We start from the raw sequence: 49,510 nt of genomic DNA, 5'->3' as shown, positions 1-49,510 counted from the left end.
GAATTTCCCGCCCTCTTTCTGATACAGCGCGCGCACCTTCAGAAAAATCTGCGCGAGAATCTCGTGATCGAGCTTCGCATTTCCGGGAGGCGGCACCGCGGCCCACTTCCATTGCAGCCATCGCGCCGAGTTGACGAACGTCCCATCCTTCTCCGCGAAGCCCGCACCCGGCAGCCGGTAGACCTCGGTCTTGATGTTCTTCATCTCCTCCGGCTTGATCCCGGGAGATTTCCAGAACTCGCTGGTCTCGTCGGGATAAATGTCGCAGACCACCAGGAAGTCGGCTTTCTTCAGCGCGTCGATATTTTTTCCCGAATTCGGCCCGATCGCGACGCTGTTCATTCCGAACGCCAGCAGTCCCTTGACGTGCCCCTGATACATCCCGTCCCAGAGATACGTCCACGAATAATTCCGGTCGACCTTCGGCAGATAGTCGAACGCCCAGCCGTTCTCTTTCTTCGCCGCGTCGCCATACATCGCCTTCAGGAACGACACCGCGAACTTCGAAGTGTTCGAGTAGTAATTCCACGACTCCCAGTCGCCCGGTTTCGACGCCGTCGGCGTGATCCGCTTCATCCACGCCGCGAAATCCGTATCCGCCGGCGTCGGGACTTTCAGATATCCGGGTAAACTGTCGAAAACCCCCGCGATATCGGTCGCTCCCTGGATGTTCGAGTGTCCGCGCAGCGCGTTGACTCCCCCGCCCGCGCGGCCGACATTGCCCATCAGCAACTGCAGCATCGCCGCCGTGCGGATGATCTGCGACCCGAACGTATGCTGCGTCCAGCCGACGGCGTAAATCACCGTCGCCACTTTCTTCACGTCGCCGTCCTTGCGAACCGACGTGAACAGATCCGCCGCCGCCAGAAATTTCTCTTTCGGAATACCGGTGATCTTCTCCACCACCTCCGGCGTGTAGCGCGAATAATGCTTCTTCAGCAGTTGATACACGCAGCGCGGATTTTCGAGCGTCGGATCCGACGTCACTTTCTCCGGCAGCCCCGCCGGCGCGCCGCCCGTCCCCTGATAATTCCATGTCGACTTATCGTAGACCTGCGTCGCCGCATCGAAGCCCGAGAAAACGCCATCTTCTTCAGGCAGCTTGAAATCTTCCTTCACGACGAACGGAGCATTGGTGAAATTCGCGACGTATTCGCGATTGATTCGCCCGTTCGACAGCGCATAGTTGATCACTCCGCCCAGAAACGCAATGTCGCTTCCGGCGCGGATCTGCACGAACATGTCCGCCGTCGCCGCGGTCCGCGTGAAGCGCGGATCCACCACGATCATCTTCGCGTTGCGCTGCCGCTTCGCCTCAATCGGCCACTTAAATCCGCATGGGTGGTTTTCGGCCGGATTCCCTCCCATGATCAACATCATGTCTGTGTTCTTGATGTCGATCCAGCCGTTGGTCATCGCCCCGCGTCCGAAAGTTGGTCCCAAACTTGAGACCGTGGGTCCGTGTCAAACCCGGGCTTGGGTTTCCAGATAGCAGACCCCCAGGCTGCGCATGGATTTGCCGACCAGGTAATTGAATTCATTGGTATCGGTACAGCCACCGATCCAGGCAATCCCTTCGCAGCGGTTTGCGGTACGCCCTTGCGCGTCTTTTTCCACGAAGGTTTCATCGCGCGTTTTCTTGACGTGGTGGGCGATCTCATCAATGACCTGTTCCCAGCCTATGTATTCCCAGTGATCCGAGCCGGGTCGCCGGACTTGAGGCTTGAGAAGCCGACGTGGATTGCGGATGTCTTGCTCCAGGGAAGCCCCTTTGGGGCATAACGTGCCGCGATTAATGGGATGGTCTGGGTCGCCCTCAACGTGAATCACCTGAGGCGTGACATTCTTGGCCTTATCGCCAATCGTATAGATAAGGACCCCGCAGCTTACGGAGCAGTAGGGACATGTAGATCGGGTTTCGGTTGCGCGTGCAATCTTGAGTTCGCGCAGTTGCGCATAGGCGGGCGCCAGATCAAACCCGAACAATGATATTGCCGTACCTCCCACAGCTGTGACCTTCAGGAAATCTCTGCGGGTGGTAGTCATTGGCCTGACCTTCCTTTCGCGCTAAGTTAATCGGCAACGCTGATCAAATTGGATCGGGCGATCCGAAGCTCGCGTGACGGGGAAGCGACCTGTGGTAGCCTCGAGGAACTCGCGCGGGGTGGGAGTCACACCGACCTCCGATCAGACTGGCACCACAAAAATGAAGAGAGAATCTTCGTCGTTTTATTGCAAAACTGTCAAGTCTCTGAACGGAGCAGAATTTACATTCTTTCCGCCGGCGCGAAGAAGACAAGAACGGTTAGCTCCTCAGTGATCATATGGAAGCCGTGCTTTGCTCCTGCTTCAATAAAAATGACGCTCCCGGCAGCAACAGGAACATCCTGGCTCACACTATCTTGCTCTGTGCGAAACCTTCCAGACCCACTGATCACGTAATACATCTCATCTTCAGAATGTGGTTGCTGTTTGTCCTCCGCGCCGGCTGCCAGGACGTACATCCCCGCGCTCAGCGCTGGAACACGCAGAAATTCGGAATATGGTTTACTACTTCTAGAGCGTGCGGCAAGCAGGTCGTTGATTGCGAATACTCTCATACCGGAAAGTGAGACCTCGTTGTCAGACTCAAGCGGCTCGTGGATAGAATCCGCCCCATTGTCTCAAATCGCGATGATGGCAACTTAGACCGTGTCAGGACGCTAGGCAAAGCGCTCCGCAACCGTGAACTCGGGTAAACCCGTGCACTCCGATAAGTCAAGGCTAACTGGAATACTTCGGCAGCTCTGTCCGCGATGCCGGCAGGGCAAGATATTTCGGTCGTCGGTGTTTTGGGGGTTCCCGAAAATGTACGAGCGCTGCTCTTCTTGTGGTTTGAAGTTTGAACGAGAAGAAGGATATTTTCTGGGTGCTATGTACATCAGCTATGGGCTGGCCCTACCAACGATTTGTCTACTCGCTTTGTTGGTGTGGCTGGTCACTCACAGGCCAATCGAGAGGGTCATCTTTCCCGCAATATTGCTTTTTCTTCCATTTGTCCCTGCGATCACCCTGTTCTCGCGTGTCCTTTGGATTTACCTCGACCAGACCGTCGATCCAGAACGGCGCTGAAGTCCTTTGCCTGGAGATGGTCTTGGGAGTTGGGATCACCTGATTACGACAGTCATTACTCCTCCCCGCGCCGGTTGGCTTAGCATAGGATTTTCACTGTGCATTTTGGCTGGTGGGTATGAATGGCTTGCAATGCCTGCTGCTAACGCGGGACACCCAGATTTTAAGCACGATTCGGCCGGCCCTCGAGGAGGGCAAAGTAGAGGTGTACCAGTGCACCGATTCACCCAGCGCCATTGATCTCCTCGAGCGTCACCACTTTGACGGGCTTTTTATTGATTGCGACGACGTGCCCAAGGCAGCGGAGCTGATCCATCGCATTCGGAGCGGCCACTCCAACAACCGTTCCGCCATCATCGCCATGGTGAATGGGCGGACGAAAGCGGGGAACGCCATCACCCAGGGTGCAAATTTCGTGCTTACAAAGCCCATCTCGCGTCAGAGTCTGGATGCTTACCTGAACGTCGCGCTCACCTTCGTGAACCGGGAATTTCGGCGTTACTTTCGCTATCGGGTGGATTTGCCGGTGCAAATTACTGCCAACGAGCGCGACTTCAAAGCAACTGCTGTTAACGTGAGCGAGGGTGGACTTGGACTAAAACTCGATACTGACGCGGCGATCGAGGGAACAATCTCCCTTAAGTTTAAGCTGCCGGAGCTGGACAACGCCCTGCTTGAAACCAAAGCGGAAGTCATGTGGAAGAAGGGCCCCGGTCAACTGGGAGTACGATTCCTATACATGTCGAAAGCATCCGCCGATCCATTTCACAAGTGGCTGCAGAAACTGGCCACCCGAAAGTAAGCTTCGCATCATTGCATACTCTCCTGACCATAAATAAAAAACGGACGCAATCACCCGTCTGGGGTGATTACGTCCATTGTGACATCCTTATCTCTCACTTCTATGCGGACTTGGCCTGTGGCTGCATGCTTGCCCAAAAAGCCTTGGCGCCTTCCTCGATCTCCGCTGGGCTCAAGTCTTGGACGTGCGTGGCAACGCCCCAAATGTGACCGAACGGATCGGCGACGGTGCCGTAGCGATCGCCCCAGAACATGTCAGCCACCGGCATGACTACTTTGCTGCCTGCCTGCACCGCCTGTTGCACGGTTTTGTCTACATCGGGGACATACAGGTTCAGCGTAGCAGTAGTGCCGCCCAGGGTCTGAGGCGACTTGCTGGGAGCACCGGGAAATTCGTCAGCTAAGAAAATGACAGAATCGCCAATCTTCAGTTCGGCATGGCCTATCGCGCCTCCAGGGCCTTCCATGCGCATGAGTTCCTCAGCGCCGAATGCCCGCTTGTAAAAATCAATTGCCTTGGCCGCCCCGCGGATAATCAAATGCGGCGTAACGGTGTGAAATCCTTCCGGAATTGGGCTTGTTGCACGCGCCATAAAATGTGCTCCTTTGTACTTACAGAATTGGTTCTTAGACGGGCCGTATTCTACTAAAGCGGCGGGTGCGGGTTGTGAAATCGGTGTGAATTTTCTCAGCAGAGAAGATTAAACCGACGCGGCGCCGGCCTTCTTGGTGAACATCTCGGCAAGTTTTTCCGTCGGCGGAAACGACAACGGCGCGGTAAAAGTACGCTCCTGGGGCTGAGAGCCCGAGCGGAGTGACTGCGTCAACATTTCAATTGCTTGGCCGGTGTTTGCCGGTACTACCACGGTTGCGGCAAGCAATCCGCTGCGGACCCAGGCTTGCCCAGTGTCGGGCATGCCGTCGCAGCCGGTGAATGGCAAACTCAACCAGCGTTGCCGTTCCGTTATGCTTGTTTGCTCTTCCAGTGCTTTACGCGCGCCTAAGGCCATCGAGTCATCCTGCCCTGAGATCAAGTCAATTCGCGCCTCGTGGGATGTCCGCAGTCGCAACCAGGAACTCACGGCTTGGTAAGAGCTCGCCTCCGTCCACTGGCCTTTTAAGGTTCTCACCTGCACGTTCGCAGGTTTGGTCTCATACATGCCAGTGGTTCGCTGTTGCGCAGCTAGGCTGCCCGAGGGTCCTTGGATGTAAAGCACTGTGCCACCCTTCGGCAAGAGTGCGGCAAATTGCCGTCCCTGGATTCGGCCAATCTCGGTGTGGTCTGAACTGATGGCAAAGATCGGCGCCCGGCAGCCCTTACGGAGTTCGGAAACGTAGTCCACTTCACGGTTAAGGACTACCCACCCAATCCCCGCGTTGGCAGCTGCGCGCGCCACCTGCGGCAGAGCAGTGCCCCCTACGGGTTCAAAAATGATGGCATGCGGCCGACCTGCTGGCGCTGCCTGGATCGCCTTGAGTAACTGCTGGCTTTGGTTGATAGGGTCGTTGTCGGCGTCCACAATCTGCACACTGATCCCCAGCCGCCGAGCGGCCTCCTTGGCGGAGGTTTCCTGCTCGCGCTGATAATCATTGTCAGTGTTGGTCACTGAGACGAGAAAGTTGTACTTTTCCATTGGCTGCAGAATGATATCCCGAGTTTTCGAAAACGCTCGGCACCAAGGTAACTATGGGACCAAGTGCGTAGCAAACCAAACCCGATCACCTCTCCGGCGACTGCCTCTGGTTTGCTACAATGCGGCGGCTTGAGGAGAACGTCTCAATGCTCCATAAATGGTTTTTCGGCTTAGTACTGTCGCTTTTCATCAGCTCTCAGGGATTTTCCCAGTCAAGGCTCTCAGTGAAATGGGAGGAGCTGACTGCGGCGGAATTCCGCGATGGTATTCGTCAGTCCCAGGGTACCTGTGTGTTGCCCTTTGGCATTCTTGAAAAGCATGGCCCTCACCTGCCGTTGGGCAATGACCTCATCAACGTTCGTTACGTCGCCCTCCACGCGGCGGAACAGGAGTACGCCCTAGTTTTCCCGGAGTATTACTTCGGCCAAATTTTCGAGGCCAGACATGAGCCCGGCACCATCGCCTATAGTCCAGAAATGCAAATGGAATTACTGCAGGAAACCACCGACGAGATGGCGCGCAATGGCTGCAAGAAGATCATTATTGTGAATGGACACGGCGGCAACGAGCACCTGCTGCCGTTCTTCGCGCAGAGCCAACTATACAAACCGCACGATTATGTGGTTTACGTTTACGGTCAGGGCGAGATGCCACCGGGCGGCCCGCCCAAGAAGACAACCACGGACGGTCATGCCGGCGAGGGTGAAACCTCGAACACTCTGATTGCTCGTCCCGACTTGGTGCACCTGGATCGTGCGCCCAGCGAGTCGGGCGCTGACCTGAACCGGCAAAAGCTCCCTGAAGGCCTCTACACCGGTATCTGGTGGTATGCCAGCTTTCCCAATCACTACGCCGGAGAAGGCGCAGCTGGCAACCGCGCATTAGGCGAATTCCAGATGAAGGCGTGGATTGACAATGTGGTAAAAGCCATTCGGGCCATTAAGTCAGACCAAACCAGCCTGCAATTGCAGAACGAGTTCTACGAGAAGAGCAAGCATCCGCTACAAACACAACCATAGAGCTGATCTCATCTAAGCCGCCCAATGGAGGCATTTGCTCCTAATGTTTACCTCCCAGCCGATTGGATTTGTGAGTAGCCCGTTCAAAGACACGAGTCAGGTTCCCAAAGGTCTTGGGGCTAAACACGAGGCCGATGGCGTGCTCAAAATCCTCCCCGATTTTGAGGCGGGTCTCACCGACATCGAGGGCTTTTCGCATCTCATCGTGATTTGGGAATTCGATCGCTCCCACGGGTTCGAATTGTTGGGTACGCCGCCATCAGACAACCGGCCGCACGGTGTATTTGCGACGCGGTCGCCGCAACGTCCGAATCCGATTGGCATCACAGTCGTAGAGCTGCGTCGCCGCGAGGGCGTTGACTTGCATGTTCGAGGCGTGGACATGCTAAATGGCACACCGATTCTCGATATCAAACCGTACCTCTCAAACATTCCGCCCGAGAAGCTACGCCGTGGGTGGCTGGCCGAAGCTGAAGCACGACAAAAATGAAGATGTTAAAGAGTTCCAGAGCGGAAAAAGCCTGAGGCTTTTCGTGAAGAAAGCCTCAATTCGGCATTGACAACCCCCACGGACCGGACCAAACTCGAATTATCAATCCCAGCCAAGCTCCACAGAAAACCAGCCGCTTACACGAGTGAGGCGTTATAACCCACTACGTGGCCAGAGGTGATGGCGATGGCCCAAGCACCAGTTGGAACAAGAGAGGGTGAGATAGAGAGCGTCGGTCTGATTCCATACCAATATGCTGGGGTGGGGAAGACCCCAGCTCACATAATGCATGCACGGATGACTGAGCTTGCGGGCTGGACTGCGCAGGCACAGCTGCTTCAACAGGTGGCAGAACGTGCGCAACGCGCGACGCAGGCCAGCGGTGCCGCTATTGCTCTGGCCGCGCACGGAGAATTTGTGTGCCGGGCCTCCGTCGGCACAACTGCACCCGAGCCGGGAACGCGGCTCGATGCGCAATCGGGACTTTCCGGAGAGTGTATTCGCAGAAGCGCAGTTGTGCTTTCTGACGATGCTGATCGGGATCCCCGGGCTAACGCCGCTGCATGCAACCAGTTGGGTATTCGGGCGTTATTGGCAGTGCCTATCAAGGCAGGATCGAAAGTCGTCGGCGTCCTCGAGGTCTTTTCCAGCCGGCCCAACGCCTTTTCTCGTGCACATGCGACCTGCTTGATGGAATTGGCGGCGCTGGTAGCTCAGAACCAACACCAGGAAATCTCGAGTGGCGACAACTCGCTGAACACGTACCAAGCGGTCGAGCGCGCGGCAGCGATCGGCAGTTTGTCCCGACCGCGCGCCCGCCTGGCTCGTAACGTCATGCTCGCGACCGTGGTATCCGCCAGCCTTGCGCTCGTACTTTATCTAACGCTTCGCAGCAGTCCAGCAACCCCAATGCCCGAGCAAACAGACACGAGCACGCATCTGGCGGCGCCGGCCAGCCCCGAAAGCGTTGAGCAGGTGGTTTTCACCTCACCGCCAGCGCCAGGTTCGGTTACTCGACCCGCGAAGTTGCTGCGGCGTAATTTTGCCCCTGAGAACGAACCGATCAATAGTTCTGAGGTGATCATCGCTGCCGCAGACCGCGGTCACGGTACTCGTGCTCTCCTTACCGAGAAGGACCTTTCGGATTTCGACTCACCGCCAAACAGCCAGGCAATCTTGGGTGGTATTCCAGTACCAGGAGAGTCTCATAGGACGGTTCAGCAGATTCTCAGATTACCTATGTCGGCGGTAACAGGCCCACCCCCACCCCCAGTCTCCACCGGCGTGTCAGGACCAGCTCTGGTTCACAAAGTTCTTCCAGAGTATCCGCAGATGGCGAGAGCGCAACACATGGAGGGGGCCGTGGTTCTCGATGCAGTGATTGGTAAAGACGGCGGCGTCAGAGATGTGCGAGCCATCAGCGGCAACGGGTTGCTCGCGCGGGCAGCGATCAAGGCGGTGAGGTACTGGCGTTACAACCCCTCCGAACTTAACGGTGAGCCCCTCGAAACGACGACACGCATCACGCTAAACTTTACTTTGGGCCACTGACCATGGCAGGGCTTTAGCCCGAGGGATCCCCACCAACCTAACTGAACTGGAGTCCCTTCGCGCGTTCCGCAGCCTTGACCACCGCTTTGATCAACGTCACACGCAGCTTGCCCTCTTCCAACTCCATGATGCCGTCAATGGTGCACCCGGCGGGAGTTGTCACGGCGTCTTTGAGCAAAGCGGGATGCAGGCCGCTGTCCAGCGCCAGCTTGGCCGAGCCTAGCAATGTCTGTGCCGCAAGTGTAGTGGATAGGTCTCTCGGAAGCCCGATCTTTACACCTGCCTCCGCCAACGATTCCAGAATGATGAATATAAACGCCGGCCCGCTGGCTGAGAGCCCCGTGATTGCATCCATGTGTTTCTCGTCAACCGTCACCACGCGTCCCACGGTTTCGAAAAGCTTCCGGGCGGTTTCCATTTGCTCCGGACGGACGGCGGCGCCCGCAGCCATCGCGGTCATGGCGCAGCCCACCTGCGCCGGAGTGTTGGGCATGGCACGAACCACAGCTACGCCAGCCGGGAGCCGCTGCTGCAAAAAAGAAATCGGCACCGAGGCGGCGATCGAAATCACCAGCGCGTCGGGAGCGATGGCATCGGAAACTTCTTCTAGCACCTGCGCCACGGCTTGCGGCTTGACGCAGATCAGGATCAGTTCCGCTCCCCCCACAGCCAACCGGTTGTCGCTGCCCACCGGGATGCCGAGCTGGGAGGAAAGTTCCTCGCAGCGGGCCATATGCTGCACCGTGGCGACCGTTTCCTCCTTCGAAAATAATCCGTGCTCCGCGAATGCCTGGAGCAAAATTGTCCCCATCTTCCCGCAGCCAAGCACCGCGAGACGCGTAGTGCTGCTCTTTTTGGGGACCTGCAAACTGGCCGTGCTGCTCACCATTTGTTAGTTTCTCCTGCAAGGATTACACACAAGTCGGGTGAAAACCTCAAGCGTGAGCATACACTCCGGTGGTCATCTGTCGGGACCAGCCGCATCCGTTCAAACCAGGACTTCCGCCCATTTTTGACGGGCAGAAATATTGCCAGCGCTCTTGCTACGAAGAAAAACTTGGCCAGGATGGCAAGCGCCGGGCTAAACGCCGGTGAACTGCAATTCCACATCACATCCCTGAACCAGATCCAGAGACTCACCCTGGCAAGTAACTTTGGGAACTGCCCTGCCTCTTCCCTCGTATCTTTTCAGTGTCTTGCGGCTCCTAAAGACTTGAGAGACTCAATTACTTCTGATACTTTTTAATGACCGCCGCATCATTTATAAAGGTGTTAAGGGAGCAAATGGTAATCCGTGTGTTTCCACGAGTAATCTTGTTCGCCGCGGTAGTTTCCGTTGCCGCCGGAGCGCAGATGGCGCCCACGCGCCTTGCCTTTATGAGCGGCGGTGGCAATGCTGACGTGGCGCCAGCTCTGGGCTTGGTCAGCCATATTCGACATAGCGAAGCTCCTTTGCCGACGCCAGTTACGCTGCCGCGAATGGCCCCCGAATTGGCGCTCGAGGTCTATCAGCATCGTTCGGCACGCCAGGCTCGCGAACTGGGTTCGTATTCGGCGATCACCGTGGTTGATGCAAACCTTCCCGACCTCAAGCAGAATGCCGAATTCGAGCTCAATAGGCACTATGTTGCCCCCGCGACCCTGCAATTCACTGCCGTGCATTTCAGCGGCGATACCTTCGTGAAGACGAACGTGATTACACGGCTGTTGCAGTCTGAGGTTGACCATCTCCAGAAGGACTCGTCGCAAACCGCACTCGACAGCAAGAATTACAAGTTCGCGTACAAAGGTACGGAGCGGGTGGGCGGCAGGACGTGGCATGTCTTCCAGTTGAAGCCGCGAGCCAAACGTCCAGGCCTATTCAAAGGACGCATGTACGTGGACGCCTTCTCAGGAAGCCTGGCACGGGTCGAAGGTCGCATGGTTAAGTCGCCTTCTCTGTTCGTCAAAGACATAAATTTTTCTCAGGACTATGCCGACATCGATAATTTCACCTTTCCAGTTCACATACACTCCGAAGCTAAGGCCCGGCTCATTGGACGCGTCGTGGTGGATATGACGCACCGTGACTACCGTCCGAGTCGCGGGTCCTTAGAGCAGGCTTCGGAAGAACCGAATTCGGTCGCAAGTTCTGTCTCGCGGTGATTTCTAACCTCAGGCTGTAACTCTCGGTATTAAATCGCGGATGAGGGATGTTCGAGTGGGATGTTCGAATGGATGACGTCCTGCGCGCGGTAGAGCACCGCCCTTGGCCGCTCCCCAGCGCCCCATGGATCATGTCGCAGGTGTGGCATGATCTTCTTTTCGCTCACTGGCAAGTGCCACCCGAAGAATTGCGACCGCTAGTTCCTGAAGTCTTACCGTTGCAGACCTTTAACGGCCAGTGCTGGGTCGCCGTGACTCCGTTTCACATGAGCCACGTTTTGCCGCGAGGGATGCCGTCTATCGGCGGCCACCCCAAATTTCCAGAACTCAATGTGCGCACCTATGTCACTTTTGACGGGAAACCAGGGGTGTACTTCTTCAGCCTTGATGCGGCAAGCCTGGGGGCGGTGTTAGCCGCCCGAGCCTGGTTCCGCTTGCCATATTTTTATTCGCGGATGCGGGTCACGGCCGGGGAGCAGCGGATCGAGTATCACTGCGAACGGCGTGTGTCGCCGCAAGCCGAATTCCACGGGAACTATGGGCCCGTAACGCCGCCACAACTGCGCTCGCCGGGAACGCTCGAGCACTGGCTCACGGAGCGCTATTGTCTGTATACCGTCGTTCGGCGCAGTATATTTCGGGCTGAAATCCACCATCTGCAATGGCCATTGCAGGATGCGAAGGCTGAAATAGCAGTGAACACCATGGCTGCTGCTGCCGGGATATGTTTGCCTCAGGTTCGACCGCTGTTGCACTTTGCTCGCGAACTCCAGGTCTATGTCTGGCCGCTACGCCGGATCGCCTGAAGTTTATCGGGTTGCAGCTTAGGCAGGCCGCTCCTGCCGCACTATGCCTAGTATGATCTGGAAGAGCAGCAGCCAGCGCTTAACGTTGGTCGTCATCAGAAAATTTTCTTTCACGTGCTCGCGGCCGTTTCTCCCGAGTTGCTCGGCGAACTCCGGATGCGTGAGCAGGTAACGCATTTGATAAGCGCAGCCTTCCACCGAGTGCACCAGCACGCCGGTGAGTTTGTGGATCACCTGTGTCGGGATTCCACCCACGGCGCCGGCAATCGTCGGCTTGCCCTTCCACAGCCCTTCAGTGACCGTCAGGCCAAAACCTTCCCGCAGTGATTTCTGCACGATCACGGTTGAAGCACGTTGCAGAGCATTGATCTCCAGTGCCGACCACGGCGGCAGATTGAGGATGATTACGTCCGGATCATCGCCCACTACATCCATCACTTCCTGTAGCACTACGGCGCCTTCGGGGTCATCAGCAGCGCCGCCCCCGGCGAGTACCAATTGGCAGTCCACGTATTTTTTCGCGAGCTTGTAGGCCTGGACCACCCCCACCGGGTCCTTTAAGCGATCGAACCGGGAAATCTGGGTGACGATGGGACGGGTGCGGTCAATGCCGAAATCATCGCAAACCTTCTGTACGTAGCTTTCTTCCAGGTCTTTGTTCTTTTCTGACAGGGGATCTATACAAGGGAAAAATAAGTACTGAGGGACAATCAACTGCCGCGCGAATGAAGGCGAAGAAAAAATCGTCGCATCGTACTGCTCAATGAAGGGCCGCAAGAAGCCCCAAACATCGGGATGAGGATTAGAGAGATCAATGTGGCAGCGCCAGACCCACTTTCCGCCTTTGGAATCTCGAGCCGTGACCAGTCCCGCTGGCTGAGGGTCATGAATAACGATCACATCTTCATTGAAGTCCATCCGCTGGCGGTTCTGCTCGTTGTACATCAGGAAGATGTCCCGGGCCTCCTTGGTCAGTACGTACTCTCCCCCGTGAAGCGCGTTGTGAAACGCCTTGGTAACTTCAAAAAAGTCGTTGCCGCCGGTGATTACATCCCATTTCGTTCTGACCTCCACTTCGTTAAGCAACGGGATCAGGCGGTTGAGCATTTCGGCCACGCCTCCGCCCATGGAGGTCGAATTCACCATTTTGACGTTTTTGCCGCGCAGCGGACGTGCCAGGTAATGCAACTCGTCGAGCGCGGGTTTTCCGATGATTGGCTCATAATCATCCAGCTTGGGAGGAGGCGGCGGAAGCGGCGGGGTTTCAGAAATCCGCGGACGCTTACGGCGTTCCCGCACAGGAGCCTCCGTGGTGCTGGCCTGCCTGGAAGGTTGATCACCATTGCCGTCGGTGGACGGCGACCTGGTCTCTGACCTTCGCTCCTCAACCAGTTGCTTGCTTTCACCCATTCCTACCTCGACGATTTAGTTATGTTTGGTTCTGTTTGGGCCAAAATTTATTGCCGCAACCCGCGCTCCACGATGGTCTGAATCGCGCGCCGCACATCCTGCAGAGTGGCGGTGTAAATATCAATTTGGTTCAACCGGTCGGCTACCGTAGTGAGGCCCAGCTCCTGTTCCAACCAAATAGAAAAGTCGTTGGAATTGAGCTTCAGGCGCAGCCTGGCTTCAATAAAGTGGTAATGAATCGAGTACACGCTCACGCGGCTCAGAGCATCCACAAATTCCGCCAGGGTGCGGGCCACGAACGGCGTGGGAACTACCACCGCATCGGAGGCGCAGAAATAAAAAGGTTCCATGGCGACCCGGTCGGCCGCACGCGGATTGCGTTCCAGATAAGCCTGCACAATCTGCACGATGCGCTCGCGAAGCGTCTGGATAGAAGTGAACTCCCGGACGTCCACCGCCGCAAGCCCCTCGGCCAGCGCGACTTCATTGCAGTGGGCAAATGCCCAATGGGCAAAATCGTTGGAAAACCCCTCGCGTATGAAATGGTGCTCCTGTAAGGTGCGGAACGTGTGCTGGAAAATAGACTCGTTCGGGACTGTACGTAGCGCCACCAGCAGTTCGCCCAGTGTCGACGCCTTCTCGCGTTCGATGCGCATCAGGTGCGCGGCTGAATTGAAATAAAACGGTTTGGGCGCCTTGCGCGGAGAAGGCACAGGCGTTCGCGTTGTTGCCATCGAGGAATCCCTCTCCTGCTTGTTTTTCATTATTTAATGATAACTAATCGTTTGTGAGCTACACGCGAGGCTTAGATGCGCACGGGGTAGCTGGTTGTTGCAAACATAAAATGAGTGACCGCAGAAATCCAACTGCAGCTCACGATTTTTGTGGTCTGGCACCGCCGCCCCATTAGACAATTAATGATCCACAAGCGTTCGTCTTATGCCGACGGGAGCTGACAGGTTGCTGCTGGAGCTCTTTGCCATATTTGTGTGGGCGAAGATATTTGGCGAGCTTTTCGAACAACTTTCGCTACCCGCAGTGCTAGGAGAGATCCTGGCGGGGATCATTCTCGGCCCTTATGCCACCTCTCTGATTACCCCCAGTGAGAACATCTATGCCTTTGCCGAAATTGGCGCCATCTTCGTTCTTTTTACCGCCGGTCTGGAAACACGTCCACAAGACCTGGTCCGCGTGGGCAGGGAATCCCTTCGGGTCGCGCTCGCGGGCGTCATTGTCCCGTTCGCCCTCGGATTTGTATACATGCGATTACGCGGTGGCCCGAGCCACGAAGCTATATTTGTGGCCGCCGCCATGGTGGCTACCAGCGTCGGCATAACTGCCCGCGTCCTGGGCGACTTGCATGTGATGGGCGCAAGATTCGCCCGCATCATTATGGGTGCCGCGGTTTTTGATGACATTTTGGGTATGGTGCTGCTGGCCATAGTGGTGGGCATGGCCTCAGGTACCGGCATACGCTGGGTTCATCTCGGCATCATCCTTGTAGAGGCAGTGGGCTTCGCGGTCTTCATGATCTTCTTTGGCCCGCGCATTGTTCACCGCATGGAGCCGGGGCTTTACCGCATGTCGACACAAAATGCGCCCTTGGTCCTCTCCCTGGCTCTGTGTCTCCTGCTTTCCTGGGCGTCGGCAAAAATCGGAATGGCCGCGATCATAGGCGCTTTTTTCGCCGGGCTGGTGCTCGCGGAGTACGCTCCGCAGTGGGATCTGCAGCCTCGCGTTAGTGCAATCAATGAATTTCTCGCCCCGTTCTTCTTCTTTGCCATTGGCGCGCGCCTGAATGTACGCCTGTTCTCGGGAGACTTGCTGGTGGTCGCCATCGTTATCTCACTGCTGGCCATTGCTTCCAAGGTGCTCGGCTGCGGCCTGCCTCTCCTGCGCGAGGGCTGGCCGACAGTGCTGCGGGTGGGGGTAGGCATGATGCCACGCGGTGAGGTGGCGCTGATTGTCGCGCTGGTTGGTCTGCAAATGAAAATGGTCTCGGCCTCCGCCTATGCCATTGTCGTCTTCATGGCCGGCACCACGACATTGCTGGCCCCGCCGTTGTTGCGGCTCCTGTTGCGGGCCGATATGCAGGAACAGGCAGCGCTGGCTGCGGCTCGGGGCGAGCGGCGCATGTTCGAACGACGGGCGCGAGACTGAGATTTCACCTGGATGCTGTTTCCGCCCCGTGACAGCGCTTCTTGCTCTCACGATATAATTCCCGGTCTTTTACCCTAAGGAGAACGAATGGGACTGGAAGGCCGGGTCGCGCTGGTCACCGGTGCATCGCAAGGGATCGGTCGTGCGTGCGCCCTGCATCTGGCAAAGGCGGGAGCTACGGTTGCATTGGCGGCTCGCACCGAAGCTAAGCTTTCCCAGGTGGCAGACGAAATTGTGGGTGGCGGCGGAACGGCCGTAGCATTCAAGATTGATGTGGCCAACGAGGACGAAATCAAATCCGGAATTCGCGCCGCCATCGCGCAGCTTGGGAAAATTGACATTCTGGTGAACAATGCCGGCATTACACATGACCAACTGGTGATGCGCATGAAGCGCGCCGATTGGGACTCGGTGCTTAATACCAACCTGAGCAGCGCCTTTCTCTGCATTCAGCAGGTCATGAGCTCCATGTTGAAACAACGCTGGGGAAGGATCATTAACATCACCAGCATCTTCGGGCAAATCGGGCAGGTTGGCCAGGCGAACTATGCGGCTTCAAAGGCGGGCCTCATTGGGCTGACCATGGCGGTCGCTCGCGAGGTCGCATCGCGGAATATCACCGTGAATGCGGTTGCTCCAGGCCTGATCGAAACCGCCATGACCGGAGCCATGCCCCAGGAGTTCAAAGAAAATATTCTGAAATCAATTCCCCTTGGCCGCGCTGGAACTGACCTGGACGTTGCCAATGCGGTTGGTTTTCTGGCTTCCGAGGAGGCAGCTTACATTACCGGCCACGTGCTCAACGTGAACGGCGGAGCTTTCATGGGGTAAGTTTGACCACGCATCCCTCCAAGGCGGCGGCAGTATTGATCAACCAGGCGGAGACGCCAGAGCACATCGCGCAAGCCCGCGAACTTTTTCTCGCCTACGCCAGGTCGCTCGGATTCAGCCTCTGCTTCCAGAATTTCGATAAAGAACTTGCGGACCTTCCCGGCGAGTATGCGCCACCACATGGCCGCCTCTTGCTTGCACATCTGGAAGGCGAACTCGCGGGTTGTGTCGCGCTGCACAAGCTTCACCCGGACGTCTGTGAAATGAAGCGTCTTTTCGTGCGCCAGCAGTTTCGTGGTAAGCGGGTGGGCCGAGCGTTGCTGGACGCGATATTTGCTGAAGCGCGCTCCATTGGATACGGCCGAATGCGCCTGGACACGGTTGAGCCAGTCATGAAGGACGCGGTCAGGATTTATCGACGCTTGGGATTTCGAGAGATTGCGCCCTATCGCGCCAATCCCATTGAGGGCGCTTTATACATGGAACTGGAGCTCAGCAAAAAAGACTTTCGGGAGGAGACCCCATGAAAATTCTGCTACTGCTAACTACGTTTGCCGTTGCTCTCTCCGCATCCGCGGCTACCAGCAAGAGCGTTTCTTATCAGAGCGGGAACGAGACGGTGAAGGGCGTGCTTTATACACCTGCAGGCAAGGGCCCGTTTCCCGCCCTCGTGGTCATTCATGAATGGTGGGGCCTGGACGATTGGGTCAAAGAGCAGGCCTCGAAGTTTGCCGATGAAGGATACGTTGCTTTGGCGGTGGACCTTTATCGCGGTAAATCCACTTCCAACCCTGATGAGGCCCACGAGCTGATGCGGGGGTTGCCCCAGGACCGCGCAGATCGCGACTTGCGCGCCGCGGTGCAGTTTTTGAAGTCCCAGAAGAACGTGAAGCCAGAGAAGATCGGCTCAATCGGGTGGTGCATGGGCGGCGGATATTCGCTTGATCTCGCCATTCTGGAGCCCACGCTTGCGGCCGACGTTATCCACTATGGACACCTCGCCACGGACCCCGATCGCCTGCGGCAAATCAACGCGCCGATTCTGGGGGTCTTTGGCGGGCAAGACCGCGGTATTCCTGTAGAGGATGTTCGCAAGTTTGAGCAAGAGCTAAAGCAGTTGGGAAAACACGTGGAGATCATCATCTATCCTGAGGCCGGCCACGCCTTTGAAAATCCGGCCAACAAAGATAGATATCGTCCGGCTGATGCCGCGGACGCATGGAAAAAGACAATCGCATTCCTCAACACCACGCTCAAAAAATAAGTGCGCAGTCAAGAAATTTAAGTTTGTTAACGTGCAAATTTCCACTTGCCAGACGGTACTACTCTGGTTACTATGCCGTAACCCTCGACAGAGCGCGTGCCAGGTCAAAACCCACCATGAATATTGGAGAGACGATCCGCAATCTTCGGCTGCATAAGAGCATGTCGCAGGGAGACATAGAAAAGCGCACTGGGCTTCTCCGCTGCTACCTCTCACGCGTCGAGAATGGACACACCGTTCCTTCGCTCGACACGCTCGCCAAAATTGCGGGCGCGATGGAAGTCCCTCTGTCCCAGTTTTTCAGCGATGCGCCGCACGACAATGGATCCAACAACACTCCGCAACTCAACGACGACGAGGTCCGCTTCCTTACCCAGATTCGCCGCTACTCTTCCGGCTTGAATGACAGCGATCGCAAACTGGTGCTGGCCATGGTCAAGAAGATGGCAGCCACCGCGGCACGCTGACCTTTTTAGTCTTTTTACCGGCTCGGCAGGGGCGGAGACACTACGCGGCTTGCGAGGAATCACTCAAGGTCATTACGGCCAGTTCCAGGCGGTCGCGCGCGCCGGTCTTGGTAAAGATGCTTTGCAGGTGGCGCTTGACGGTGTTCTCGCTGATTCCCAACTCGACTGCGATTTCGCGGTTCCGCAGCCCCCGCGCTACTAGAAATGCCACTCGCCGTTCGCGCTCGGAAAGGCGCTCCATTCCACTGGCTGTTTTGAGGTCAGGCCCAGTGGCGATGGAATTGACCACCTGTTTGGCAATATCATCGGAGAATGCCAACTGACCCGAGTCCACCGTGCGGATGGCGTGGAAAAGCTTCTCTGGGGAGTCCCCCTTCAAGACCAGCCCACGGGCACCCATACGCACCGCCTGGGCGTAGTCCAGGTGGTTCTCAGAAGCGGTCAGGACGATACTGGCCACTTTGCTCCCGTTCCGGTCCAGGCTGCGCAGCACGTCGAAACCGCTGCCCTCGGACATAAAGAGGTCCAAAATTAGGACATCAGGCCGATGTTGTTGAACCATTGCCAGGGTTTCGCGGCCGGTGGCCGCTTTAGCCAGCACCCGAAAGTCCGACTCACCGTTAAGCAGGGCGGCAAAGGACTCGCGCAGCACCGCATGGTCGTCCGCAATGATGATCCCAATCTTTCTGGTCATAGCTGAACGGACTCCCGAAGCAAAGTATGGTCAGTGCACCTGGCCTGGGAGTTCCCCGACCCAATTGGATGTGCTCTCAACACTTCAGGTTAGCCGTTGCCAGCAGGCGGGCACATGACTGCGGACAACCGGAGCTCCCTTTTCGGACTCGCACCTTGGTAACCTCTGAGATAACTACTGGATACGGTTGTGGCTGCAAATTACCTGAGTTATGTTGTCATTTTGCACACCTGAAAGCAGTATTCTGCAGGGACTTCCCTGCGTCATGGCGGCACAATCTGCTCAGGAGGTGAGTTGGTGACTATCGACGAAGAGATGAATCTTCTCGAAGGCAACCTGCGCCGCCTGAAAATCGAGTACGAAATCTACTTCAACAGCCCGAACAAGCGCCCTCCGGCAGACCTGGAATGGCGGGTAGTGAATGCGCTGCGCAAGTTTGGTGACGGTTACAGTGATGGCCAACGGTTGAATTTCTCGCAACGCTACCGCTACAACGAAATGGCGCAGCGCTTTGCGGTGCTCAGTGATCTTTGGCGAAAGAAAATGCGCATCCGCGAAGAAGGCTACCGCCGTCCACAGGATGCCCTGCTTTCGGTGCAGGGAGTGCGCATCTTCGAGGACGAAAAGGACGAGAAAGCCGCCGCCGCGCGTGCTGGAGCGGAGGGCTTCACGGTCGCCTGTTCCGACGTAGGCAAAGAGCGGGACAAGGTTGAGTCACTCTTCCAGGCACTGATGGAGGCCAAGAAAAGGGCGGGCGAAGACGTCAAAAAGAGCGGCAACCTGGAATCATTCGAAAAATTCGTTAAGAACAAAACTGCGGAAATCCGTAAGCAGTACGGCTGCGAGGCGGTTGAGTACTCCGTGGAAATGCAGGGCGGCAAAGTCAAATTGACCGCCAAAGCCAAGACCTAAGCCTCATCGCATTTTCTTCTCTGGGTGGACCCAGCGCTTGTCCCCTCTGTCCCTTTCCAACTACCATGAGTTCATGGCAAGAATTCAGCGAGCAATCCTGAGCGTGACCGACAAAACTGGCTTGGTCGAATTTGCCAAGCGGCTGGCCCGGTTAGGAGTAGAGCTGGTCTCAACCGGCGGTACCGCGCGGTTGTTGCGGGACTCCGGCATTACCGTGAAGGACATCTCCGATCTCACCGGATTTCCCGAGATGCTGGACGGACGGGTGAAGACCCTTCACCCCAAAGTACACGGTGGCATCCTGCACATGCGCACCAATCCCGAGCACCGAGCGGCCGTTGCCGAGCATGAGATTCAGCCTATAGATATGGTCGTCGTCAATCTATACGCCTTTGAGAAGACGGCAGCCAAGCCGGGCGTTCCCTTCCAGGAGCTGATCGAAAATATAGACATCGGCGGCCCCTCGATGATCCGCTCCGCTGCCAAAAATTTTCAGGATGTGGCAATTGTCACTTGTCCGGCTGACTACCCTGGCATTGCTGACGAAATGGAGGGTTCAGGTGGCGAGCTGTCGCTGGAAAGCAAGTGGCGGCTGGCCCAGAAAGCCTTTGCCACCACAGCTGCGTATGATTCCGCGATCGCGTCTACCCTGGAGCGGGTCAGCTCAAACGGGCACTTTTCGCTGCCCAGTGAAAATGGTTTTCCGCAGAACCTTCGTCTTACGTTCCAGAAAGTGATGGACCTGCGTTACGGGGAGAACCCGCACCAGAAAGCGGCCATGTATGCGGACGGCTCCGCCACCGGTGTCGCCAACTGCCGCCAATTGCAGGGCAAGGAACTTTCCTACAACAACATCGTGGATTTGCAAGCCGCCTGGGAGCTTGCCCAAGAGTTCAGTGAGCCGGTGTGCGCCATTATCAAGCACACCAATCCTTGCGGCACGGCGACGGGAGCTACTCTTGCTGAGGCGTATAAGAGAGCGCTGGAATGCGATCCCGTTTCCGCTTTCGGCGGAGTCATTGGCGTGAATCGGCCCGTAGACGCTGCGGCCGCTGAGGAAATGGCAAAGCTGTTCGTGGAAGCCATCGCCGCGCCGTCGTTCATGCCGGAAGCGCGCGAGAAGTTCGCGGCCAAGAAGAACCTTCGCCTGGTTGAAATTACCCAAGGACCACCCAAGCCGGTGCTGAAGAATGTTTCCGGGGGAATCCTGGTGCAGGACGCAGATGTCCGACCTCTAACCGACGCCGACTTGAAAGTGGTCTCTTCGCGCCAACCTACTCCCGAGGAAAAACGAGCGCTGCTCTTTGCCTGGAAAATCTGCAAGCACGTGAAATCGAACGCCATCGTCTATGCCCGGGATGGCCAGAGCGTGGGCATTGGCGCCGGCCAGATGAGCCGCGTGGATTCCTGCAAAATTGGCGCTATGAAAGCGGTGTTGCCCCTCAAGGGAACAGTTGCCGCATCCGATGCCTTTTTCCCGTTTCCGGACGGTATAGAAGAGATCGGCAAAGCGGGCGCAACCGCGGTGATTCAGCCTGGTGGCTCGGTCCGTGACCAGGAAGTCATTGACACTGCGAACCGCCTCGGGATGGCGATGATCTTCACCGGGGTACGTCACTTCCGCCATTGATTGTCCTGAATGCTTTGTCATCCTGGGCGAGACGCGACCAAAAAGAATAGCGCCGAGCGCGGCTGGAAGCCACGCGTTTCAATCCAAACCGCACCCGATTCTGTGAAAATGCTCTTGCGGCTTCGGTAACCATTCCCGCACTCCAAAGTACCTGCTCTTTGGGTCTTAGCAGGGGGGATTCCGCCTTCTCTTTTCAATTTGGAGCACAAGTATCGCGGTAAAATAGAGAGGCACCCGCCGGGGCCTAGGGGCATCAAACAAGTCACAGCCCAGGTGAGTACCACTCCGGTCTTAAGGGTCCAAGGTTTTCATGACAAAGTTCATTTCGGTAGGTTCTCTACTGCTGCTTGCCGCGGTTGGCGTAGCCCAGCAGCCGCCCGCAGCGTCTCCGGCCGCTAAAAAACCAGCTCCTACGGCAGCGACCGGCAATACTGTACAGGCGCATAAACCCGACCGCTCTGCCGCCTATTACCACTACACCATGGCGCATATTTACGAAGAGCTGGTGTCGGTTTATGGGCGAAGCGATCTTGCTGGCAAAGCGATTGAAGAATATCGCTTGGCCATTGATAACGATCCCGGCTCTGAATTCCTGAACTCCGGTCTGGCCGAACTCTACGCCAAGACTGGGCGCATCCGCGACGCCGTCACCGAGGCGCAGGACATCATTAAGCGCGACCCAAACAATCTGGATGCCCACAAGCTCCTGGGGCGTATTTACCTGCGTTCCTTAGGCAACATGGAGACCGGCACGCAGTCGCAGAATGTGCTCAAGTTGGCGATCGAGCAGTACGTTCAGATTGTGCAGCTTGAGCCCAAGAACGTTGAGAACCACGTCCTGCTGGGCAGACTTTATCGCCTCAACAATGAGCTCTTGAAGGCAGAAAACGAATTCAAAGCGGCTGTCAGACTTCAGCCCGATTCGGAAGAAGCAATCACCACACTGGCTTATCTTTACAACGAAGAAGGTGACTCCCAACGTGCCATTCAGACCCTGAACTCGATCGGGGAGGAAAGCCGGTCCGCCAAGTTGTACCTGGCATTGGGCTATACCTACGAGGAGCAGAAGGATTACAAGAAAGCGATCGCCGCCTACCGCAAGGCAGTCGCGCTCGATAAGGACAATCTAGACGCTATTCGTGGCCTGGCTCAGAACCTGCTCAACGATGGCCAGTTGGATGCCGCGCTCGCGCAGTACAAGCTGATCGCAGATGCCAATCCCGAGGATGCGCAAACCTACCTGAAGATGGCGGAGATTTATCGCCGGAACGGCAAGTTCGACGAAGCCCTGGAGAGCCTGACCAAAGCGGAATCCATGGTCCAGGATTCCCTGGAGGTGCCGTACAACCGCGCTGTAATCTACGAAGTTCAAGGCCGCTATGACGAGGCCGCTCAGATCCTGCAGAAGCTGCTGCAAAAGTCTGAGAAACCCGATGGCAACTACACCACCGGAGAGCGTAACAACCGTGCCGTATTTCTGGAGCGGCTGGGCAGCATTTACCGCGCCATGGGCAACACCCCGGCGGCAGTAGAGACCTTCCGCAAGATGCTGGCGCTGGGCGATGAGAATAGCACCCGCGCTTACCAAGCCATGATTGACGCCTATCGCGATGCTAAGCAGTGGCCGCAGGCCACCGCCGTCGCGAAGGAAGCGGTAGCCAAGCTGCCGCAGAACCGCGACTTGAAGTTGGTACTGGCATCGCAGCTTGCCGATCAGGGTCAACCTGACCAGGCGCTGGCAACAGTCCGCAAGATGCTCAAGGGCACCCCTGCCGATCGCGAGATCTACATCGCGCTGGCACAGATGTACAGTCGCCTGAAGCGCTGGCCGGAAGCGGAAGAGGCGGTGGGGAAGGCCGATGAATTTTCTACCAAGCCGGAAGATAAAGAATACGTCGAGTTTCTGCGTGCCTCCATGTACGAGCGCGAAAAGAAGTATGAGGAAGCAGAACAGACTTTCAGGCACTTGGTAGCACGCGATCCGCAAAACGCCAACGCGCTGAATTATCTTGGCTACATGCTTGCCGATCGCGGCATCAAGCTGGAAGAGGCTGTGAGTTATATAAAGAAGGCGGTCCAGCTCGATCCTGCTAACGCTGCTTACCTGGATTCCCTGGGTTGGGCGTACTTTAAACTCGGCAATTACGACGTGGCGGAAGAGCAGCTTCGCAAGGCCTCTGAGCGCCTGAACAGCGACCCAACCATTCAGGACCACCTCGGTGATCTCTACCAGAAGACGGGACGTCTGAAGTTGGCTGCAGCTCACTGGGAACGGGCGCTGGCGGAATGGAATCGCACAGTCTCCGCTGAAGTTGACCCCAGCGATATCGCCAAAACGCAAAAGAAACTGGAGTCGGCCAAGGTTAAACTGGCCAAGGAAAGCACCTCTGAGGCGCAACGGCAGAAGTAGTTCTTTGGCTAATTGAGTAAGGGCCGCGATTACACATCGTGGCCTTTTTGCTTTTGCACTGCTGATCGGTCCTTGCAATTCCACTATTTCGCATTAAAAATCATCACATGTTGGCCGAATTCGCGGTGCGGGTAGAGAACTCCCGCGGGAGGCGCCACCCCGAGGCTAGCCATCCTTATCGCAACGATTTTCAGCGAGACCGTGACCGCGTCATTCATTCCCGCGCTTTCCGCCGGCTCGAAGACAAGACGCAAGTCTTTAGCCGCCGTTACTCCGATCATTTCCGCAATCGCCTGACCCATACCATCGAAGTTGCGCAGATTTCCCGCACCATTGCCGAACAGCTGGACCTGAATGTTGATCTGGTAGAGGCGCTGGCCTTGGTGCACGATATTGGCCATCCCCCATTTGGACATGCGGGCGAGAAGGCGCTAGACACGGCCATGCGCGCTTATGGGGAATCGTTCGACCACAACCTGCACGCCCTGCGGATCGTAGAGGATTTCGAGCTTCGCTACGCCGCTTTTCGGGGATTGAATCTGACCTTCGAAGTACGTGAGGGCATCATCAAACACTCCCGCGATTACAGTCCCGCTGACTATCCTCAACTGGGTGAATATCTGCTCGACCAGCGCCCGCCGCTCGAGGCGCAGCTCATTGATCTCACCGACGAAATCGGCTACGACACTGCTGATCTGGACGACGGGTTTGAGGCGCGCTTGCTTGCGCTGGAGCAGATTTGCGCCGGCTTGCCCGTCTTCCAGCGCTTTTTTAGCGAGGTCGAGAAGGCCTACCCCGGTGCGCTTGACAAGCTCAAATTCAACGAAGCACTCAAACGGATGCTCGACCGCATGGTTAGCGACCTGATCTGCAACACGCAGCGGCGGATTGCTGAGTCGCGGGTCAGTAGCGTGGATGCCGTGCGCGCCTGGCCGGAGCGATTGGCCGGTTTCAGCCCGGAGGTGGAGTCAGAACGGCGGCAAGTGAAGGAGTTTCTCTACAAGAACCTGTACTTGAGTAAGGCGCTGGAACCGGAGAAACAGGCGGGCGAGCAAATCATCCACGAACTGTTTGAATACTGGATCCGTAATCCCGCCGCTCTGCCAACTGCCTACCGAGAGAAAGCACGAAAAGAACCTCTTCCCCGCGTGGTCTGCGATTACATCGCCGGCATGACCGACCACTACATCCTGGCTCAGCACGAAAAATACTGCGGGTGAGCCCTTCCATGGAACAAAATTGAACCATTTGTCTGGAACGCACGTATGAAATCACATCTGCGGTTGGAAACAGCACCGCAGCGAGGAGAAGACGATGGAAGATATAGTTGCACTGGTGATGATTCCGGGGATGTTCGTTTTGATTGCCTGGATCATATTCAGCAACATTCGTGCGTACAAAGTTGCGAAGCTACAGGCGGACCTGCGTAGCCGGCTTCTGGACCGGTTTGGCAGCGCTCAGGACCTGCTCGCCTACATTCAGACGGATGACGGTAAGCGATGCCTGGAGTCGGCGGTGTTTGAACAAGGCAATCAGCTGGGCCGTGTCCTGGGCTCCATTCAGGCAGGAGTGCTCCTGACCCTGGTTTCGGTTGCCTTGCTGCTGCTGCGCAGCCGGGTGGAAGGCGCTGCTGAGCCGTTTCTGGTGTTTGGTGGGGTGCTGTTGGCCTTGGGAATCGGGTTTCTGATCTCCGCTGGGACAGCGTATGCGCTTTCAAAGTCGCTCGGTGCGCTGCCTGCGGCCTCGCACAGGTGAAGCAGTTTTTATACCTGAGTTCCCAAAATTACCCTCCGAATGCGCTTGGGTCACCCGTGCAGCTCGTGAAAGGGTTACAATATGTTGTAATTCTGAGACTTAGCTTGTCTCAGTTTTTCACGAGTTTGGCATCCAACTTGTTAACAGCGTAGATGAGCACGTTCGCGAGGACGGCTTGTCCCGGGTTCAGCCCGGCGCTGTCAGCGACGGCGGCGAGAACGGTAGTAACCAATTTTTCAACACGCCCCAGGCGTGCAGGAGCGGAGCCCCGAAGCTCCCCCAATCGGAGGGTTTTCCAATGAAGAACCGCGTGTGGTTAGCGCTGATGCTGGCTATGGCCCTGACGGTGCCGGCGCTGGCTCAGCAAAGCACTACTACTTCAACTGATCAGTCACAACCACCGGCAGCCCAGCAGCCGGCAGCGACCCAATCGGCGCCGGCGGCGCAATCTTCGCAGCCAGCGGCCCAGTCTTCCCAGCCTGCCGCCCAGAGCTCGCAACCGGCTCTGGCCAGCAGCGATCAAAGCGGCACGCTTAAGCCGCTGGTGGTAGACAAGCAGCAGGGCTTCTGGGGCAAGCTGAATCCCTTTGCCCGTAAAAAGTACGTCCAACGCCAGCTTTCGCCGATCCGCGATCGCGTCAACGAACTCGACGATCTGACCGCGTCCAACGCCAAGCTGATCAAGGATGTGGATGCGCGCGCTCAGCAGGGCATTCAACTCGCCTCTGCTAAGGCCAACGAAGCCGACCAGCATGCGATTGATGCCGGCAACAAGGCCCAGAGCGCCACTCAGACCGCCACCCAGGCCAACACCCGGCTGAGCAGCGTCGAGCAAGTAGTAAGCAACATTGACCAGTACAAGCCGGCTACCCAGGCGGAAATTCGTTTCCGCTCCGGCCAGACGGTCCTTAGCAAGCGCGCCAAGGAAGCACTGGATGATATGGCCACCCCGCTGAAGAGTCAGCGCGGCTACATCATTGAAGTACAGGGCTTCTCGTCAGGACGTGGCCAGTCCGCAATTGCCAACTCCCAGAAAATGGCGGAGTCGGTGGTCCGTTACCTCGTACTCAACCACGAGATTCCGGTGTATCGCATTTATCTGCTCGGCCTGGGCAATGCCCCGGTTCCCGCAGCCAATGCTGGTACCACGAAGGCCAAGCGCACCAGCGGCGGGCGAGTTGAAATCAGCCTGCTGAAGAACAGCCTGGAGCAGCTAAGCTCGAACGGCGCCAATGCCGCACCGGCCACCTCAGCCCAACCCCAGCAGTAAGAACCAAAGCGTCACCAAGGCCCCTTGCTCAGGCAAGGGGCTTTTTATTTTCGGCCGCGAACAGGCTCAGTGGTAGCCTGTGACTGCCATGCAGATCCTGCATCATTCAATTTACAACTCACCGGTGGGACCGCTGAGGCTGGCCGTCTCCGAACGGGGCCTGGCGCTGCTACAGTTTGCCAATCACCTTTTTCCGCCCAAAGGTCGAATGTTCGCAGACGCTTCGTGGGAACCTTGGGAGGCTGCGATTGCACCTTACGTGGCCGAACTGGAAGAATATTTTTCCGGCAGGCGCCGTCAATTCAGTATCCCCATCGATCTGTGGGGGACCTCATTCCAAAAGCGCTGCTGGCAGGCCCTGCTGGCAATTCCCTATGGCGAAGTGCGCAGCTACGCCGACATGGCGCGCACGATCGGGTGTCCTCGCGGATTTCGGGCCGTGGGGCTCGCCAATCATGACAACCCGGTCGCCATCGTAGTGCCCTGCCATCGGGTGATCGCTTCTGACGGTACCCTCGGCGGCTATGGTGGAGGTCTCCCGCTCAAAAAACATCTGCTGGAATTGGAAGGCGTGCGCCTTTCTGCCCGGGTGGCAGCGCAGTTTCAGGAACCTTTGTTTCGCGTGAACACGGTGGCATCCTGAGAATAAAAAAGGCGGCCCGAAGGCCGCCTTTGCTGTTCCTAACTAAGCTCCCGCTCAGTGCTGGGGAGGAACTGATCCCTGGCTCTGCGGTGGGACCGTGGGAGGCGTGGACTGCGGAACATCACCGCTCGGTGAACCGTGCGGCGCCGCGTTCGGATTTTCTACCTGTCCCGGGTTAGAACTCGGTGGGTTCGCAGTGGACGAAGGAGTTGAGCTCGGCGGGTTCGCGGTCGAAGGATACTGCGAACCAGCGTTGGCTCCGCTGCCAGCCACGTTCAAGTGGTCAGTAACGCGACGGTTGCCCGCATACGACTGGGCGATGCGCTCAGCGGTTTGCTTGTCCTTTTCCGCATTGACGTTGCCGCTGAGATCAATCGCACTATCAGTTACGGCCACGATGATGGTGGTATTGGCGAGCGTGGGCTCCTGCTGAAGCGCATTCTGCACTTGCGATTGCAGCTGCGGAGAAGAAGCCTGCGTGCTGGGCTGCATGCTGCCGTTCATATTGCCAGAGCTGCTGCCGGAGGTGCTTGCCGAAGTGCTGCTCTGGGAAGTTGCGGTTGAACCGCTGGGCGCGCTTTCGGTCTGGGCGCTGCTGGGATTACCACCAGCTGCCGAACCCGCCGCTACGCCGCTCTGTTGCGTGGTATTGCCAGCGATGCTGCCAGCATTGTTGTTCTGGGTTTCGCTGGAGCCAGGTCCCATGTTGCTGGAGGTGCTGGCGGTGCTGGATACGCTGATTTTCTCTTTGACCTTGCGTACGCCAGATACCGACTTGGCCAATTCTTTGGCCTGCTTGCGCGCATCCTTCGAATTCACCGTTCCGCTGAGGATGACGACGCCGTTCTTGGCTTCGACATTGATGCCGCTCAGATTCGCGTCGGCCGAAAGTTTCTGCTTCACTTCCTGCACCAACGTGTCGTCAGAGACCTGGGCGCTGCCTCCGGCCTTGGCCTGAGTCTGATCAGGACTTGTGCTGGAAGGCTGTTGCGTCGAAGGCGCGGTCTGGTCGGGCGCCGTCGTCGAAGGTTGCTGGGTTGAGGGCTGTGGCGAAGACTGCTGAGTTGACGGCTGTTCACTCATCGGTGGATTGCCGCTCGGTGTCTGGCTTTGTGCCAGGCCGTAGCTTGTTGCCAAAGCGAGTGCACCGGTCAAGAATATATTTTGTACCTTCATTACGGTGTTCCCTCCATCAAGTGCTCTGAGATACAGGCGAATGCGCCTGCGACGAAGAAGTGCGCCAGGGTAGCTTCGGCCAGCTTAGAGAAAGATTCTTCTCTAGCTTAGAAGCAGGCTAGGCCCCGAAGGATCGTCCACCATTTGCCGAATTCGAGAGTAGCTGGCGAGCTACGCTAGCCAGAGCAGCCGAGTGCGTCTGCCCCCAAAGTGGGTATTCTCGTCTTGGGCAGCTTCTCTACATACGTGGCGCCTCGCCTGTGCCGGGCAGCCGAGGGCGGCTGCCCCTACGTGAAGGTTCCGCTCTACACAAAAATGGAAGGTTGAAGCCCATCGCAGCTCAACTTAAACTGGAACCATAATGCACGTGCATCTCGGACAGCGGCAGGAAGGTACGTCCCCCAATCAGGCCCATACGTCCAAGGTGCTGCGCATTTCTCTGGTCCTCACTCTCGCCTATATCGGCCTGCTTATCGTTGCCGGAATTAAGGCGCACAGTCTGGCCTTGCTTTCCGAGGCAGGGCACAACGCCTCCGACTTTCTGGCCCTGCTACTCTCTTTGGCGGCGGTGTACCTGCAGGCCCGCCCTCCCAGCGCCACCAAGACCTTTGGATACCACCGAGCCGGAGTGCTGGCCGCTTTCTTGAACGCCATCGCGTTGGTTGGAATCGCGTTTTACATTTTCTACGCCGCCTTCCACCGTCTGCATTCGGCTGCCCATGTGCACCCGCGCCTGATGATCTGGGTGGCCGCTGCGGGCGTTTTGATGAATGGTGTGATCTCGGTCCTGCTGTATCGCAGCAGCCGCGACCTCAATATCCGCAGCGCCTTTCTGCACATGTTTGGCGACACTCTGTCCACGGCGGCGGTCATTGCCGGCGCATGGGCGATCCTGCTTACCGGGCAGGTGTGGATTGATTCCGCACTTTCCTTCGGCATTGGCGCTCTGATTCTCTGGTCTTCCTTCGCCATAGTCCGTGAAACTTTGAACATCCTGCTGGAAGGTATCCCGCGCGGTATGGAACTCGAGAAAATTTCGGATGCCATTGCCAGCATCGAGGGCGTGAATGACGTGCACGATTTGCACGTGTGGAGCATCGGATCAGATACACACGCGCTCTCCTGCCATATCAGCATTGCTGATATTCCGCCTTCGGCAAGCGAGCGCATTCTGCGGGAAGTAAAGGATTCCTTGCGCCGCAACTTCCATATCGTCCACACCACGATTCAGTTTGAAAACGTAGTGTGCGAAGTTGCGCATGGATGCGTAATCACGGTCAACGAACAGGCCGAGCATACACATTAGCCAGGCGAACGCTGAATTTGCCGCCGGTAGATTTCTTCGACAGTCTCCAGAGTATCTATCGCTTCCGGAGTCTTATCATCGCGGATGCGGAAGATCCGCGGAAAGCGCAGTGCAAATCCACTCTCGTGCCGGTCAGACCGCATGATGGCGTTAAATGCAACCTCCAGCACGATCTTTGGTTCCACGTCGCGGATGAACCCGCGGTCCACAAGGGTGTGAGCGAGAAACCACTGCGTCATCTCAGCAATCTCTTTGTCCGTCAGTCCAGAATAGGCTTTCCCAATGTTCACGAGCCGGTCGCCGGAGCGTACAGCGAACGTGTAATCACTGAGCACCCCGGCACGCTTTCCGTGGCCATATTCAACCGCGGTGACAACTACGTCCAAGGTTGCGAGTTCGCGCTTAAGCTTTAGCCAGGATTGGCCGCGCCGGCCGGGAGTGTAGGGCGATTCCAAATCCTTGATCATCAATCCTTCATTGCCGCGAGCTTGGGCAGCCTCGAACAACTTATCCAGGTGCTGCGCGGAATCGGCCCGCAATACAGGCGCACGAATGACCTCCGCCTGAATGCCCGCCTCGTCTTCCACCGTGATTGCTGGTTCAAAGGTCAGCTTGCCCTGAGGGTCGGCGGTGCGCACGGTGGCCGGCCTCCGCACGCGGCCGAAAACTCCATCCAGGACCTTGGCGCGCTCGTGCAGCGGCCGATCAATCACCAGCTCCCCATCGGCGTAAAGCACATCGAAGGCTACGTAAGCCACCGGAACGCTGCGCATCAGGGTTTCGGCGACTTTCTTGCGTCCCAGGCGCTTCTGCAGCTCCGAAAATGGCAGCGCCCGTCCCGAGCTGTTCCCATTTCGCTGTGCAGAAGACTCTGCCAAGTCCGCGTCCTCGAGATCTGTGCTCCAGGCGACGATTTCACCATCCAGGATCAGCTGCCCTGAAAATCGGCCCAAGGCCTCTGTAAGTTCGGGAAATGATTCGCTGACATCGTCCAGGGTTCGCGAGAACAAGCGGACCGTACCGTCTCGGCAATGGGCTTGCGCGCGGATACCGTCGTACTTGTCTTCCACCGCGGCATGTTGAAAAAACTCGAAGGCTTCCTCTGCGGTCTCCACGGGAGTCGCCAGCATCGCGCCGATAGGATGAAAAAGCCGCATGCGTGCATCGGATAAGCGCCCTTCGATAGCCAAACGGCACGTCTCCCCAATATCGCCCAGCAACATATTTGCCCGCTGCACCTCGCGTGCTGTGGCGCCATATACTTTAGCAATCCCTTCCTCCACCAGGCTCTCCTTCATGCCGATCCGCAGGTCGCCGGTCATGATCTTGATCAGGTACTTGGCTTCGAGCGGTGTGGCTTCGGAGAGCAACTCGAGCGCGATAGCCATCTTGGCGTTTGCACCTCGCGTGCGCGCGATCTGCTCGAAAATCTCTTTTACTGCGATTACGCTGAGCGGATTGGAAGGCGCACTCTTATATCGCGCTGCCAGCAGGTCGTGGGCAGCCGCGCCCAGGTCTCCGTGTTTGCGATAGGCAGCCGCCATCGCGGCCTCCGATTTTCCCGACAGGTCCTGCACGATTCTCCAGAGCTGAGTCCCGCCCAGCTGTAGAGTAGTTTCCTGGTAGGCGGGAAACGCCCGGCCGGAGAGAAACACCGCGGAGACCGCCGCCTCCTCAGGGGTGCGTGACTTCAGGTACTCGGCAACAATGCGCGTCTTTTCCAGCTTCTTGGTAGTTGCGGCAATGGCTTCGCAAGCGGGCGCGAGCAGGTACATTCGTTAGTTTTGATGCCACGTCGGTGAGGTGGGGCTCAGCAGCGGCGATTCGTGACAATTCAGACTACCTGCGGTAACCTCTTAAAGGAACGAGCCTGGTTTAGCGTTACTCCACCTGCTTGAAGGACATCTAATCAGCATGCCCTTTTTTCGTCAGATGCTACGTTTCTTGATTGCCGTACAGCTGCTCCCTGCGCTCGAGAGCGGTGAAGAGACCCTGGTCGGCGGCCAAGCGGTTCTCGAGGGCGTTATGATGCGCTCCCCTCACGCCTGGGCCATCGCGGTCCGTAAGCCCTCGGGTGAGATTGCCTCGCACACTGAGCCGCTGGACCGCCTTTCCGAGAAGCACAAGTGGATGGGGTGGCCAATAGTTCGTGGTGTTGTGACTCTAGGTCATGCCATGACGCTGGGCTTTCGGGCCCTTAAGTTTTCCGCGAACGTCGCCTTGGATCAAGTGCCTCAACCGGAGTCAGGCAAGAAGCTCGAATTCAGCGGGTGGCTGGCGGCGATCAACATCTTCCTATCCGTCGGCTTTTTTATCTTCATGTACAAGTTCGTGCCCCTCTTGGCGGCCACTGAACTGAAGAAGGTGTCGCCTGCTTTGAGCGGGCAGATCGCATTTAACCTGGTGGATGGCGTCATTCGCATCGGGCTCTTCTTACTGTTCATCTGGTCGGTATCGCTCTGGAAGGACATTCGGCGGGTTTATGAGTATCACGGCGCCGAGCACAAGACGGTATTTGCGTTTGAGTCAAGAGATCCTCTGAGCATTGAGGCAGCACAGAAGTACTCCACCTTCCATCCGCGTTGTGGAACCAGCTTCCTCATGACGGTGATGCTGATCTCCATCGTGATTTATACGCTGGTTCCGGTGACCACATTCTGGGCGCGTTTTGCGGTTCGCATTGCGCTTTTGCCGGTCATCGCGGGAATCTCGTACGAAATCATCCGTTTCGCCGCCAAGCACCGCGGCTCGCTTTTTGCGCTGATGACCGCTCCTGGTCTGTGGCTGCAGCGTATTACTACCCAACCCCCAAGCGATGACCAGGTGGAATGCGCAATTGCAGCCCTGAACTCCGCCATGGCGCTCGAGGAACAGCGCGGCGGCGAATTAGTGATTGCCTAGCGGCCCCGCCGCGCAATTCTTTCCGAACTCTGTGCGTACCACAATCCGCTTACAATAAGCTGGAGCTTTCATTCGCTGCCCATACCATGTTCGAACGTCTTGACCAAATCGAAGCCCGTTACGAAGAGCTGGAGAAGTCGCTCGCCTCGCCTGAGGTGATCTCCGATTCCGGGCGTTATCAGAAAGCCGCGAAGGCCCATAGCGAATTGGCTAACGTGGTCAGCAAATATCGGGAATATAAAGACCTGAAACGCGGCATTGCGGAGAGCAAGGTAGTCTTGGCGGACGAGGCCGATGCCGAGATGCGGGCCTATGCCCAGGAAGAATTGGACAAGCTCCAGCAGCGGGTCGATGCCGTGGAGGAGGAACTAAAAGTCCTGTTGCTGCCCAAAGATCCCAATGACGAAAAAAATATCGTATTGGAAATCCGCGCCGGCACCGGCGGCGACGAAGCCACTCTCTTCGTGGCTGAGATGTTCCGCATGTACACCCGATACGCGGAGACGCAGCGCTGGAAAGTCGAGGTCCTTTCCACTTCGGAGTCGGGCGTTGGAGGGCTAAAAGAAGTCATTGCCATCATCGAAGGGGATCGCGTTTACTCCCGGCTCAAATATGAAAGCGGAGTGCATCGGGTGCAGCGTGTTCCTCAAACCGAGCAGCAGGGACGGGTCCACACCTCGGCGGTAACCGTGGCGGTGCTGCCGGAGGCCGAAGACGTGGACATTAAAATCGAGCCCAAAGACCTGCGCGTTGATACTTTCTGTTCCTCGGGTCCAGGTGGCCAGTCCGTAAACACGACTTATTCGGCAGTTCGGGTCACCCACCTGCCAACGAACACTGTGGTCAGCTGTCAGGACGAGAAATCGCAAATCAAGAACCGCGAGAAAGCCATGCGCGTGCTGCGTGCCCGCCTGTACGAGGTGGAAATGCAGAAACAACAGGAGGCGCTGGCCAAAGAACGCCGTGCCATGGTGGGCAGCGGGGACCGCAGCGAGAAGATCCGCACTTATAATTTCCCGCAGAACCGCGTAACCGACCACCGTATCGGGCTTACCCTGCATCAGCTCGAAAACGTCATGGACGGCAAACTCCAGCCCCTGATTGACGCCTTGATTGCGCATTACCAGACCGAAAAATTGAAGCAAGAAACCGCTGCGGTCCGTTAAACCCAAGCTTCCGGCTCGCGAATTAGAAGAAGATCGTCCCTCGGTGTTGAAATAACCTCATGCAGCTTCGGGACGCCCTGCAATCGGCTGTCAAGCGCCTGACTAACGCGCATATAGGCTCGCCCCGCCTCAACGCCGAACTCCTGCTGATGTTTGTCCTGAACTGCGATCGGGCATACCTCTACGCCCACGGCGAGCGCCCGCTTGTCGCGGGCGAATTGCTCAGCTACGACGAAGCCTTGGCGGAGCGCGCACGCGGGGTACCCGCCCAGTACATCACCGGCCATCAGGAATTCTGGGGCATGGACCTTGTGGTCACGCCGGCGGTGCTCATTCCCCGCCCAGAAACCGAGCATGTCATCGAAACCGTCTTGGAGTTGGCCAAGGCCGGAGCGCAGACGCCCAACAATCTTCGAATCATTGACGTTGGTACAGGCTCGGGGTGCATTGCGCTGGCTTTGGCCAGGGAGCTGCCCGATGCCGAGATTCACGCCACCGACATATCTGGAGCGGCGCTGGAGATTGCTCGCGCCAATGCCTCCCGCCATCAGCTTGATACGCGGATTCACTTTCACGAAATCGACCTGCTTGCGGGTTTAACGGGGCAATTCGACTTTGTGGTTTCGAATCCGCCGTATGTCGGTGAATGGGAAGCCGACACGGTGGAGGCGCAGGTCCGCAAGTTTGAGCCCAGACATGCCGTGTTTGGTGGCCAGACCGGCTTGGAGATTATTCGTGATCTGACTCCACAGGCGCATCGGGTCCTCAAACCCGGTGGGTGGTTGGTAATGGAGATCGGCCACTCCAGCTACGAGCAAGTCCGCGAGGCCCTAAAAAAATGGCAAGAGGTGCGCGCCACAAAAGACTTGCAAGGAATTCGCCGAGTCATAGCAGCACGAAGATAATCCCGATCGGCCGTATAGGGAATAGCTCTGAGATCTTGTAAAACCACCCGAGGCACCCATCCAGCGGCAGCCAGTCGCCCCCGGTCGCTCTATGGTTCTTTAGAACTAAGATTGTCCGGCAAGACAGCAGGCACAATAGTTGACTAGTACTCTGGTTTAGCGACTTTCCCTAACTCTCGCCAAGCCTCTCTTCCCTCGCATTTGCAACTACCTACAGTGAGCATTGGGCAGGATGTTGGACAACGCACCATAGGGTCAAAATCTAAGTAGTACTACGGTCTTTCGTCTAGTTCCAAATACCCAGAAACCGACATACAATCTGCTCACCTCAAGGCCGAACAATTCATTTTCACGCAAAGCGTTTCCCCCGAATAGCGACGCTTTAGGGAGGAACACGTGCGCAACACACTTGCAACGTCAGTCCTGCTCGCCTTGTTCGTTTCAAGTTCATTCGGGTTAAACCAGATAGTTCCTGTTCCGAACACAACCCTGGCAGCCCAGCTCGCCAACAACACCAGCGCAGCCAACAGCTTCGCCACACAGAGCAACGGCAATATGGGCGCGACCAATGTCAGCAAGATAGACATCAGAACGCTGCTTTACCCTGGCGCCACCACCAAGATATATGCCCATCTGATGCTATGGTTCGGGGGAACCAACCACATGAATGTCGGCTATTCCTCCACCAGCCCGGCGCAGGTGCACAAACAGATTGTGGACATGATCAGCCGCGGAATTTCAGGCGTCATGATTGATTGGTATGGTCCTGGAAACCTCGAGGACCAGGCCACCAAGCTGGTGATGGCGGAGGCTGAAAAGCATCCCGGGTTCAGCTTCGCGATCGTGATCGATAAAGGTGCGATCAAGAATGGCTGCTCAGGTTGTACGGCGCAGCAAGTGCTCGTCAACGAGCTGAACTATATTGCTCAGACCTATTTCCCATCACCGGCATACATGCGTCTCAACGGCCGGCCACTGGTCACCAACTTCGACATCGACCTTCACTACACTATTGACTGGACCGCTTTGGCGGGAATCATTCCCGGTAGCCCGGTATATATCTTCGGTAATAGCCCCGGCTTCACCCACAACATGACGAGTGGCAGCTATGGCTGGGGGCCGAGCAGCTCGAGCTATGGGCAACCCTACTTGAGCACTTTCTACACAACCGGGCAGGCCCATCCCAGCCTTCATACTTTTGGCTCGGTGTTCAAGGGCTTCAATGACACCCTGGCCTCCTGGACCAAAAACCGCATCAGCGGACAACAGTGTGGCCAAACCTGGTTGAACACTTTCGCCAAGATCAGAAGCCTGTACAACTCCACCCGCCCGCTTGACGCTGTGCAACTGGTCACCTGGAATGACTACGAGGAAGGGACCGAGATCGAGTCTGGAATAGACAACTGCCTGAGTGTTTCGGCTTCAGTGTCTGGCACAGCGCTGAATTGGACAATCTCGGGAAATGAAAACACCCTCGACCACTACAGTATTTACATTTCTCTGGATGGACAAAACCTGATGCGGCTAACCGACGTAGCCACCGGTAACCGCTCTCTTAACCTGGGTTCATATAACCTGGCAACTGGAAGTTACAAGGTGTTCGTGCAGGCGGTAGGAAAGCCGTCGTTGCGGAACCATATGTCCCGGGCAGTAACTTACGCCGCGAACGGCTCAGGCCTTGCAGTCGCGGCGGCACCCTCGAGCTTGAGTCTAACTCCAGGTCAATCCGGGAAGCTGCAGATCACGGTTTCATCATCCGACGCCGCCAGCGCGCCGGTTTCACTTTCCTGCTCTCAGCTTCCGGTGGGAACGAGCTGTGTCTTCTCGCCTGCTTCCGTGCTGCCTGGCCGCGCTGCTGGACTTACCATCACCACCTCACACACACAAGCCGCTAACTTAGCGCCAGGACTGGTATATGCACTATCAATGCCGGGATTCGGTCTCGTAGGCTTGGTGCTCACAGGAAGCCGCAAGCAGCGGATGCGGGTTTTGCTCGGTGCCTTGCTGCTGGTTTGTGTCCTGCTTTGCTCTTGTGGCGGAGTGGGGGCCAGCAACGCCAGCGCCAAATCGGGCCAGCTGCCGACTCCTGCCGGGACCTTCAGCTTCATGGTGAACGCAGTTTCGGGGTCGTCCCGAAACTCGGTTCCGGTTACATTACGAATTATCTAGTCCTGAGCCTACCCTAGAACCCCTGAACCTGAAAAAGGGAGCGCCCCCAGGGCGCTCCCCTTTTTGTCTGTTGCCGGCCTAGAACTTCACTGCCCCGGAGATCTGGTTTCGGAGGCTGGGCTTGCCCACCGCCTGCACCAAAATGCTGTGGCCAGTTCCAGGTTTGATCCCATTCCCCGCAACATCGAAGGAACGCGTACCCGCCGGAACGCTGGCTAATGCATGCATGTGCTCGCCGTTGGTCGTGCTCCAGATTTCGTAGTGATCCACTGTGCCCTCATCGCCCTGCAGGGTCCACTGAATGCTCCCGCCGGTTGCGCGCGCGCGAACGCTGACGCAATTGTCAATCCCGGATTCGATCTCGGTACCTTCCTCGTAGTCGTTCCAGGTGACCAACTGGATCCCGGCAAGTTGAGAGCTCTGAGAGTAGAACTTTCCGATCTCGTCCAAGGTTTTCAACCAGGTTTGCCCACACTTTTGATTCACAACCCGCCGCTGGCTCCAGCCGGAGATTGTGTCGTTGAATCCCTTGTAAGCGCTTCCAATTACCGTGTGGTCCGCGTGTTCCAAGCCGGCCGCATAGAATGAATCCAGGTAGTTCTGCCCCCAATCCTGAGGGTTTCCCGGGGTAATGTTTACCCATCCGAAGCCGCCGTTGGTCTGAGGGTATTGAAAGCCCACTGCGTTGCGGAAAATGAATACCTGGTCCTTTCCCACCGCGGCCCGTACCGCGTTCCAGTCCACAGGGTATATCTCCAGCCCGAAGAAGAACACCACCGGGCGTCCGCCGATGGTCATGTAAGCGTGAGAACCCTGGTACTTACGAGCGATATGCTTCACATCGGAAATCACCTGCTTGGTGATGCTGCACCCGGGTTTCTTGGCGCAAACCAGCGGCCCGCCATTTCCATCCTCCATGATCGCAAACTGGAAGTCATTGCGCTGGCTGGCATCCTCCATTACCGCGGCGGTGGCCGTCTCTTCGTGCTGATGGCTTGGGTCGGTTCCATACCAGTCCACGATGGCGCCCTGGATCCCGCGGCTTTGCATATCGTCGAGCTGCCTATGCACCTGTTTAGGGTCAGCGGAGTTGTATCCAACGTCCATGTGGCGGGAAGTTCCGAACCACACCATCAGGTGGGCGTAAATCCGGGTGCTGGCCGGGACGTTTAACTGGCTGCGGACCGATACCTTGCTCACATTCTTTGGCTCGATATTCCCGTTGCGCTGGGTCCGAAAGCTGCTGGCGGCGCTCGTATTGTTGCTGACCAGGTCGGTCAGCGAGAGACCAGTGGGAAGAGGAGCAGATGCGGCCAGAGCCCGGGGGGAACTCGAGGACGCACTGCCACCACACGCCGTCAGCGCAAGCACGCAAGAAAACAAAAACATACATAATGCTTTTTGCAATGGATTCCTCCAATCGGGATCGAGATACGCGGTGAGGAGCAGCCGTTCAGGACGGCGGCAACCGCTTTGGCTTGCTGTTGTGTTATCTGGAGGGTAACCAGCTCTGGAACGAAAAGCAGTCCGGAGAAGCCATCAAGGAAAGTTCCATTTTTTGCTTAGCCTGCCCGCGCGGCAGGCCTTAGGATGGGTATCTTTGAGGTGCAGGCAATGTGTTTCGAAGCGACGGCTGCTGCGCAATCGCAGCGGGCGGGGTTAATATGTAAATTGCTCAATCAAGGCGGACTACCGCCCAGGACCTGCATCTTACTTCAGGGTTAAGCAGATCACCAGAATGAGTGAATCTACGCAGTTCCGAACCCCCAAGCCTGCGCCGACACCTCAGGGAGAATACCTTGCTCGGGTCGAACACACCCTGAGCACCGCCACGGTTGAAGGTCTGCTGCGCAGTACCGCCCGGTTAAGTTCCAGCTTGGACACGAACCAGCTATTAGATTGGCTGCTGGACGATGCATTGACATTGCTGGGAGCAGAGTCAGGCTTTGTGGGGGTGCGCAAAGGAGCAGAGTTGGTCTCGCGCTCCTTTCGTCGCCAACAGGAAGCGTTGCCTTTCGAACGCACATTTCCTCCTGGCCACGGGCTGCCAGGATGGCTGCTGGTGAACAAACGGCCGTATGTAACCAACTCGGCAGCCGAGGATCCCCAGATAAGGCCAGAACTCAACGAGAATTTTAATGTGTGGTCAGCCATGAGTGTCCCTGTCGTTGACCGGCACGAAGAGGTGATCGCGTTTGTCCAACTCCATAACAGACTCGACGGGCGACCTTTTGATCTGGCGGACCAGCACATTCTTATGTTGTTAGCCCAGGGCGCCGCGCTGGCGATTGAGAATGCTTTGACGTACAGGTCAAAGTTGCAACTTGCGGCCATCGTGGACTCCTCCGACGACGCCATTGTCGGAAAGGATTTGCGCGGTATCATCACCAGTTGGAACGCGGCTGCATCGCGTTTGTTCGGTTATGCCCCCGAGGAAATCATCGGTAAGTCCGTTCTGGAGTTGATCCCCCCCGAATTGCACGGCGAGGAGCCCGAGATCCTGCGCAAGCTGGCAGGGGGTTCGAAGATCGACCATTACGAAACGAGACGAGTAAGGAAGAATGGCGAGACCATATACGTCTCGCTGACCATCTCTCCTATCAAGGATACAACGGGCAAGGTAATTGGGGCCTCGAAGATAGCACGCGACATCGGTGAGCGCCGCCAAGCCGATGAGGTTCGATCCAGGCTGGCGGCGATTGTTCAGTCGGCCAGCGATGCCATTATCGGAACGGACCTGAATGGAGTTATCAACAGCTGGAATGAGGCAGCAACCCGCCTCTTCGGGTATAACCCGGAAGAAATTATCGGGAAATCCATTCTCACCCTGATCCCTCCCGAGCTGCATTCAGAAGAATACGAGATCCTGGCCAGGCTGCGGGCAGGAGAACCGATCAAGCATTACGAAACTGAGCGCCTGAAGAAAAATGGCGAACGGGTGCAGGTTTCGCTCACCATCTCACCCGTCCGGGACGCAAATGACCGGGTGATTGGGTCCTCTAAGATCGCTCGTGATATTTCCGACCGCAAGCGGGCCGAAGCCGCGCTGATTCAGTCAGAGAAACTGGCTGCCATTGGGCGCATGTCAGCCGCGATCGCGCACGAAGTAAATAATCCCTTGGAAGCGATCACTAACCTCGGCTATCTCTTGAGTACTCACCCCTCCCTGGATGCGGAGGCTCAGCGTTACGCCAATATGCTGCTGGACGAAGTGTCGCGCGCCAGCCAGATTTCCCGCCAGGTGCTGTCTTTCTATAAGGACACGGCCAATCCGGTGAATGTTGAAATCCCTGAGGTCCTCGATAGCGTGCTGGAATTGTGTACGCCTGCGATTCGCAAAAAAGCCATCCGTATTGAGAGGGAATACCGCGGCCCTGCCAGCGCCTGGGGGCATGCGGCCGAATTTCGGCAGGTATTCGCCAATCTGTTGCTTAATGCCATTGATGCCTTGCGGGTGCGCGGCCAAATCAAAATCCGAGTGGGGCCGCGGCTGGGTAGAGACGGTCAATCTCCGGAGGTGGTGCGCATCACAATAGCAGATAACGGTACAGGTATTCCTCCGGAAGCAATGCGAAAGATATTTGAGCCGTTCTTCACTAGCAAGCAGGGCAAGGGCAGCGGCCTTGGTTTGTGGGTATCTCAAGGGATAATTCGCAAGCACGGGGGCTCGATCCGCGTCCGCAGCTCCACCAACTCCGATCGAAGCGGCACCGTATTCCGGATCCTTTTGCCAATGCGCGCCGCGGCTGTGTAGCCGGTTCCTGACAGAAAAATTGGCCCCGCATCCCGAAACTCTACGCTCCGGGACGCGAGGCCGGCTGAGCTGCCTAACAGTTCAGAACGCCAAGCGCATTCCAAATTCAAGCACGCGCGGAGCGCCCAGAGCGAACACTCCCGTCCCCGGACCAATGCGGTTAAAGCGGGTGGCCCCTGTTATCCCGTTGACCGAGGTCGGTGCGCCGTCCAGCACGCCATTGATTCTCTGGTTAGGAGGATCGAAATTGGCGAAGTTCAGCGCGTTGAACATGGCCACGCTGGGTTCCAATGTCAGCCGCTCGTGCCAGCGGTAAGCCCAACTGATTTTGGCATCCAGCGTTTTCAGGGGAGAGAGTCCTACGTTGCCGCTGGGCGCCAACTTGATGGGCTGAACGTCGCCGCCCAGGGCGACCAACTGTTGCGCGGTGATTACGCCGGCGTTTACCAGGGCCTGGCCCGCCGGCGTAAGTGTTCCCGCAACACTGTTGTTGAAGCCGGTGATTTTGTTGTTGAGCGACCCGGCCGAGACGTCCCTTCCAAAGGCCCCAATATTGGTCCCCGGCAGAATGTCACCCGCCGTGCCATCTCCGGTGAGGTCATTCTTGAAAATGTCTGCCGTGCCAGTGGTCGGAAGGGTAAGGTTTTGCGGCAGAGCGCTGTTGAAGTGTGCGGTGGTGCTCGCCCTGAATCCCAGCGGCAGGTCAATAACGCCGCCGAAGGACAATTGGTGAGGGCGATCCAGGCTGCCTGGACCAAAGTAGCGTAGCGGATTGTTGTTGTCGAAAGCGCCGCCACTAAAGTCTATGTCGTTAGAGGCTGCGCCAACTGCTGCAAACCGAGAGTACGCGTACGAGACGATCAGGTTCGCATGGCGGATTCCCGGCAAGGGACGGTTGATGTCCTGGCGGAACGATGCTTGCAGGGCGTTGTATACCGAGCGTCCGCTGGGGAAGTTAGTAAGCCCCTGGCCGACGTTGGGATTCACCCCCTGGAATGCCGCGGCCGCGCACGGAGTGCCGCCGCAGAGCGAACCGCCGGAGTCAAGACCATTACCGGCATAATCATCAATGGTGGCGCCATTGGTAATGGCGCAGTTTATTCCTGGCAGCCCCGCTCCACAACCAAATTGAGTATTCGTCGCCGTAATGGCGGCATTGGCGTTGGCTACGTTCAGGAAACGTGCATCGCCGACGTGGTTCACATCCCAGAAGAGCAGACTGTGAGTTACGACGTTGCGTACAAAGTCCACGCTCAACACCGTGCCTTGCCGCAGTTCACGTTGCACGCCGATGTTCATCTGTACCGACCGTGGTGTTTTATAGTTGGGCGCAAAGAAAGTCACGCCGTTGATGTTGGGTGAAAAAGCAAGCGTATTGCCGATGAAGCTGAGGTTCTCCTGTGGTCCGGCCGCAGCCACCGCCTGCTGATACTGTTGCTGTGCCGCGCCGATTTCGTTCGCAACTTGGCCGATCGGCTTGCCGCAAAAATCAGGTGTGAGGCTCTTGCCACCCGGCAGCGGTACGGGGAGGTTGGTGCCACCAAAGCAGGCTACCCCGGTGCTGAAAAACAGTCCTTTCTGAAGTCGTCCAGGACGGTCAAACAGGACGTTGTTGAAGATGTCGTTTTCATAGAACAACCCGATGCCCGCGCGGATCGAAGTCTTGCCGTTCTTCCACGGGTCCCAGGCTATCCCCAATTGCGGAGCAAAGTTGAGGTTCGGCTGGTTGACGCGATTTCCCAACCCAGGGGCGAATTGGTTGAGAACCGGAATCGGCGGAAGGTCTGCATCCGAACGCCCGGTATCGCGAACGTACCTTAACCCAGCATTCACCGTGAGGTTGGGTTTCACCTTCCAGGTGTCTCCTACATACCAGGAGAATCGCGTGTCAAAGAGCCCACCAGCAGGCCGGCCAAACGACGGAATCTCAGTGCTGAAGCCCTGACCGTTGCCCATCAGCACAAACTGTGCAGGATAGTTCAACGGATTAGTATCACCCCCAGCGCAGCCATTGAATGGCATACAAATCGCTGGATTGTAGTCGGTGGCCTGGGAATTTACGGCTGGCGCGATTCCGAAGAACGAAAAGAAAGCATTGCCCAGAATTTTGTTTACGCCGACGCCGTATCGGAAGATATGCGAACGGAAGGTCTTGCTGCCGTCATACTTCAACTGTTTGTCACTCTGGAACGTCTGCTGCGGCGCCAGGATGTTGGGCCCTGAGCAAAACGCTTCCTGGCCGCGAGTACAAGTAAAATCCGGGAAGGTCGGGCCGATAGTGAGTGTAATCGCAGGAGCTGGATTGAAGATGCTCGAGCCGCCTACTGCATCGGCAATGGCATTACGGAACTTCGTGTATCCCGCGCGAATGCTGTGCGTATACGAGCCGGTGCTGAAGTCGAAGCCGGCAGCGTGCACGGGCGCGTGGTCCACGTTCGCGAACGGCGAGAAGGTATTGGGAACGAAGCCCGCAACGTTGCGGTTCTGGTCGTAGGAAAAACGGTAGAACAGGTGATAATTGTTGGGACGCACCTGCCAATCCAGCTTGGCGATCCCCATGGATTCACGAAATGGCGAGGCGAAGCTGCCGCTGGGGAACGATCCTCCGGAAAGGGCCCGGCCGGAGAGAACGCGCACGTTAACGTCCTGCTTGGTACGCTCCGCGTCAACATAGTAGAAGAGCTTGTTCTTGATGAAAGCTCCCCCGAAACTACCTCCATATTGATGACGTTGGAAGGGTTCGCCGCCGGTCACCTGGTTGGCCGCCGCTGCGGCGTCGCGGAACAGGTAAAACCCGCCGCCGTGGATAGTGTTGCTGCCCGACTTGGTGGTCACATTGATCGCTCCCGATGAGGTGAGCTCGGTAGAAAGATCAAGCGACGACTGGCTGATTCCAAACTCCTGAATCGCGCTGGCGGGAATGTTTTGCGTGGTGGTGCCCACGTTTTCATCGCTGATGTCAATGCCATCCACCTCGATGCGCGAGGTGCGGCCTTCACGTCCCCCAAAAGAAACCGCGGAGTAACCGTTCTTCGTGGGATCGAAGTTTCCTCCATCCTGGATCTGCACACCCGGCTCGAGCTGTGCCAGATCAATGAAGTTGCGGCCATTGATAGGAAGTTGGTCAATCTGCTGTGCGTTAAGCACACCCTGCAACGTCGCCTGCTCGGTGTTCACCTGCACCGCGGACCCCTCAACCGTTACCTCTTGTGCAGCTTGGCCGACCTGCAGCCTGGCGTTTCCGGCGGTCACCACTCCGACCTGCACCGTGAGTTTAAGCAGTTGTGTGCTGAATCCTTCTTTCTCGATTTTCACTGAGTACTCGCCAGGAATTAGTGCGCCGGAGGAGTACGATCCGGTACCTGTTCCGGTAAGCTGGACAGTCTGGCCAGTGGCATTGTTGTTGATAGTTATCTTGGCGCCAGGGACGACGGCGCCCGACGAATCGGTGATCGTTCCCTGGATGCTGCCCGTCTGAATCGTGGCCTGAGCGGCTGCCGGTTCGCCAAAGATGGCAATAACCACCAACAGCAGAATAAAGGTCGCAATCAGTTTCAATAACAAATTTGTGTTTTTCATCCCGTTCCCTCTGGGCCGCCGATTTACGTGGGAAGGCCTGCCTTGATGTAGGCAGTTACCCTGCCGCGTTCTCGGGTCTCTGTGTCTAGGTGGGACGCGCCCACGTGGCGGAGTTCTCGAAAGTTAGGAATTGATTGTGAGTCGTTGCAGGGAGGGGATGGAGGAATGCGAGTTGCGTCTAAGAAAGCGGCGTACAAGTACAGTTTCTTGTATTTTCGCAGGGACCAGATACCAGTAAAAATAGTGTTGTGATCGATTACCCAGACGCTAAATCCAACCGACTTATCTTCTGGTGAGCACAGACAAATAGGCCTGCCAGGGACCAACTTCTTCGTTGAAACGTTTGGCCAATACGCGGCTGATTTGGTTGATATGAGTCATGTCGTGCACCACCCAGGTAGAAATCAGTTGACCCAAAGTCACGGGCCCAAGTTCAGGGTGCATTCCTCGTAATTTGAGATCGGCTGAGGTAAGTTTCAGGCGCGTTAAAACCGCCAAATTCTTTCGCCGCAATTTTGCGAATTCCCGCAGAAGCTGTTTCATACTCTTTCCCTGACTTGCCTTGAATTGTGCGCTGCGGTCAAAGGGTGTAAAAGGCCGGCTCTCTCCGGACTTTAAGATGATCTGCAGGCGCGGGATCCAGTCAGTGAGTTCTCCGTGGATAAGGTGCCCGATCACATCGTATGCGCTCCACGTGGACTCGCCTTCGTTACAGTGCAGCCAAACGTCTGGAAGCCCGCTGAGCATGGCGGTGAGCGCTTTCGGTGTCCTCTTAAGGACTTCCACCGATTCGGAGATTATTTCCGGCTGCATGGGTTTCACCTCTTCTGGAGCGATCGGTGCCATCTAGATTGCAATTCTGGATCAGAAGAAGCAGAAAAAGTAATAGCGAAACTGCGGACAATAACAGTTAGTACGGTGAGAAGCTCAACGTCTTATCGGAAGTTTCTACCCACACCCGCGCGTACTCGGTGCGGCCATTCACTTCCACGATCGCTACTACCCCGCTTCCGCCCCTGGGGTGGAGCATGGCAAGGATTTTATGATTGTGAACCAGTCCCCATTCTCCGCCCGGCCCCCAATCGGTGTGGAATTCATTGTAGGGATAGCGTGCGTAACGTTCTGGGTGTTGCTCCCAGTTGGGGTCGTGCATCCAGATGCCGTACGCGGTTTTGTAGTCCTGTTTCTCCAAGGCGGTGAAGAAACGGTCCACGATGCGCTTTTCCGGATAATAGCGATTCAGGTAAATCAAGGCCCCTAATACGAGGGCAACGGTAATGATGATCGCGATTTTGATCTTACGGCGGCGTTCCTTCACCGGATCGTAAACCGGGGCGTCTAGCAGGCTCATGTCTTACCAGAATAACGGATTGGGCAGCCTTAGTGGGAGTTGAGACCGAATTGCGGCCGCCGCTCGGTACCGACGATCACATGCCATCGTAGTTTGGGCCGCCGCCGCCCTCGGGTGGGACCCAGGTGATGATCTCGTAAGGATCCATGATGTCGCAGGTCTTGCAATGCACACAATTCGAAGGGTTCAAGCTAATGCGTTTACCACAAGAGACGGCAGGATCTTCCACCATCTCGTACACGTTTGCCGGACAGAAGTGTTGGCAAGGATTGCCATACTCCTGCACGCATCGCGCGTTGCAGATGTCAGTGTCGTGGATGACCAGATGGGCGGGCTGGTCTTCTTCGTGTTTGGTGCCGGAGTGATATAGGTCGGTCAGTTTGTCGAAAGTAAGCTTGCCGTCACCTTTGGCATTCCCTAACAAATGCGCCTCGCCGCCGCCGTCCGGCGGGAGTTCCGACAACTTCTTGAGCCGCCGATGACCGGCGTGGGCTGCATAACGCGCGTGCAGGCCGCGTCCGCCGGTGACCTGCTGGAGGGCAGCGTGAAACATGCCGTGCCAGAAACCGTGCTCGAATCCTTGATGAAAATTGCGGACCTTCCAAAGTTCGTCTTTGATCCAGCTGCTGTCGACGGCACGGCCATAACCTGCGAGTGTAGTCGCTGAAAAATCGTTCTTTAGCATCCCCGCAAAAGCCGTTTCGGCGGCGAGCATGCCGCTCTTAATAGCGAGGTGAATACCCTTGAGCCGTTGCGAATTGAGGAACCCAGCAGAGTCGCCGAGGATCATCCAGCCATTGCCGCTCACGGGCGGAACCGACCACCAGCCGCCGTAGGGCAGCGACTTCGCGCCGTACCGGACCATCTTGCCGCCTTCGAGAAGGCCCTTCACAAATGGATGTCGCTTAAACTCCTGCAGTACGCGTTGGGGGTCGAGGCGGGGATCGGGATAATCGAGTCCGGTCACGAATCCAAGCGAGACGATGTTGTCTTTCCCGCCGTAGATCCAAGCCCCGCCGTATTCTTTGGAAGTTAGCGGCCAGCCCATGGTGTAGATCACCTGGCCAGGCGCAACCCGGCCCGCCGGTATTTCCCAGAGTTCTTTAATTCCTTGGCCGTAAGTCTGGGGATTGCGATCACGATCGAGTTGGAACCGCCCGATGAGCTGCTTAGTCAACGAACCGCGGCTTCCTTCCGCCAGGATGACGACCTTGGCACGCAAATCATACCCGGGCTCAAAGTTTCCTTTCGGTTGGTTGTCCTTGTCCACGCCTTTGTCATCGGTGCGGACCCCGAGCACGCGGTCGCCTTCAACTAGCAACTCCGACCCGGCAAAGCCGGTGAAGATGGTGATGCCGGCCTCCTCGACCTTTCCACCCAGCCATTTCACAAAGCGGTTCAGCGAGATGACATAGTTGCCGTGGTCGCGCAAGGGCGGGGGCGTAACCGGAAACTTGAATTTGGAGTGGCGGCTGAGGAAGTAGACCGCTTCCTGGCTGACTTCCGCGTCGAGAGGCGCTTCTTTCTCGAATCCGGGTAGCAGTTCGCGCATGGAGCGCGGATCGAGGAGCGCGCCGGACAGACAGTGCTGCCCGATTTCGCGCGCTTTCTCCAGGACGTAAATATTCTCTTTGCTCAGTGGACTGTCTGGATTTTTGCCATTGTGATTATCAATCAGTTGCGAGAGACGCAACGCGCAAGCCATTCCTGCAGGGCCGCCGCCGACGATGACCACATCGGCTTCCATTTGCGGGCGAGTGACGTTGGGGAGCGGCTGCCGAAACAGGAGCACGCTCACGCACCCGCCTTCGCCTTCTTGATCGCCTCAATCAGGGGCGGAACGATGTCGAACAAATTCCCAACGGCGGCTAAATCTGCAACCTCGAAGATCGGCGCCTCAGAATCTTTGTTGATGGCGACAATGGTGCGCGATCCCTTCATGCCCACGATATGCTGGATGGCGCCACTGATACCCAGCGCTAAATAAAGTTTGGGCGCGACGGTCTGGCCAGAGGAGCCAATCTGGCGGTCCATGGGAAGCCAGCCCGCATCGCAAATGGGCCGCGAAGCGGCGATCTCGCCGCCCAGTGCCTCAGCGAGTTGCTTGGCAAGCTCGATGTTCTTCTGCTCTTTTATGCCGCGGCCGACAGCCACAATAATCTCTGCCTGGGTGAGGTCTACCGCTTGCTTCGCCTCTTTGAAGACCTCATGGGGGCGATTGCGAACAGTACCCTCGGGAATCTGGATGGTTACCGTTTCGATAGGTGCAGCGGCAGAGCCGGCCTTTACCTGGTCGCCGCGGAAGGCGCCATTCTGAAAAGTGGCGAACCATGGCGGTTCTCCGGAGAAAGAAACGTCAGCCGCAAATTTCCCCTGAAACATTTGGCGCGTAAAGAGCAGTTTTCCGCCTTCGTGTTTGTAGCCGATGCAATCGCTGATCAGCGCCCGTTTGAGAGCGGCGGCCAGTTGGGGAGCGAAATCGCGCACCTGATAGGTGTGCGGCATCAGCACCAGGCGCGGCTGGTGCGAGGCCAAAAATTGCTTCAAGGCAAAAACGTAAGCATCCGGCGTGTACGGTTCGAGAGCGGGAGACTCGATCGCATAAACTTTTGCTAGTTGTTTGGCGGCAATTTCGCTGGCCAAACCGCTCGCCCCTTTGCCGAGCACCGCCGCTTCCAGTGTCCAGCCCATGTCTGCCGCAATTCCTTGTCCGGCGGTGAGCGTCTCCCAGGAAACGCGGTTCAGTTTGCCTTCGCGTTGTTCGACAACAACCAGGATGGTGTCAGCCATTCAGATCTCTTAATAGAAAGTTACACACACTGCTTCGTAAGCTACTTACGTGTTTCGTCGCACACCGCATGCACGCCGTCCGGGCCTCACAGCACCCGGACCTGGTTGCGAAGCTTCTCAACCAGTTTCTTTGCGATTTCTGCGGGCGAGCCCTCTAGCATTTCGGTATTTTTGGTTTTTTCCGGGACATATAGTTTCTCGATTTTCAGTCCATTCGGGCCAAGCGCGCTCTGCACCTCGCCCATGCTTACTTTCCGCAACGGTTTGTTCTTGGCTTGCTTGATGCCAATCAGCGTTGCATAGCGCAACTTGTTGATACCTGATTGAATAGTGAGCACCGCCGGCAACGGCATGTCTACAAACTGGAAGAATCCGGCTTCCAGTTCGCGCTTTACTCGAATGCCGGAGTCAGATTTCTCGATTTGCATGATGATGGTCGCGTGCGGCCAACCGAGCAGTTCGGCCAATATCACTCCGGTCTGAGCGTAGCCGTAATCGTCTGACTGCAGCCCGGTAAAAATCAGGTCGAATTTCTCTTCGCGAATGGCGGCCGCTATGGCGCGAGAGGTGTTGAAGGCGTCGAGTCCAACGAAGCCCGCGTCCTCAAGGTGAATAGCCCGGTCGGCGCCTTTGGCCAGGGCCCCCCGGAGAACCTGCTGGGCGCGTGCCGGACCTGCGGTAATCACGACCACTTCGCCGCTATGCTTTTCTTTCTGGCGCAAGGCCTCTTCCAGCGCGTAAGCGTCGGGTTCGTTCACTTCGTAAGAGACGTCTTCCCGAATCCAGGCGCCGCTCTCATTGAGCTTGAGCGGCGCATCCTTTTGCGGGACCTGCTTCATGCAGACCAGAATCTTCAACCATCACCCCGTGTTACCCGGCAGCCAGTCCGGAGCGAATCACACTCTGAACTGCGTCGGCGTCGGTGGAAAACTATTCAGTATAGATTAACGATGGGGAGAACGAAAAACTGCTGCCCAACCTGCGCTCAGCGAAGCGACAGGCCAGCCTACTCCGTAAAAACTACGGATTGCACCCCAGAAATTTCGAAGCGCTTGCGGCAGCGGGGGTTGTTGCAGGCGATAACATCGTCACGGCGGAGCATGTAGGAGCGGGCCTTGGCGAAGCGGGCACGATCTCGTTCGTCAGCGCCTCTGGGGAGCTGCTTCTTCTTGTTGCGCACAAACCAGCCGAGGGCGTATTCCCCCGTCTGCTTGCAATGCGGGCAGTTCAAATTGGCTGGTTTGGTTTCCAGCCGCTCGTCGAAAAAGTCGCGCTCTTCCAATCCCATGCGGTCCGCACCGACAATCGAACACCGTAGCAGCCAGGATTATTGCATAATTGCAGCGTTAATGTAGCAGCGGGACACAGCTCACTTCGCCCTCGACATTGACTATGGCAAGGAAGCGAAAA

44 protein-coding genes (1 of these 44 only partly in view) are annotated in these 49,510 nt (G+C 56.9%); 25 read left to right on the top strand and 19 right to left on the bottom strand.

Translation table 11 applies throughout. The features are described from left to right. From VFA76_00990 to VFA76_00980, 3 genes are all read right to left on the bottom strand, one after another. The coding region (locus VFA76_00990) for a molybdopterin-dependent oxidoreductase (protein HZR30411.1) at positions 1-1,416 on the bottom strand (1,416 nt) is incomplete at its 3' end. A 48-nt stretch (positions 1,417-1,464) separates the two neighbouring features. Beyond that, entirely contained in the window at positions 1,465-2,046 is a 582-nt protein-coding gene (locus VFA76_00985; protein ID HZR30410.1) for a twin-arginine translocation signal domain-containing protein, read from the bottom strand. A gap of 221 nt (positions 2,047-2,267) precedes the next feature. Further along, positions 2,268-2,600 (bottom strand): cupin domain-containing protein, encoded by a 333-nt coding sequence (locus VFA76_00980; GenBank protein HZR30409.1) that lies wholly within the window; start codon positions 2,598-2,600, stop codon positions 2,268-2,270. A 629-nt stretch (positions 2,601-3,229) separates the two neighbouring features. On the opposite strand from VFA76_00980, the gene VFA76_00975 reads away from it, so the two are divergent. After that, positions 3,230-3,913: a PilZ domain-containing protein gene (locus VFA76_00975; GenBank protein ID HZR30408.1), complete on the top strand. Its 684-nt coding sequence runs from the start codon at positions 3,230-3,232 to the stop codon at positions 3,911-3,913. 100 nt (positions 3,914-4,013) lie between these two features. On the opposite strand, the gene VFA76_00970 is transcribed toward VFA76_00975, so the two are convergent. Both VFA76_00970 and VFA76_00965 read right to left on the bottom strand, forming a co-directional pair. Beyond that, the gene (locus VFA76_00970) at positions 4,014-4,505 is read right to left on the bottom strand and encodes a VOC family protein (GenBank protein ID HZR30407.1); all 492 of its coding nucleotides are present in this window, start codon (positions 4,503-4,505) and stop codon (positions 4,014-4,016) included. Positions 4,506-4,613: 108 nt separating this feature from the next. Further along, positions 4,614-5,546: a substrate-binding domain-containing protein gene (locus VFA76_00965; protein HZR30406.1), complete on the bottom strand. Its 933-nt coding sequence runs from the start codon at positions 5,544-5,546 to the stop codon at positions 4,614-4,616. 146 nt (positions 5,547-5,692) lie between these two features. On the opposite strand from VFA76_00965, the gene VFA76_00960 reads away from it, so the two are divergent. From VFA76_00960 to VFA76_00950, 3 genes are all read left to right on the top strand, one after another. Further along, on the top strand, positions 5,693-6,565 hold the full coding sequence (locus VFA76_00960; protein ID HZR30405.1) for a creatininase family protein: 873 nt from the start codon (positions 5,693-5,695) through the stop codon (positions 6,563-6,565). 43 nt (positions 6,566-6,608) lie between these two features. Further along, positions 6,609-7,055, top strand: coding sequence for a tRNA (N6-threonylcarbamoyladenosine(37)-N6)-methyltransferase TrmO (gene tsaA, locus VFA76_00955; protein HZR30404.1), 447 nt, complete (start codon positions 6,609-6,611; stop codon positions 7,053-7,055). A 186-nt stretch (positions 7,056-7,241) separates the two neighbouring features. Continuing rightward, positions 7,242-8,606 carry a TonB family protein gene (locus tag VFA76_00950; protein HZR30403.1) on the top strand — a complete coding sequence of 455 codons (1,365 nt, stop codon included), beginning with the start codon at positions 7,242-7,244 and terminating at the stop codon, positions 8,604-8,606. A 37-nt stretch (positions 8,607-8,643) separates the two neighbouring features. Here VFA76_00950 and proC read toward each other — a convergent pair whose 3' ends face one another. Then, positions 8,644-9,495 carry a pyrroline-5-carboxylate reductase gene (gene proC / locus VFA76_00945; protein HZR30402.1) on the bottom strand — a complete coding sequence of 284 codons (852 nt, stop codon included), beginning with the start codon at positions 9,493-9,495 and terminating at the stop codon, positions 8,644-8,646. A gap of 407 nt (positions 9,496-9,902) precedes the next feature. Here proC and VFA76_00940 point away from each other — a divergent pair, with 407 nt between their 5' ends. Together VFA76_00940 and VFA76_00935 are read left to right on the top strand one after the other, a co-directional pair. After that, on the top strand, positions 9,903-10,751 hold the full coding sequence (locus VFA76_00940; protein ID HZR30401.1) for a hypothetical protein: 849 nt from the start codon (positions 9,903-9,905) through the stop codon (positions 10,749-10,751). A gap of 68 nt (positions 10,752-10,819) precedes the next feature. Continuing rightward, complete coding sequence (locus VFA76_00935; GenBank protein HZR30400.1) at positions 10,820-11,557, top strand: DUF2071 domain-containing protein; 738 nt, start codon at positions 10,820-10,822, stop codon at positions 11,555-11,557. An 18-nt stretch (positions 11,558-11,575) separates the two neighbouring features. On the opposite strand, the gene VFA76_00930 is transcribed toward VFA76_00935, so the two are convergent. Together VFA76_00930 and VFA76_00925 are read right to left on the bottom strand one after the other, a co-directional pair. Then, positions 11,576-12,967 carry a glycosyltransferase gene (locus VFA76_00930; protein HZR30399.1) on the bottom strand — a complete coding sequence of 464 codons (1,392 nt, stop codon included), beginning with the start codon at positions 12,965-12,967 and terminating at the stop codon, positions 11,576-11,578. Between the two features lie 47 nt (positions 12,968-13,014). Continuing rightward, on the bottom strand, positions 13,015-13,701 hold the full coding sequence (locus VFA76_00925; protein HZR30398.1) for a DUF5752 family protein: 687 nt from the start codon (positions 13,699-13,701) through the stop codon (positions 13,015-13,017). Positions 13,702-13,906: 205 nt separating this feature from the next. On the opposite strand from VFA76_00925, the gene VFA76_00920 reads away from it, so the two are divergent. The 5 genes from VFA76_00920 (at position 13,907) to VFA76_00900 (ending at position 17,689) form a co-directional block, all read left to right on the top strand. Continuing rightward, complete coding sequence (locus tag VFA76_00920) at positions 13,907-15,127, top strand: cation:proton antiporter (protein HZR30397.1); 1,221 nt, start codon at positions 13,907-13,909, stop codon at positions 15,125-15,127. 87 nt (positions 15,128-15,214) lie between these two features. Then, entirely contained in the window at positions 15,215-15,958 is a 744-nt protein-coding gene (gene fabG / locus VFA76_00915) for a 3-oxoacyl-[acyl-carrier-protein] reductase (GenBank protein HZR30396.1), read from the top strand. Positions 15,959-15,960: 2 nt separating this feature from the next. Continuing rightward, positions 15,961-16,485, top strand: coding sequence for a GNAT family N-acetyltransferase (locus VFA76_00910; protein ID HZR30395.1), 525 nt, complete (start codon positions 15,961-15,963; stop codon positions 16,483-16,485). Further along, on the top strand, positions 16,482-17,222 hold the full coding sequence (locus VFA76_00905) for a dienelactone hydrolase family protein (GenBank protein HZR30394.1): 741 nt from the start codon (positions 16,482-16,484) through the stop codon (positions 17,220-17,222). Before VFA76_00910 ends, VFA76_00905 begins: the two co-directional genes overlap by 4 nt. 116 nt (positions 17,223-17,338) lie before the next feature. Then, positions 17,339-17,689 carry a helix-turn-helix transcriptional regulator gene (locus VFA76_00900; protein HZR30393.1) on the top strand — a complete coding sequence of 117 codons (351 nt, stop codon included), beginning with the start codon at positions 17,339-17,341 and terminating at the stop codon, positions 17,687-17,689. A 40-nt stretch (positions 17,690-17,729) separates the two neighbouring features. Here VFA76_00900 and VFA76_00895 read toward each other — a convergent pair whose 3' ends face one another. Then, positions 17,730-18,383 carry a response regulator transcription factor gene (locus VFA76_00895; GenBank protein ID HZR30392.1) on the bottom strand — a complete coding sequence of 218 codons (654 nt, stop codon included), beginning with the start codon at positions 18,381-18,383 and terminating at the stop codon, positions 17,730-17,732. Positions 18,384-18,680: 297 nt separating this feature from the next. Here VFA76_00895 and VFA76_00890 point away from each other — a divergent pair, with 297 nt between their 5' ends. The 7 genes from VFA76_00890 (at position 18,681) to VFA76_00860 (ending at position 27,003) form a co-directional block, all read left to right on the top strand. Next, positions 18,681-19,295 carry an MXAN_5187 C-terminal domain-containing protein gene (locus VFA76_00890; protein ID HZR30391.1) on the top strand — a complete coding sequence of 205 codons (615 nt, stop codon included), beginning with the start codon at positions 18,681-18,683 and terminating at the stop codon, positions 19,293-19,295. A 73-nt stretch (positions 19,296-19,368) separates the two neighbouring features. Then, complete coding sequence (gene purH / locus VFA76_00885) at positions 19,369-20,925, top strand: bifunctional phosphoribosylaminoimidazolecarboxamide formyltransferase/IMP cyclohydrolase (GenBank protein ID HZR30390.1); 1,557 nt, start codon at positions 19,369-19,371, stop codon at positions 20,923-20,925. Between the two features lie 310 nt (positions 20,926-21,235). Next, the gene (locus VFA76_00880) at positions 21,236-23,335 is read left to right on the top strand and encodes a tetratricopeptide repeat protein (protein ID HZR30389.1); all 2,100 of its coding nucleotides are present in this window, start codon (positions 21,236-21,238) and stop codon (positions 23,333-23,335) included. A 107-nt stretch (positions 23,336-23,442) separates the two neighbouring features. After that, complete coding sequence (locus VFA76_00875; protein ID HZR30388.1) at positions 23,443-24,555, top strand: deoxyguanosinetriphosphate triphosphohydrolase; 1,113 nt, start codon at positions 23,443-23,445, stop codon at positions 24,553-24,555. 94 nt (positions 24,556-24,649) lie between these two features. Beyond that, the gene (locus VFA76_00870; protein HZR30387.1) at positions 24,650-25,090 is read left to right on the top strand and encodes a hypothetical protein; all 441 of its coding nucleotides are present in this window, start codon (positions 24,650-24,652) and stop codon (positions 25,088-25,090) included. 298 nt (positions 25,091-25,388) lie between these two features. Next, positions 25,389-26,360: an OmpA family protein gene (locus tag VFA76_00865; GenBank protein HZR30386.1), complete on the top strand. Its 972-nt coding sequence runs from the start codon at positions 25,389-25,391 to the stop codon at positions 26,358-26,360. Positions 26,361-26,448: 88 nt separating this feature from the next. After that, positions 26,449-27,003 (top strand): methylated-DNA--[protein]-cysteine S-methyltransferase, encoded by a 555-nt coding sequence (locus tag VFA76_00860; protein ID HZR30385.1) that lies wholly within the window; start codon positions 26,449-26,451, stop codon positions 27,001-27,003. A gap of 54 nt (positions 27,004-27,057) precedes the next feature. Here VFA76_00860 and VFA76_00855 read toward each other — a convergent pair whose 3' ends face one another. Beyond that, positions 27,058-28,179 carry a BON domain-containing protein gene (locus VFA76_00855; protein HZR30384.1) on the bottom strand — a complete coding sequence of 374 codons (1,122 nt, stop codon included), beginning with the start codon at positions 28,177-28,179 and terminating at the stop codon, positions 27,058-27,060. A 361-nt stretch (positions 28,180-28,540) separates the two neighbouring features. Between VFA76_00855 and VFA76_00850 the strand changes: the two genes are divergently transcribed. Next, positions 28,541-29,485 carry a cation diffusion facilitator family transporter gene (locus tag VFA76_00850; protein ID HZR30383.1) on the top strand — a complete coding sequence of 315 codons (945 nt, stop codon included), beginning with the start codon at positions 28,541-28,543 and terminating at the stop codon, positions 29,483-29,485. Here the strand turns inward: VFA76_00850 and VFA76_00845 are convergent. Further along, positions 29,482-31,260 carry an ATP-dependent DNA ligase gene (locus VFA76_00845; protein ID HZR30382.1) on the bottom strand — a complete coding sequence of 593 codons (1,779 nt, stop codon included), beginning with the start codon at positions 31,258-31,260 and terminating at the stop codon, positions 29,482-29,484. The two genes, VFA76_00850 and VFA76_00845, sit on opposite strands and share 4 nt — an antisense overlap. A 139-nt stretch (positions 31,261-31,399) precedes the next feature. Here VFA76_00845 and VFA76_00840 point away from each other — a divergent pair, with 139 nt between their 5' ends. The 4 genes from VFA76_00840 (at position 31,400) to VFA76_00825 (ending at position 36,626) form a co-directional block, all read left to right on the top strand. Beyond that, positions 31,400-32,386: a DUF1385 domain-containing protein gene (locus VFA76_00840; GenBank protein ID HZR30381.1), complete on the top strand. Its 987-nt coding sequence runs from the start codon at positions 31,400-31,402 to the stop codon at positions 32,384-32,386. 86 nt (positions 32,387-32,472) lie between these two features. Then, a complete protein-coding gene (gene prfA / locus VFA76_00835; GenBank protein HZR30380.1) occupies positions 32,473-33,552 on the top strand; it encodes a peptide chain release factor 1 in 1,080 nt (359 codons plus the stop codon). A 59-nt stretch (positions 33,553-33,611) separates the two neighbouring features. After that, positions 33,612-34,457: a peptide chain release factor N(5)-glutamine methyltransferase gene (gene prmC, locus VFA76_00830; GenBank protein HZR30379.1), complete on the top strand. Its 846-nt coding sequence runs from the start codon at positions 33,612-33,614 to the stop codon at positions 34,455-34,457. A 396-nt stretch (positions 34,458-34,853) separates the two neighbouring features. Then, positions 34,854-36,626, top strand: coding sequence for a hypothetical protein (locus VFA76_00825; GenBank protein HZR30378.1), 1,773 nt, complete (start codon positions 34,854-34,856; stop codon positions 36,624-36,626). Positions 36,627-36,704: 78 nt separating this feature from the next. Here VFA76_00825 and VFA76_00820 read toward each other — a convergent pair whose 3' ends face one another. Continuing rightward, positions 36,705-38,015 carry a hypothetical protein gene (locus VFA76_00820; GenBank protein HZR30377.1) on the bottom strand — a complete coding sequence of 437 codons (1,311 nt, stop codon included), beginning with the start codon at positions 38,013-38,015 and terminating at the stop codon, positions 36,705-36,707. Positions 38,016-38,364: 349 nt separating this feature from the next. Between VFA76_00820 and VFA76_00815 the strand changes: the two genes are divergently transcribed. Continuing rightward, positions 38,365-40,380 (top strand): PAS domain S-box protein, encoded by a 2,016-nt coding sequence (locus VFA76_00815; protein HZR30376.1) that lies wholly within the window; start codon positions 38,365-38,367, stop codon positions 40,378-40,380. Positions 40,381-40,461: 81 nt separating this feature from the next. Here the strand turns inward: VFA76_00815 and VFA76_00810 are convergent, their stop codons facing one another. The 7 genes from VFA76_00810 to VFA76_00780 form a co-directional block, all read right to left on the bottom strand. Next, positions 40,462-43,959 (bottom strand): carboxypeptidase regulatory-like domain-containing protein, encoded by a 3,498-nt coding sequence (locus VFA76_00810; GenBank protein HZR30375.1) that lies wholly within the window; start codon positions 43,957-43,959, stop codon positions 40,462-40,464. Positions 43,960-44,241: 282 nt separating this feature from the next. Beyond that, complete coding sequence (locus VFA76_00805; protein HZR30374.1) at positions 44,242-44,805, bottom strand: DinB family protein; 564 nt, start codon at positions 44,803-44,805, stop codon at positions 44,242-44,244. A gap of 64 nt (positions 44,806-44,869) precedes the next feature. Beyond that, positions 44,870-45,310, bottom strand: coding sequence for a hypothetical protein (locus tag VFA76_00800; protein ID HZR30373.1), 441 nt, complete (start codon positions 45,308-45,310; stop codon positions 44,870-44,872). Between the two features lie 76 nt (positions 45,311-45,386). After that, positions 45,387-47,108: an electron transfer flavoprotein-ubiquinone oxidoreductase gene (locus tag VFA76_00795; protein ID HZR30372.1), complete on the bottom strand. Its 1,722-nt coding sequence runs from the start codon at positions 47,106-47,108 to the stop codon at positions 45,387-45,389. Beyond that, positions 47,105-48,100 carry an electron transfer flavoprotein subunit alpha/FixB family protein gene (locus tag VFA76_00790; protein HZR30371.1) on the bottom strand — a complete coding sequence of 332 codons (996 nt, stop codon included), beginning with the start codon at positions 48,098-48,100 and terminating at the stop codon, positions 47,105-47,107. The genes VFA76_00795 and VFA76_00790 overlap by 4 nt, the downstream gene beginning before the upstream one ends. An 86-nt stretch (positions 48,101-48,186) precedes the next feature. Then, complete coding sequence (locus tag VFA76_00785; GenBank protein HZR30370.1) at positions 48,187-48,939, bottom strand: electron transfer flavoprotein subunit beta/FixA family protein; 753 nt, start codon at positions 48,937-48,939, stop codon at positions 48,187-48,189. Positions 48,940-49,106: 167 nt separating this feature from the next. Next, positions 49,107-49,388 (bottom strand): hypothetical protein, encoded by a 282-nt coding sequence (locus tag VFA76_00780; GenBank protein HZR30369.1) that lies wholly within the window; start codon positions 49,386-49,388, stop codon positions 49,107-49,109. Between the two features lie 104 nt (positions 49,389-49,492). On the opposite strand from VFA76_00780, the gene VFA76_00775 reads away from it, so the two are divergent. Further along, on the top strand, positions 49,493-49,510 hold the start of the coding sequence (locus VFA76_00775) for a hypothetical protein (protein ID HZR30368.1). Its footprint extends 147 nt past the window's final position; only the first 18 of its 165 coding nucleotides appear in the window; it begins with the start codon at positions 49,493-49,495; the stop codon falls past the right edge of the window.

The sequence above is a fragment of the Terriglobales bacterium genome (assembly GCA_035651655.1).
Lineage (GTDB): Bacteria > Acidobacteriota > Terriglobia > Terriglobales > Acidobacteriaceae > DASRFG01.
Note: the sequence above shows the minus strand (reverse complement) of the source record. Positions and strands in the feature narration are given on the sequence as shown.

Coding starts and splice junctions, on each gene's coding strand:
- VFA76_00985 (HZR30410.1), bottom strand. CDS start 2,046: ATGACTACCACCCGCAGAGATTTCCTGAAGGTCACAGCTGTGGGAGGT.
- VFA76_00980 (HZR30409.1), bottom strand. CDS start 2,600: ATGAGAGTATTCGCAATCAACGACCTGCTTGCCGCACGCTCTAGAAGT.
- VFA76_00975 (HZR30408.1), top strand. CDS start 3,230: ATGAATGGCTTGCAATGCCTGCTGCTAACGCGGGACACCCAGATTTTA.
- VFA76_00970 (HZR30407.1), bottom strand. CDS start 4,505: ATGGCGCGTGCAACAAGCCCAATTCCGGAAGGATTTCACACCGTTACG.
- VFA76_00965 (HZR30406.1), bottom strand. CDS start 5,546: ATGGAAAAGTACAACTTTCTCGTCTCAGTGACCAACACTGACAATGAT.
- VFA76_00960 (HZR30405.1), top strand. CDS start 5,693: ATGCTCCATAAATGGTTTTTCGGCTTAGTACTGTCGCTTTTCATCAGC.
- tsaA (HZR30404.1), top strand. CDS start 6,609: ATGTTTACCTCCCAGCCGATTGGATTTGTGAGTAGCCCGTTCAAAGAC.
- VFA76_00950 (HZR30403.1), top strand. CDS start 7,242: ATGGCCCAAGCACCAGTTGGAACAAGAGAGGGTGAGATAGAGAGCGTC.
- proC (HZR30402.1), bottom strand. CDS start 9,495: ATGGTGAGCAGCACGGCCAGTTTGCAGGTCCCCAAAAAGAGCAGCACT.
- VFA76_00935 (HZR30400.1), top strand. CDS start 10,820: ATGGATGACGTCCTGCGCGCGGTAGAGCACCGCCCTTGGCCGCTCCCC.
- VFA76_00930 (HZR30399.1), bottom strand. CDS start 12,967: ATGGGTGAAAGCAAGCAACTGGTTGAGGAGCGAAGGTCAGAGACCAGG.
- VFA76_00925 (HZR30398.1), bottom strand. CDS start 13,701: ATGGCAACAACGCGAACGCCTGTGCCTTCTCCGCGCAAGGCGCCCAAA.
- VFA76_00920 (HZR30397.1), top strand. CDS start 13,907: ATGCCGACGGGAGCTGACAGGTTGCTGCTGGAGCTCTTTGCCATATTT.
- fabG (HZR30396.1), top strand. CDS start 15,215: ATGGGACTGGAAGGCCGGGTCGCGCTGGTCACCGGTGCATCGCAAGGG.
- VFA76_00905 (HZR30394.1), top strand. CDS start 16,482: ATGAAAATTCTGCTACTGCTAACTACGTTTGCCGTTGCTCTCTCCGCA.
- VFA76_00900 (HZR30393.1), top strand. CDS start 17,339: ATGAATATTGGAGAGACGATCCGCAATCTTCGGCTGCATAAGAGCATG.
- VFA76_00895 (HZR30392.1), bottom strand. CDS start 18,383: ATGACCAGAAAGATTGGGATCATCATTGCGGACGACCATGCGGTGCTG.
- purH (HZR30390.1), top strand. CDS start 19,369: ATGGCAAGAATTCAGCGAGCAATCCTGAGCGTGACCGACAAAACTGGC.
- VFA76_00880 (HZR30389.1), top strand. CDS start 21,236: ATGACAAAGTTCATTTCGGTAGGTTCTCTACTGCTGCTTGCCGCGGTT.
- VFA76_00875 (HZR30388.1), top strand. CDS start 23,443: ATGTTGGCCGAATTCGCGGTGCGGGTAGAGAACTCCCGCGGGAGGCGC.
- VFA76_00870 (HZR30387.1), top strand. CDS start 24,650: ATGGAAGATATAGTTGCACTGGTGATGATTCCGGGGATGTTCGTTTTG.
- VFA76_00865 (HZR30386.1), top strand. CDS start 25,389: ATGAAGAACCGCGTGTGGTTAGCGCTGATGCTGGCTATGGCCCTGACG.
- VFA76_00860 (HZR30385.1), top strand. CDS start 26,449: ATGCAGATCCTGCATCATTCAATTTACAACTCACCGGTGGGACCGCTG.
- VFA76_00855 (HZR30384.1), bottom strand. CDS start 28,179: ATGAAGGTACAAAATATATTCTTGACCGGTGCACTCGCTTTGGCAACA.
- VFA76_00850 (HZR30383.1), top strand. CDS start 28,541: ATGCACGTGCATCTCGGACAGCGGCAGGAAGGTACGTCCCCCAATCAG.
- VFA76_00845 (HZR30382.1), bottom strand. CDS start 31,260: ATGTACCTGCTCGCGCCCGCTTGCGAAGCCATTGCCGCAACTACCAAG.
- VFA76_00840 (HZR30381.1), top strand. CDS start 31,400: ATGCCCTTTTTTCGTCAGATGCTACGTTTCTTGATTGCCGTACAGCTG.
- prfA (HZR30380.1), top strand. CDS start 32,473: ATGTTCGAACGTCTTGACCAAATCGAAGCCCGTTACGAAGAGCTGGAG.
- prmC (HZR30379.1), top strand. CDS start 33,612: ATGCAGCTTCGGGACGCCCTGCAATCGGCTGTCAAGCGCCTGACTAAC.
- VFA76_00820 (HZR30377.1), bottom strand. CDS start 38,015: ATGTTTTTGTTTTCTTGCGTGCTTGCGCTGACGGCGTGTGGTGGCAGT.
- VFA76_00815 (HZR30376.1), top strand. CDS start 38,365: ATGAGTGAATCTACGCAGTTCCGAACCCCCAAGCCTGCGCCGACACCT.
- VFA76_00810 (HZR30375.1), bottom strand. CDS start 43,959: ATGAAAAACACAAATTTGTTATTGAAACTGATTGCGACCTTTATTCTG.
- VFA76_00805 (HZR30374.1), bottom strand. CDS start 44,805: ATGGCACCGATCGCTCCAGAAGAGGTGAAACCCATGCAGCCGGAAATA.
- VFA76_00800 (HZR30373.1), bottom strand. CDS start 45,310: ATGAGCCTGCTAGACGCCCCGGTTTACGATCCGGTGAAGGAACGCCGC.
- VFA76_00790 (HZR30371.1), bottom strand. CDS start 48,100: ATGGCTGACACCATCCTGGTTGTTGTCGAACAACGCGAAGGCAAACTG.
- VFA76_00785 (HZR30370.1), bottom strand. CDS start 48,939: ATGAAGCAGGTCCCGCAAAAGGATGCGCCGCTCAAGCTCAATGAGAGC.
- VFA76_00780 (HZR30369.1), bottom strand. CDS start 49,388: ATGGGATTGGAAGAGCGCGACTTTTTCGACGAGCGGCTGGAAACCAAA.